Source organism: Nitrospirota bacterium (assembly GCA_030645475.1).
Taxonomy (GTDB): Bacteria; Nitrospirota; Nitrospiria; order Nitrospirales; family Nitrospiraceae; genus Palsa-1315.
On sequence record JAUSMA010000065.1, the window covers coordinates 112,243 to 154,382 of the forward strand.

Sequence of the window (42,140 nt, forward strand, 5' to 3'; positions counted from 1 at the left end):
TCATTAAAGAGTTCGCGCATATCGTGAAAGCGATGGCCCATCGTCTGGCCTTCCGACTGCCTGCCTATATGGATGCGGAAGACCTCGTGTCGGTCGGCGTCATTGGATTGATGGATGCGATGGACAAGTATGACCCCACTCGGGAGGCCAAGTTTAAAACCTATGCCGAGTTTCGCATTCGGGGGGCCATGCTGGATGAAATTCGCTCCATGGACTGGATCCCTCGTTCGGTGCATGAGCGGGTTTCGTTGTTACAGCGCACGCATACCGAGTTGATGAACAGGCTCGGCCGGCCTCCGACGGATGAGGAAGTGGCGACAGAATTAAAGATGACGCAAGCCGAACTCGACGAGTTTCTGTCGCGCGCCCGTGGCGCTGTCCTGGTGAGCCTGGACGATATTCAGGTCAACGAGCCGAACGGACAGAAGATTCTCACGATGCTCGCCGACACGCACCAACCCGATGCACTCGCGACGATTCTCGGTGAGCGGGAACGGACGGCGGTGACGAATGCGATTCAGCAATTGCCGGAGAAGGAACGTCTCGTGCTCACGCTGTACTACTACGAAGAATTGACGATGAAGGAAATCGGCCGCGTGTTGAAAGTCACGGAATCTCGCGTCTGTCAGATCCATACCAAAGCGGTTTTGCACCTCAAGGGAAGCCTGCACGTGCTGCAATGAGTGCGCGGGATTCCGCTCCCCTGAGCCCGACCACAGGGATGTTCCTGCCGTGGCGGGGGGGAGCCGTGGAGCTCGTTTGACGCTGCTGCTGCTCGTTGTTCTGTGTCCCTCCATCCTCAAGTCTTTCCTGCCACCAACCGAAACAGTCAGTGGTAAATCTCTCACATTGACTGGTTCCGGAAATCCGTGACGACCCTCATGGTACATGAGCGTGCATACATTGGATTCTTCTCTATGGCCTTGAATGCCATGATGTCAGGCGCGGGAGACGCCACAATGGCGCTGTCTCTTCTTCCGAGTCTCATCGGACTCTGCCTGCTCGGTCTCCTGATCGTTGGGGGCCTGTGGTTCAGGAGGCTTCGTCCGCATGGATTCCGCCGGAACGCGTCTAGGGACAGTGGCTCTGAGGTGGCGGCCTATGATTACGTGACAGGGTTACCCACCAGGCGATTATTTGAAACCTTACTCGATCAAGCGGTCGGTCGCGCGGCTAAAACCGGTCGCCCACTCACGGTGCTCGTGGTGGAGCTGGAACATTTCCGGATGGTGGCAGAGAGTCAAGGTCAGGCTAATAGTAATGCACTCGTACGTGTACAGGCTGCGAGGGTAAAGGGTGTTCTGCGTTCGATGGACACGGTCGCGCGGCTGACGCCGGAGCAATTCGCCGTGATTGCCGACAATTTCACGTCCCATCAAGAGGTGTCGGCGATTGTGGAAAAACTCCAGGCCACGGTCGGGCTGCCTCTTACCTTGGACGGCCATGAGTTCTTCCTGACGTGCCGCATCGGCATCGCACGGTATCCGGATGATGCGACGGAACAGGAGGGCTTGATCTCACAGGCTCTGCAGGCCGTGAAACATGCAAAATCCCATGGGCAGGCCGTACGGTTTTCCTCACCAGAGACCCATGCAAAGGCTCATGAGCCTGCGCAGCCAGCGACCTCGTTCGCCGATCTTCTTCCGTAATCTTCCGAATCTCAGAGCGCCTTCCAACCTCAGTACTCGAATATCCCGGCACCTCATTCTTGCCCTGTTCGACCAGCGATATTTTTCCTACTCCGGCAGCTTCTTCCTAGTCCGTTGTGCCCCTGCTCATTTCCCCCACTCGATCACCGATCGATAGAGATTACCGGTGCGGCTCAGTTGCCTGCTGATTTCAGCATTTTCACATGGACGGTCCGGCTCTTATTCGTGGTGTCAGCCTTGGCATGCATGTTGCGATATGACCTGGCGTCAACGCCACGCAAGGAGCAACAGCGATGAATCGAGCGATCTATCCCATTCTTTCCGGCGCAGTAGCACAAGAACGTCAGATGCAGGTGTTCGCCAATAATATGGCGAACGTCAATACGTCGGGATTCAAACAGGACGATCAGGGCTTTACCTCCGTCATGGGCCGTGCGCAGGTGTCTGGGTCGGCGTTGGCCAATCCAGCCGGGTTCGGCCAGCAAGTTGGTGTGCGGCCGGCTGGTTCAGCCGAGCGGGTATTTGTGAAGACCAATGCCGTGCATACCTCGTTCGAGCCAGGTCGTATCAGGATCACCGGCAATCCATTGGACATGGCGATTACAGGAAAAGGATTTTTCGAGGTGAAGACGCCTCAAGGGCTTCGCTATACCAGGGACGGCATGCTCTCTCTTGATGGGCAGGGACGGCTGGTGACCAATCTCGGGCATCCTGTGATGGGCACGAGAGGAGAAATTAAAGTTCCCTCGGGCAGCATTCAAGTCACGAAAGAGGGGGCGATCCATGTCGATGGCAAACCGGTCGCGACGATCAAGGTCATGGAGTTTCCGGAGGACCGTATGCCGGAGAAACATCTCGATGGGTTTATGGACGCGGGAAACGGGAAAGTGATGAAGAACCCGGACATTCAAGGCGGGCATATCGAAGAGTCGAACGTCAGTTCGATCGGTGAGATGGTCAAGATGATCCAGGGGATGCGGAATTATGAATCCAGTCAAAAACTGATTCAGACCATCGATCGCATGGCGGAAATCGCCATTCAGGACGTCGGGAAAGTGCTGTAAAACGAAGAGCTAATAGCCAATGGCGTATAGCTGATGGCAAGAGGGAAGATTCACCGGATGATGTGACGTATCGTGCCATTCGCGATTAGCTATCAGCTCTTAGCAGGGAGGATTTTATGATTCGAGCCATGTGGACGGCGGCGACGGGAATGACCGCTCAGCAACTCAACGTGGATACGATTGCGCACAACCTGGCGAACGTCAATACCAATGCGTTCAAGCGCAGCCGGGCGGAGTTTTCAGATTTGATGTATCAAGCCACCCGGCTTCCTGGAACGAATGCCTCGAACATCGGCGTCTTCCCGGTCGGTATCCAGGTCGGCGGAGGCGTTCGTCCCGTCACCGTGGCCAAAGAATGGGTGCAGGGCAACATGCGTCAGACCGGCAACGAGTTGGACCTTGCCATCGATGGAGCAGGGTTTTTCCAGGTGCAGCGCTCCGACGGCACGATCATGTATACCCGCAACGGTTCGTTCAAACGGGACAACGTCGGAAACTTAGTGACGGGTGACGGAGATCTGCTCAATCCGGTCATCACCATTCCCTCCGGTGTCCTCAAGCTCGACATCGGCCAGGACGGGACCGTGTCGGTGCAGTTGCCCGGTGTGACGCAGGCCTCGCAGATCGGTCAGATCCAGCTCACCAAGTTCGACAATCCGTCTGGCCTCGTGGCGATGGGAAACAATCTGTTCCTAGACAGCTTCGCGTCCGGTCCTCCACTCCAGGGAACAGGCGGATTCTCTACGGGATTCGGCACCGTGCAGCAGGGGTTCCTGGAAAGTTCGAACGTCAATTTGGCGGAAGAAATGGTCAACATGATCATCGCGCAACGGAGCTATGAGATCAACTCGAAGACCATTCAGGCGTCGGACGAAATGATGTCCATTGCGAACAACCTTAGACGGTAAGCCGGTTCGCCTGTAACGGACAAAGGAGTGTTCATATGACACAACGAAATCTGTATATGCCCTTCGTGCTGCTGACCGGTATCCTCGTCGGGCCCTGTCCCGCGAGTGCGGCCTCTGCCGATCGTGCTCCCGTGGCAGTGCGGGTGGCGCAAGGGCCTGAACTCCGCGCGATCAAGCTGGTTCCTGCTCTCGTCCCGGCGATGCACCAGCTGCATCCCCACGATATTCAGCGAAGCATTCTGCGTTTCCTCGAACAGGAGATGGCGGGACAGGTGCGTGCGGTCCATGCCACGATGGTGGACCCGCAGGAATCGATCGATGTGCCGCCCGGCAGCATGGGCCTGATGATTACTCCGCATGGATTGGACGAAGGCCTCGGGCGCCGAACCTTTCATGTCCAGATCAATGCGAACGGTCGGCCTTGGCAGACTATCGATGCCACGGCCGACATCGGCGCCTCCGTCGATGCCGTCGTACCGGTCAGAGTGATCAAGGCCGAGGATCTGATCGAAGCGGAAGACCTCACGATCCAGCGCATCAAACTGCGGGAGTTGAACCATCAGTTGGCGACCAACATCAATGATGTTATCGGGAAGAGCGCAGCACGCGCGCTGCAGGCCAACATGCCGATTCGCCTCACGATGATTAAGAAACCCTATGCCGTTCACAAAGGGGATCGTGTGGCGATCGAGGCCAAACATGGGGGGCTCTCGATTCAAGCGTCCGGCGTGACGAAATCGAGTGGAGAGCTCGGCCAATCCATTACGGTTGCGAACCTCGATTCAGGCAAAGAGTTGCGCGCAAAGATCGTGGCACCGGGAGTCGTACGCGTTGAGTACTAATCGCTGTCATACGTCGATCCGGCTGATGCTCGCGCTGAGCGTTGCGCTCGTCAACGTCGGGTGCTACTGGCACAATTCTCCCAACGTCGCCAAGAAACTGACGGTGCCTGCATTGCCTCCGCCCAAAACCGTCGGCTCGCTCTGGCAGGAGGAGAATGGGCGCGCGTACCTGTACGAAGACCTGCGGGCCATGAGGGTTGGCGATATTCTGACAATCAAGATTGTGGAAAAACATGCGGGGTCCAAGTCGGCCGACACGAAGGCGGAACGGGAATCGACCTTGAATAATTCGTTAAGCGGGACCGGTATCGGTTACATCGGTATCCCCGGAGTCCGGCTCGGCGCTGAGACGATGCGGGGACTGGGGGTCGATGCCAGCGCCAAGAGCAAGTTCGGAGGGAAGGGTGCGACCAGCCGTGCCGATACCTTGACCGGGACGATTTCCACGATTGTGACCGAGGTCCTGCCGAACGGGGATCTCCGCATCGAAGGCAAGCGGGAAGTGACCGTCAACAGCGAGACGCAGCTGATGTCGATCAGCGGCATCGTCCGGCGCGTGGACGTCGATACGAAGAACACGGTTCTGTCGAGTGCCATTGCCGACGCGAAGATCGAATATTCCGGCTTAGGTGTCGTGGACGACGTGCAGCGGCCCGGCTGGCTGGTTCGGGTGCTTGATTGGGTCTATCCATTCTGAGTCACGGAGGTGAGGATCATGGGACGCACCGTAAGGCGGACGGCGGGCATTTCTTGGGAACAGCGGCATCGCCAGGCCGTGACGGACTATCTCAAGATGATGGTCCTCAGCGGGGTCGTTCGCCGGGCCGATCTCGACCCTCCGGTGCTTCATCAGCATTCGGCGAAGATCGGCATCGATCCCTATGGAGGGGCGCTGGACCTCGATAACGAAATCGAGGAACCAGGCTGGTTGGCGAGAATATTTTTGAGCCGGGAGTACCTGTTGCGTCGGTACCATTGACGGTGAACATTGTACAGGACATGACCATGATGATGACGAAACGCTCTATCGGTGCCTCATTGCTCGCTGCGCTGCTTGTCGCGACGCCGGCTTGGGCCGTCAGGATTAAAGACGTCGGCTCGTTTGAAGGTGTCCGTGAAAACCAGTTGATCGGCTACGGGCTCGTGGTCGGACTGGATCGTACCGGCGATCAGGTCATCGGCGGTCAGTTCACGATCCAGGCCATGATGTCGATGTTGAATAAGATGGGTGTGAACCTCGTGATCGATCCGATCCAATTACTGACGCGCAACATCGCGTCGGTCATGGTGACGGCCAAGCTGCCGCCCTTTGCCAAGCCGGGCTTGACGATCGACGTGCTGGTGTCCTCGATGGCCAATGCGAAGAGTCTGCAAGGCGGCACGCTGTTGCTCACGCCGTTGAAAGCGGCGAACCAGCAAGTCTATGCCGTGGCGCAAGGGGCGGTGTCGATCGGAGGGTTTTTGGGAGGGACGGGCGGCGGCGGCGGTTCGACCGTGACCAAGAATCATCAATCTGCCGGGGTGGTGCCCGGTGGAGCCATCATCGAAAAGGAAGCGGTGGTCGACGTGGAATCGTGGGAAACCGTGTCGGTGCTCCTGCGTCAGCCTGATTTTACGACAGCGATAAGGACGACCGAGGCCATCGACGGCGTCTTCGGCAAGGGGAGTGCGACCGCCGTCAATGCCGGCCTGGTCCGGGCGACTATCCCGGCGAATTTTCGAGGCCGAGTCGTGGAGTATATCGCCACAATCGAAGGGTTGGACGTGGCGGTCGATTTGTCGGCCAGAGTGGTGGTGAACGAACGAACCGGCACGGTGGTTCTCGGCGAGCATGTGCGGATCTCCACCTGTGCCATCTCGCATGGCAATCTCACGATCTCAGTGAAGAATACGCTCAATGTGTCGCAGCCTCCCGCTCCGTTGATTGGGTCCACGACTGGTCAGACGACTGTGACCCCCGATGTTCAGACGGAAGTGAAGGAACAGGAGTCTCGGTTGGTGGTGGTTGATGAGACGGTGACACTCGGGGAGGTCGTGCGGGCGTTGAACGCAGTCGGAGTGACTCCCAGGGACCTGGTAGCCATTTTGTCGGCACTTCGTTCGGCAGGAGCTCTTCAGGCTAACCTTGATATAATTTAGTTAATCTATTGATTGTAATAATTATTTAAATCTCACAAAGGATTGTATTTTGAACCACGACCTTACTGGAATCAGCTCCATCAGACATACGGCTGACGCCCAGTTGAGCCTGACGAAGCCTCCTTCGCTCATGGGGGAAGATCGGCAGGCAGGGTTGGCAGCCCTGAAGGGCGCCGCACATGAGTTTGAAAGCTACTTTATCTCTAACCTCTTGAAAGTCATGAGAGAAACTGTTCCGAAAGGAGCATTGGAGAATAAAGGCGGTGCCTATTTCTACTCGTTTTATGACCAGGAAATCGGCAGGCTGGCTGCAGAATCTGGCGGGCTTGGGTTGGCTAAGATGATTCATGAATATACCGAAAAAAATACACCACTCCCCTCAAGTTCTCCGGCTCATCAACCGATAGAGGAGCCGATAGGTATTAAAGCCCCGATTCCAGTACCGCGCACTCAGTGGATTCAGGGCTAACTTAGGGAGAGGAGCAAGGTTATGCAGATCTCAGGTCACGGCAGAGCCGATCATCTTGCCACGTTGCTTCTGGGGACCCAGGAGGGCGCTCCGGTCGGGGCAAATCGTCGCCCGTCCAGCGACGGTCGCCAGGATCGCGTGCAGATTTCGCAGCAGGCGAAGGAAATTCAACGGATTAAGGCTCTGGCTGACCAGCCGGATCCCGCCCGTGAAGCACGCATAGAGCAGATCAGCCGGGCGGTGGATGCCGGCACGTACAACGTCACAGGGCGCAAGGTCGGGGATGCGATCATTCGTCACGCATTGACCGAGGCCGCGCTCTAATCCGTCCTCTCTCTGTCGGGAAACCGATCTGAGCAGAAGACGGCTGGGGCCTTCACTGACTTAGACGAAACTCGACAGAAAGAGGCATATGTTTAATACTGCGACGACCACTGCAGCCATTCTCGATATCCTCACCCGCGAAGTCGCCCACTGCGACCTGCTGAATCACACGCTGCAACAAGAACGGAACGCCCTCCGCCAGCTGTCCCTGGCAGAGTTCCCTTCGCTCAATGCGCAACGTCTCAAAGATCTCCAAGGGCTCCAAGCCCTGGAGGCGGAACGCGAGGCGGTGGTCCATCGCTGCGCCGATGCCTGGGGTCTTCCCCGTACAACGCTGTCCCTGCAGGCCGTGATCGATCGCCTGGCCCTTCCTGACAAACGAGAGGTCGAGCGATGCCATGAGCGGCTCACCGCCAAAGTTCGTGCCTTGCGCCAGGAGACCGCCGTGAATGAGTTACTTGTGGCGGGGATTCAAACTTTGTGCCGTAAGGCGATGCATCTCACAAGCGAAGCCCTCCCGAAACGGGACACCTATTCAGCCTCCGGGGAATCTCAACGCGCCGGGATCGGCGGCACGATGCTCAGACAGAGAGGATAGAGGGATATTATGGGACTCGATGGACTGCTCGATATCGGGAAGAGCGCACTCAGCGTCGCGCAACAGGCGCTCACGGTCACCGGTCACAACGTCGCCAACGTCAACACCCCCGGCTATTCCCGCCAGATGGCGGTGGTCACTGAACGGTCTCCGATCAATGGAGGGCCCGGCCAGGTCGGGACCGGTGTCCAGGTCGTCGAGATTCGGCGTATCGTCGATAAATTTATCAACGCGGAGTTGACGGACTCGCATGAACTGCTGGGAGAGTTATCCATCACGCGGGACCAGTTATTCCAAATTCAGAATATTTTTACCGATTCCAACAATCAGGGGATCGGTGCCCAGTTGAACGAGTTTTTCAGCAGTCTCCAGGATGTCGCGGCAAGCCCCTCCGATGTCACTCCGCGTTCAGTGCTGCTGGCGAAATCGGCCCTGCTCACCAATAGCATCAATCAGGCGGCCGGTGAGCTGTCCGCTCGCCGTACCTCGGTGAACGATCAAGTGAAGCAGACGATCTCGGAAATCAACAGTTTGACGACACGGATTGCCGATCTGAACAATAAAATCGTGTCGGCCGAAATTACGGGGCAGAATGCCAACGATGTGCGGGACCAGCGGGATCAGGCGGTCAACGAGCTGGCTCAGCGCATCGATATCTCGGTGCTCGACGGGGCGAACGGCGCTGTGTCGGTCTTTGTCGGGCGCGGCCAGGTGGTCGTCGAAAGCAACGTGTCGCGCAATTTGGTCGCCGTGGAATCGCTCGACAATGGGGGCCTGGTCAACGTCCAATACGATACGGGGAGTACCAGATCTGCAGATATTACCTCGTCTATTTCTGGCGGACGGATCGGGGGACTGCTGGCGATCCGTGACACGATCATTCCGGGGCTGCAATCGTCCTTCGACAAACTCTCGGCTGGTTTGGTGAACGAGGTCAATCAACTTCATCGCCAGGGCTATGGGCTCGATGGGTCTACGGGACTCGATTTTTTTTCGCCTCTCACCGTGACGACACATGAGCAGTCTACGAATGAAGGCACGGCCATTCTCACGGCCGGACCGATTACCGCCAACAGCCTCCTGACCCTGCAGGATTATGAAATCAGATTTTCGTCCTCGACGGCCTACTCCATCGTCAATGCGACGACCGGGGCGACCATCAAGGGGAATTTTACAGGGATTGCGGTGACGGCGCCGACGGTGGATGTGCCGGTCAATATTGTGACCGGAACGAACGATACCTTGACGGTTAGCGTCGATGGCACCACATCCGGAACGATCACGCTGGCTGGCGCTGCCACGCCCGGACAAGCCTATACCAGTGGCGCCGCGCTGGCGACCGAGTTGCAAACGAAGATTAATGCCGATGCGACCCTGCAGGCGGCAGGACGTAGCGTAGTGGTGACGTACGATACGACGGCGAACCGATTCACGATTACGTCGAACGCCACGACTGCGACTTCGGCCGTCAACGTGACCGGAGGGACTGCGCGTACGGCCCTGGGTTTGCTCAGTGGAACCAGCACCGCCGCGTCAGGAGTCTATACCGATCCTCAAACATTTACGCTCGATGGAATACAGATCGTCTTGAGCGGGACCGTCGTGGCCGGGGACGAGTTCTCGGTCAATTCTTATACCGGTATGGCCACGTCGATCAGCACGTCGCTGACGAATGGCAGCAGGGTGGCTGCCTCCTCGACGCGTGCCGGTGTTCCCGGCAATAACACCAACGCGATTGCGCTGGTCGCCCTGCAGACGAAATCCATTGCTGTGATCGGCAACACCACGTTCGGCGATGCCTATCGTGTCGCGGCCACGAGTGTGGGCGTGGCGGCGCAGTCTGCAGATACCAGCCTCGATGCGCAAACGATCTTGCACGAGCAATTAGAGTCGTTCAGGGCCCAGTCGTCCGGCGTGTCGATCGACGAAGAACTGGTCGATATGCTCAAGTATCAACGGCTCTTCGATGCAGCATCTCGGTTGATCATCATCACGAATGAAATGTTGCAAACGCTGCTGGACTTGAAACGCTAACGCGGAGAGACAAGCCTATGAGAGTTACCGAACAACAGGCCTATGGCACATTGGTCAGTAATATTCAGCGGGCCCGCGCCAAGGCCCTGGCCACGCAGGAGCAAATTTCGACCGGCAAGAAGGTAGTGAAACCGTCGGATAATGCTAATGGGTTTGACCGCATCGTGGCGACCAAGTTTTCGATGGCGAAGGCGAACCAACATTTGCGCAACCTCGGCGTGGCTACGACTCGTCTCGACCTGACCGACAGCGCTTTGAGCAGCGTCACGAACGCCCTCGCCAGGGTCAAAGAACTTGCCGTGCAGTTCGCCAACAGCACCAACGGCGCTGCCGAACGAGCGATTGGCGCACGTGAAGTCAAGCAGTTGCTCCTTCAGCTTCAAGAACAGGGAAATGCCGAACATGCCGGGGGGCAATCGATTTTTGCCGGCACCGGCCGCCATGGGCGTGCGACGGGTGTCGCCATTACCGCGCCCATCGCGCTGACCGGTGGGACCAACGATTCGCTGGTGGTGAACGTCGACGGGACCACGTCTGGCACGATCGCGCTTGGAACCGCTTCCGTGACCGGTTCCGAATTGGCCGCACTCGTGCAACGCAAGGTCAACACCGATCCGACGCTTCTGGCGGCAGGGAAAAGTGTGACGGTGACGTTCGACACCAACCATCTCGTCCTCACCTCGTCCGATAACGGCCTGCCGTCCTCGGTCGAAGTCACCGGCGGTACCAGCCTGACGGCTCTCGGCTTTAACGGAGGCAGCACGACCAACGGCGCCTCCGCCTTTGCCCTCCGTGCGGCGACTGGAGTCGGCACGAGGAATACCGGAAGCGCCGTGATCTCACAAGGTACGGTATTCAACCCGAACGCTGCGACGCTCAACGATTACCTGGTGAAGTTCAGTTCAGCGACCACCTTCGATCTCTACAACGTCACCACGTCCGTGGGGGTATTGCCGAATACCACTAATACCGGAGGAGTGGTGAGGAGCGACAGCGGCGTGCTCGATTCGAGCCTGGTGACATTGGACAATTATGAAGTTCGTGTGAAAAATATTTATACGGTGACGGCGGGGGTGAACGACGGGATTCGTTTCGATCCAGGATCCGGAGCGGTCACGGCAACATTGGCCGCCGGGTCCTATACCGGAGCCGAGTTGGCGACTCAGATCAAGACCGCTCTCGAGGCGGCGAGTGGGCCCGAAACCTACACGGTCGGTTTTGACGAGACGACCGCCAAGTTCAGCATCACAAACGACGTGGCGAACGGGACGGCGCTGAGTTTGCTCTATTCGAACGCAGCGACGACGGCCGGATCGCTTCTCGGCTCATCGGGGCGCGATTTGAGCCCCATCGCGGCGGGAGCGACGGTCATCAGCGATGTGGACACGACCGGCCTGGCCGGGGTGTCCAAGCAACAGAACGTGTACAACACGACCCTTGCGACCAACATCTTCAACATCACCTCGGCGAACAATACGCTGATCGTCAACGACGACGGAGGGACCACCGATACGACGATTACCCTGGCGACCGGAAGTTATACAGGTGCGCAGCTGGCGACCGAACTGGCGTCTAAGCTGAACGCAAGCCGCAATGCCGCCAATACGACTCCTTATACCGTGGCGTACGGATCTGTGACCGCCGGCCGGATTACGATCAACAATCCCGCAGGCAATGCCAATTCACTCATTCTGAGATTCGGTAATGCCGGCTCTACCGCGGCGCAGATTCTAGGCTCTGGGTCGGCGACTGTGACGGAGACCGTGGGGGCGTCGGCTTCCACGCTGAACAACGATGCCGGTTATACGAACTACCTCTCCGGTGCGAACATCGACTTCGACGGCCTTCGGGTCGTCCTGCAGGATGGGACCGCGGGACCCCGGAATGGAGACGTATTCGCGGTTTCACAAACGCGGAGCGTCGTGCTCCCGAATCAGACCTATGTGTCCGGACGCACGATCGAGGCAGAGGGGGTGCGGTTTTCACTCAGGGACGGAGCGGCGGCTCCGGCAAGCGGCGATCGTTTCAGTATCCAGACCGGAGTGCAGTACCAGGGCGACGACGGGCTGCAAACCATTGAAGTCGGCGATGGGCAAACGGTCAAGACGAACCAGCCTGGCAATCAGACCTTTAGCGGCCCCACGATCGACCTGTTCGCATCGGTGAAAAGTTTGAATGCCGCGTTGAACGGCAATTACGTCGGCGGCATTCAGCGAGGCTTAGCAGGTGTCGATGTGGCGTTGGATCAGGTGTCGTCCATTCAGGGCGAGCTGGGCGCGTTGTCCAATCGTCTCGCATCGAGCAAGGGCAGCCTCGATGAGACGAAGGTCTTTCTGGCGAACATTTTGTCCACCAATGAAGACGTGGATCTGGTGGAAGCGATTTCAAGCTTGACGCTCCAGCAGCAAGCCATTCAAGCTGCAGGGGCCACGCTCAACCGTCTGTTCGAAAGCTCCCTGCTGAATTTCTTGAAATAAGAGGCCGTACGCGTTGTTGGCTCAAGAATTGTGGCGAGCGACCGATACTAGGGGTAATCAAGTTGTGGCATCAGCCAAGGAAGGCATCAATGTTGGTCTTGACGCGCAGGCGTGGAGAAGCGATCACAATTGGCCCCAATATTCGGGTGGTCGTCCTCGACATTAAAGGTGGCCAGATTCGCTTAGGAATCGAGGCGCCGTCGACGGTCGAGATCCATCGGGATGAAATCTGTGTGAGAATTCAAGAAGAAAACCAATCGGCAGCCTGTACCGGGGTGGTCCCTCTGGCTGCGTTCCGGCGTCTCCTGCCGACAGGGTGACGCTCAATTGCGTGAGGCTCGATTATGAAGTTTTCGTCGACTCGCTTCGGGGCCTTAGAGGTTTCCGATAGTTCGATCCTGACCTTCCCCTCCGGCATCCTGGGGTTTCCGGATTGGACGCGGTACGTCATTCTCGACCATGGGACCGACGCACCGTTCAAGTGGCTACATTGTATTGAGGAGTCCAGTCTGGCATTCGTCGTACTCGATCCCGCGCTGTTCCATGCTAATTATCGGGTCGAGATCCCGGATGAAGTGTTAGCGGAAGTGAAGGGAACGGCTGCGGACGGGTTGACCCTGGCCGTCATTCTCACCATTCCGTCCGAAGATCCTGGCCGTATCACGGCCAACCTGCGCGGGCCGCTTCTCATGAATCCCTCCACCAGGCTCTGTAAGCAGATGGTGCTCTCTGACGACTATCCCACCCGCTATCCGATTTTTACCATGCCCGCTGCCTGCCAGCCTTCACAGACCGAGTCGCGCTCCGAAGCCATCCCCGCATAGCAATTTATCGTGAAGCGTGGCTCGCAAGCCAGGACTACATGGCTTGCGAGCCACGCTTCACGGGGTTACTTCTGCCACCGAAATTTTCTTGTCCGGTTGCGACGTGGTTCGTGTTTCCATGACTTTAACAAGGCGAATCACTGCAATCTCAATCTGGGTATAGATGATGGGGGCATCGAGTAGCGTGCCGAGCCGTCCGAGCGCTTCCAATCGACCGGCAGCCAAGACAACCTCCGGTGCACAGAGGTTCCCGGCCGTGCCTTTCAAGAGGTGTGCAGCCTGTTCGACGGCCCGTTGGTCCTGGCCGGCCAAGGCGATGCGGATGTTCTCCAGCATGGATTGGTAGCGTTGAAGAAATAAGACGATCAGCTGGTCCAATAATTCACGATCGCCGCCGATGTTGCGTAACATCGTGGTGGTATCGAAAATCATCGGAAACGCGTCAGCGGCAGCTGGTGTATTGGGAGGAGGCGTACTGCCGCTGTCCATGGCCTGTGAAGGTTGTGATGTCTGAATCCACCGCTCAAGCGCACCCTTGAGTTCTTCTTTCCGAATGGGCTTCGTCAAGTAATCGTCCATGCCGGACGCGAGACAGCGCTCGCGATCTCCTTGCATAGCGTTGGCCGTCAACGCCATGATCGGAATATGGCGTGCCGTAGGGGCGTCGACCGTCGTCGATGCCTGAGCGTCGGCTTCGCGTTGACGAATGAGTTTGGTCGCGCCGAATCCATCGAGGATCGGCATCTGACAGTCCATCAGGATCGCGACATAGCCGCCTCGCTCTAATGCCGCCAATGCGTCACGACCATTTTCGACGACGTCCGATTGGTAGCCGAGTTTTTCTAACATACGGACGGTCAGTTTTTGATTGATAAGATTATCTTCGGCCACCAGGACTCGGGGCAGCGACTTGGTTTCTGCAAGCGTATGCCGCGTGATCAGTGGCGGTGCAGGTGTCGGCGTCGCCGCCGGCTGTCCTGTACTGACAAGACCCGGTAATTCCAAGACGGTTCTCAAACAGTTCGCGAGTTGATCGTGGCGGGCTGGTTTCGTGAGATAGGCGACGAACCCGGCCTGGCGGGCCAATTCCGCATGCCCTCGCTGAACGAGTGACGTGAGGATCACGAGACGGACAAGTGATCCAACGGGATGCGCCTTCAGTTCTTTGGCGAGTTGGAGTCCATCCTTGCCCGGCATCAACATGTCGACGATGGCCACATCGTACGAGACGCCTTGTGCCGCCTGCTGTTCAATCAAGTTCATCGCAGAGGCGGCATCCTGGGCGAGGTCGTCGACCATGCCCCATCCTGTCACCAGGTGATGGAGAATCATCCGGTTCGATTCATTGTCGTCGACGATCAGTACGCGCCGTCCGGTCAATTCTGCCGACGGCACGATGGCCAAGGGAGACGTCGTTTGTTTAAGGAACTGCGCCGTACACCAGAACGTACTGCCCTGCCCCGATTGACTGGTGATCCCGACCCGGCCGCCCATTTGCTCGATGAGTTGTTTCGAAATCGCGAGACCCAACCCGGTTCCCCCGTATTTCCTGGACGTCGAGCTATCGGCTTGGGTAAAGGGTTGGAAGAGCCGCGCCTGAACCTCCGGGGGGATGCCGATTCCACTATCGGTGACTTCGAATCGCACGATTACCGCATCGGTCAACTCCTGTTCGAGGAAGGCTTGAACCGTCACGTCGCCCTGGTCCGTAAATTTGATCGCATTCCCGACGAAGTTCGTGAGGATCTGGCGAAGTCGCCCGGGGTCGCCGCGCAGCCCGGTCGGGACGGCCGCATGCACCAGGCCGGTGATTTCCAAACCCTTCGTCTGCGCCCGTTCCGCGAACTGACCCAGGACATCTTCCACGGTGGTGCGGAGGTTGAAGTCGATACATTCCAGTTCCAGTTTGCCGGCTTCGATTTTGCCGTATTCGAGAATGTCGTTGATCAAGCTCAGAAGGGCTTCGCCGCATTGCCGAATGGTTTCGATGTAGGACTGTTGCTCTTCCGAAGGCTCCGTATCCATCAGCAACCCGGTCATGCCGATCACGCCGTTCATCGGCGTCCGCAATTCATGGCTGACGGTCGCCAGGAACGCGGCCTTCACTTCGGCAGCTTCCTGTGAGTCCTTGAGTGCTTGATCTAATTGACGATTGCTGTCGCGAAGGTGTTCGGATGACTGGCGTAGCGCCTCTTGAGCCGCTTTGACGTCGGTCATATCGACGGCATACCCTCGGACCAATTGCTGCGAGGGGACTGGGCAGAAAATCCACGAGAAACTTGCCTCTGGCAAGCAGACCTCTTCTCCGCGTATCTCCTGTCCCGATTCGAGGCAGCGTTGAACGAGCCGCGGAAGTTCACGTGGACAGACGGCTGGAAACCCAACGGCATCGAAGCCGAATTGTTGCAGCAACTGCGTCATCGCAGGATTCGCATAGATGAGATTGCTGTCGGCGTCTAATTCGATAATGGGAGAGGGGCTTTCTTCTGCCACGCATGCGAGGCGGTCGTAATCGTCCTGCAGCTCTCTTTCGTGAGTGAGGTCGCGTATCGTCAAGACCCCGTCGAGACTCCCTTCTGTATCCAGGAAGACATAGCTCCATTCGACCGGATGTGATTTCTGTGACGGGCCTGCGAGTATTGTCCGGGCTGCATGGATGGGGCGGCGAGTAGGAAGAGACTCGCGAATGCGTGCCGCGATGGTATGCCCGACGGTTCCCGGTTGCTGTTGCCAGATGTCCTGTATCGGCTTCGTGGCACAGAAATCGGCCGAGTATCCCAGGAGCCGAACGGCTTCGGCGTTGACCGAGAGGATCTGGAGGCCACGGTCGAGCTGGACGACCCCGATAGGGAGGGTATCCAGTAGACCCTGATCGATTAAGCTGCGAGGCGTGGAAGGTGGAGAAAGAGGCGTTCCCTTAGCCTTCCTCGTCGTTGAATGTTTCATCATGCCGCCTCCGGTTCAACGCTCTCAAGAAACAGGGCCACATTCACTCGTTCCTGAACAGGGTCCAGTACCTTCGTGATGGTTCGCGCTGAAGTCCCAACTGCCTGGACTCCAAGATCGACTCGAATCGGTGTGAGATAGGATTCGCCCTGCGCTCCCATGATCACTTTAATGACCGGCTTGAGCCGCTGTGTGGGATTCATCCCCACGACCACCGCCTGTTCTGTCGTGTTCAACTGGACTAGGCTGCCGATCGGGTAGACGCCCAGACTGCCGATCATGGCTTGGATCATCTCCTTGGCATATTGTCCTGTATCCCCAAGACGAAACAGCTGTCGGATGGCATCATGCGGCAACATGGCCGGGCGTCCTCCACGGCGACTCACCATGCCGTCATAGGTGTCCACCAGGCCAACGAGTTGGGCCAACGGGGAGAGGGAATCTCCCTGGAGTTTGTGCGGGAACCCGTTCCCATTGTGGAATTCATGATGTTCCACAACAATTCGGACGACCGCTTCCCGGTCTTCTTTCGCCTCTCGTAAGATCGCCTGTCCCAGTGCAGGATGTTGTTGCATCACCGTCCGCTCCTGTTCTGTGAGGTCGTGGCTTTTCCGGTACAGGTTTCGGGGTAGCCGAATATAGCCGATGTCGTGGAGTAACGCGCCGGCGCCGAGCGCGTCCATTTCTCCCTCCGGTATTCCATAGGATTGCGCGACGATGAGGGCCAGGGTGCAGACATCGAGGGCATGCGACGCCAACGTGCGATCGAATCGTTTCATTTTCTGGAGAAAGAGCAGACTGAGCATCCCGGCGCTGTTATCCAGGACCCGTGCGAGCACATTCGAGACGACCAGTCGCAAGGTAGCTGGGCGAGGGACGATACCTGCTTCCAACTCTTCAAACATGCGTTCCATCGAGATGATGGCTTCGGTGTAGGTCTTGTGTGCCTCCGCAGCTTGCAAGGCGGCCTGCCCTGGAGGCAGTTCTTCCTGTTGGTCAGGGGAGCGTGCTTGAGCAGCGTTCCCTTCGGTGACAGGCGCGAGCGGTGCAGTTTCCTCTGATGATGGCGCAGACGTTCCCGCAGGGCTTGACTGAGAGGAGGCGGTTGATTGCTCGGCGTTCGAGGAGAGCGAGGCCTCCTGATTACCAGGTGTCTGCTGTGCTTTCGTCGGCTGTGATGGGCTGTTTGTGACCCCGGGTGTGTGATCAGCGATTTTTTTCTCGGTCGTAGAGGGTGGCGTATTTTGCGCTGAATCAGAGGGATGTAGCCGATCCGTAGAGTGGGCTGCATGGTTCGGTTGAACTGTCTCCGTCGATGTTGTGCCCTTTGCGGATGCTGCATGGACGTCTGTTTGCTCCTGTATGTCGGGTGACGGAGGTATCTCTCCAGGGGGTAGAGGCTCCAGATCGAGACCCTGGCTTGGGTCGATCTTCAGCTCTCGGACTCCGCATTGTCTGAGCAGCTGGATATCTCCGGTATGGCGGATGAGACGTTTATGAATAAGGAAGGGGGTCCGATACCAGGGCTGGTCCATCCCGACGATAAACATGCCAGGTTTGAGTTGGTCGATCGTAATCGTTTTCACTGATTTCATGTACAAGGCCTATGGATGGTGAGTGCCGGATTGTCGGATCTGACAATTGCGCAAATCGGGTCGTGAGCGCGAGAGCCCGCCCATTGTGCTATCGGCATCTATTGAACTGGACTTGATCGAAGTGAAGGAAATTCCAGCTCAACGTATAGGGTGTAGGGCATTGTGTTACCTCAAGATTCTGTCCTTGGCACCGATAGAGTTCATCAGAGCCCGTTGCTCTTCGATGAGACGCGGTGTCTCCGCTGTCCCGCATCCTCAAGATGACTATGCGAAAACGGATATCGATCGATCAGCTCAAAATCGGCATGAAGGTCGAGAAACTCGACCGTTCCTGGCTGGCAACGCCGTTCTTGCGCCGTCGGTTCACGATCACGTCCTCGGACCAAATTGCCAAACTGCATGCAAGTGGCGTCCAGCAACTCGATGTCGAGACGGACGATGCCGGCCCAGAGCCTGGTTCGATTGCCCCAGCGATGGAAGCGGAGGCTGAAATTATGCCGCCGATCGCGCCTCATCCGGAGCCAGAACCATCGACCATCCCATTCGACGAGGAGCTCCCAGCCGCCAAACAGGCCTACAGCGCGGCGAAAATCATCATCCAGCAGTCGATGGACGATGTCAGGATGGGCCGCGCATTGAATATGGAGGCGGTCAGTGATGTGGTCGGGAGTATGGCGGACAGTATCTTACGCAGCCCTGATGCCCTCACCAGTTTGAGTCGCGTCAAACAGTTTGATGAATACACCTTCTTTCATTCCGTCAACACCTCCATCCTGGCCTTGTCGGTAGGACGGCATCTCGGATATGCGCGCGAGCCATTGATGCAGTTGGGGACCGGTATGCTCTTGCACGACATCGGGAAAACGCAGATCCCGCTCGAGATATTGAACAAGCCGGGGCGTTACGAGGCAGACGAGTTCGAGATCATGAAGCATCACGTCCTGCGCGGGGCGGAGATCCTGTCGAATACCACCGGTCTTACCGACGTCTTTCTCAATCCCACCCTGGAGCACCATGAGCGTGTGGACGGGACCGGGTATCCTCACCGGCGGGTCAAAATAGATCTCAGCCAATTCGGCCTCATTGCCGCGATCGTGGACATCTACGATGCCGTGACGAGCGATCGCTGCTATCACAAAGGGAAAACGCCGCACGATACGCTGCAACTGCTCTATCAATTGGGGACGAAGGGCCATGTCGATGGCGCGCTGGTTCAGCAGTTCGTCCAGGTTGTGGGGGTCTATCCCGTCGGATCCTGCGTCTCGCTCAGCACAGGCGAAACGGCGATCGTGAAGCAAATCAATCACCACGATCCCCTTCAACCGGTCGTCTTGTTGGTCACGGATGAAGCCGGACACCGGCGATCTTCTGCTCTCGACCTCGACCTGTCCGCGCAGACTCGCCAACCGAAGCGGACGATCGCGTTGATCCTCGATCCATCCACAGTGGGGATCGATCCCCGCCATTATCTTGACAAGGAAACGACATGACGGAACCGGAATATGCCCCCTCACGTTCGTCGATCCTCATGGTCGGATTACCACTCCAACTGGTGATCGGGTCCGATCAGGGAAAAGTCAACTGCGGATCCACATTGCTGGGCTGGAAAGAGCGAGCCTGGCTGATTTGCGAATGGCCGTTTCATTTCGGGCAAGCCGTTCCCTGCGAACCGGGCACCCGGTGTCTCGTGCGATATCTGGTCGATGGCAAGCTCATCGGCTACGAAAGCGAGGTGCGCACCACCCAGACTTCTCCAGTTCCACTTCTGTATCTTGCGTTCCCTCAAACCGTGGAGGAGATCCACCTTCGTAAGTCTGTGCGCGTACCCAGTAACGAGCCGCTCCTCCTAGTCCGTGTGGATGGTGGGGGAATGGTCTATGCCGATTCGACCGGGAACCCGACGATGGGCGGCCTCGTACAGGACCTCAGCGTGTCGGGCTGTCGAGTGGTCTTTCAGCAGCCGCATCCCAACTTGCAGCAGGGTTCCAGCGTCCAGCTTGAATTCGAGTTAATCGGCATCGGACATGTGAGTGATCTCAGCGGCGTGATTAAGAATGTGACTGAACAGGGGGATACCAAGTCCATCGGTATCGAGTTTCGTTTCGATGGGAAGGAATGTATCGAGTATCGCGGATGGGGAGGAACTGTGAAAAAAGCCATCGAGTATGCAGTGCTGCAAAAGGATCATATGCTCGGTGTGCCGCCGGGCCCAGTAACTTTTGAGTCGACCTAACCTGAGTTCCATTGCTCATAGACGATATCCTATAGGCCCTGCGTCAGATTTGACGGAGTTGTCATTTTCCCCCTGTGCCTCCAATCCCATCCAGGAATCATCTTGCCACCCTGCCGGTAACTATTGCCTAGCGCGAGAGCCCGCGCGTCGGCTATTTCGAGCAAAGTTCCGCAATATTCAGGCACTTCTAAGATAAGCCCTGCGGCACGCGAATTGAATTCCTCGTTCACGTCTCTAGTAGGTTGCGGGAACAGGATTGTGTCCGCGAGAGCGTCGATGGTCTGGATGTGTGGTCCAAGAGTAGTGTTCCTGGATGCTCAAAAAATCCGTCCAGCAAGGCCGCAGCCGACGAATGCACCGGAGGCGTAGCCTCAGGGCTACGTTAAGGATGCGTTCGAGGCGACCTGCCTGCGCGAAGCCGCTACGGCGACGGCGAGGAATGAAGCTGGCGGACTTTTTCAGCATCCTGTTAAGCGGTAACAGGCCACGGTGAGGCGAGGGGCTCAAGTTTTGATCCAGCTTGTCGATAGAGTAATCACTCACTGTATGAATGGTGCATTTTGGCAAAAACCGTAGAGAGCTTTTACAGACCCACCCCCGCGAGGCGAGAACTGTTGGCCTTGTGGTCATTGGTGGAAACTGAGCAGATCAGCCAGCAGGAACTGGGGAGGCAAATTGGCGTGAGTAGTGCCATGGCGCATAACTACGTACAGGCCTTGGTGGACCATGGCTATGTCATGACGAGCGGCGAGACGAATCGAAGCATGCGATACCTCGTGACGGCTACTGGCCGCACACGCTTGGCCACGTTGATGCGGGAGTATGCGAGTGAAATTGCGCGTATGTATTCGATCGCCAAGACCGAAGTCGAGAAACGGCTTCACCAACTGTGGAAAGAAGGCATTCAAGCGGTCGTAGTCTTCGGGGCTGCGGAGACAGGCGAGTTGATCTATAGCGCCGTGAAGTCTACGCCCATGCGTATTGTCGGCTGGGTGGATAACGATGTGGCCAAACATCAGCAACGATTCGGCGATCTGACCGTCTGTCCCCCCGACATTATTGAATCATGCCGCCCGGACGCGGTGCTCATTGCGTCATCCGGCCAGACGGACGCCATTTATTGGCAGCTTCGTCATCTCTCAAAGAAAGGGATCGCCGTTGTTACGCTCTAAGAGGCTCCTCACAGATTGCGAACCACGGTCCTATCGGGCAGGGGTTATCGGATTGGGCCAGATCGGCAATCTGTTCGATGAGGATCCCAAGCGCAAGGAGATCTGGAGTCATACGGGCGCGTACCTAGCGCTGCCGGATGTGGTGCTGGCGGCAGGCGCCGACTCGGATGCCGGGAGGCGGAACAGCTTCCTCAAACGGAGTGCAGGCGCCAAGGCCTATCGTGCCTATCGGGATATGGTCAGAGCGGAGCGCCTGGATGTTGTGAGCGTCTGTACCCCGACTGCGCTGCATCATGAAATGGTCCTCGCTGCGGTGGATGCCGGTGTCCGCGCGGTCTTTTGTGAGAAGCCCTTGGCGGCGACGCCGGAACAAGCTGCGGAGATGGTCGAGGTCTGCCAATCCGCTGGGGTCTTGTTGGCCGTCAACCATACGAGGCGGTGGGAGCCGATCTATGTGCAAGCGAAACAGCTGGTGGAGGAGGGCGCGATCGGTCGCATCGAAGCGATCGTCGGCTACTACCCGGGAAAAGTCTTCACGATGGGCACACACCTCTTCGATCTCATGCGGTTTTTCGGTGGGGACGTCCAGTGGGTCTGTGGCCAGTCGCCGAGCGCGACCATTGCGTCGGACGAAGAGGGGAGCCTGTCCGGACAACTGCAGTTTTGCTCTGGCGCCACTGGTTCCATCATTTCCGGTTGGGACCGGACCAACCATGTATTTGAACTGGATCTTGTCGGCAGCGCTGGACGATTGCGCCTGTCCGGAGACGGAGCGGCGATGGATCTTTGGCGATTCAGGGAGAGTCCTCGATATTCCGGTTATCGAGAGCTTGCGAAGGACGACGAGATCGGGCGGATTAGACAGGGGAGCCACCCTCTCGTGAGCCGGCTTGTGACCGCGATGCGCGACGTCATTGACTGTATCGGCAACGGGAAACGACCGGCATGCAGCGGGCCGGACGGCCTTGCGGCAGTGGATATTGCCTGCGCGCTCCGCGAGTCGGTGGCGCAGGGCAACAGCCGCGTGGAATTGCCTCTCGTGAGCTCAGTATCGACCTGTCGAACGTAAGGAGGAGACACCAGTGAAGAGTACAGCCACAGCCAGCAAGTTAGCGATCCTGGGAGGGACGCCGGTCCGCAACAAGCCCTTTCCTCCATACCCCACCATCGGGGATGAAGAAAAAAAAGCGGTGATGGAGGTCATGGATTCTGGACACCTGTCGAGTTTCTCTGCCAGCCGGCAGGGATTCTTGGGCGGTGAACGGGTGCAAGCCTTCGAGGCGGCCTTCGCGGCCTATCATGCGATGACATTCGGCGTCGCCTTCAACTCGGCGACATCCGGTCTGCATGCCGCCGTGGCTGCCTGCGGAGCCGGCCCAGGCGACGAAGTCATCGTCCCTCCCTACACCTTTACGGCCACCGCCACAGCCGTGTTGCACCACAATGCCATTCCCGTTTTTGCCGACGTCGATCCGGTTACGTTTTGCATGGACCCCCGCTCGTTCGAAGCGGCGATCACGCCGCGCACGAAAGCCGTCATTCCCGTGCATCTGCTCGGCCATCCGGCGGAGATGGACCAGATCATGGCGATCGCGCGCAAGCACAAGCTGAAAGTGATCGAGGATTGTGCGCAGGCGCCAGGGGCGAAGTACAAGGGCCGCCTGGTCGGGACCATGGGGGATTGCGCCGTGTTCAGCTTCCAGGAAAGCAAGAACATGATGACCGGCGAAGGCGGAATGCTCATCACGAACGATCCTGAATTGGCCGAACAGTCGCGCATGGTACGGAACCATGGAGAGACCGTGATTGCCGGGGAGGCCCGCAAATATCTGGCGCAGACGATCGGTTGGAATTATCGGATGACTGAAATCGAGGCGGCGATCGGGCTGGTTCAGTTGAAGAAGCTGGATGGCCTGAACGACCATCGGCGGATTTTGTCCCGCTATCTGCTCGATCGGCTTCCGTCTGTGCCGGGCCTCCGGTATCCGGTCGAACCGTCGCAGACCCATCACGTCTATCACGTGTTCGGCATGACCTACGATGAGAGGCGGGTCGGCATTCCCCGGCAACGGTTTATTCAGGCGCTCGTGGCCGAAGGCATTCCTGCCGGGTCCGGTTATCCCAGGCCGCTCTATCACAATCCGTTGTTCCAAGAGCGGATGGCCTATGGCAAACAGGGCTGCCCCTTCACCTGCCATCTCTATCAAGGGACCGTGTCCTATGCCAAGGGGCTCTGTCCCGTCGCCGAAGACCTCTGTGCTCAATCGGCGCTCTGGACCTTCGTCGTTCGTCCTCCCGCGACGACCGCGGACATGGACGATATCATCCATGCGTTTGAGAAAGTGGTCGAATCCATTCCCGAACTGAAGGAGCAGAGTCATGAAACGACGATCTAGCGAATCACAGGGAGTGATCGGTGTCATCCATGCGCGAGGAGGGTCCAAGCGTATTCCCCTGAAGAACATCAAGATGCTTGCCGGGCGGCCGCTGATTTCCTACATGGTGGAGGCCGCGGTCGAGAGCCGTTTGCTCGATCGTGTGATCGTCTCGACGGACCATCCGGAGATTGCGCGGATCGCGCGCGAGTATGGGGCGGAGGTCCCATTCATGCGGCCCGCCGATTTGTCGGAAGACGTGGCCTCCGAACTGGTGACGCAGCATGCCGTGCAGTTTGTCGAGGCGCAGGGCTACCAGGTCCAGATCGCCTTGACGATGCAGCCGACCACGCCGTTCTGCACGAGCGAGGATATCGACGCCTGTATCGCCAAGATGCTGGAGACGGATTTGGACACGGTGTTGACGGTCTGCGAGGTGCATGAACGGCCTGAATGGATGTACCGCCTCAACGGGGTACTGGCCGTGCCATTCACCGGCACTCTGGTCCAGGGCGACGCCGGGATCAGTCAAAAACTCCCGAAGCTCTATATTCCGAATGGAGCGGTCTGGGCGACGAGACGGTCGGTCTTGATGGAGCAGAATCTGATTACCGGGCCCCATAGCGGGATGGTGATCATGTCGCGGGAGCGGTCGGTCGATATCGATGAACCGGTGGATTTTGTGACAGCAGAAGCAATGGCAAACGAACTGATGAAAGTGAGGGCCTAAATCATGGCGAAATTGATCGGCAACTATACCGTACCGGGACAGACCGCAGAGCACGCGAAGCCGGGTCAAGCGGATGCGACCGAACGTGAGAAGGCCGAAGGGGCGCATCAAGCTCAGGTGTCCGAGTTCGAGCGCCGCGCCATGGGGAAACTCGGCGGCAGCATCGCCTTCGTCATGAAGGGTAAGAACGTGCTCTGGACAGGGGACAAGGCGGCAAGCTCAAGCAAGGGGACCGGCAATGAAAAGTAGTCTGGATCGAACCTGCATGGACCTGGTCGCCCAAGCGACGTTTCAGAAGACGGCAGAGATCGGCTTTGCCCATGCGAAGCAGAATCTGCCCTATATGAAACAGACGGTTCTGGATTTACCGCGGACCAGTCCTGAGAAGGGCACCTCGGCGATCAGTATGGCGGCAGGACCGAGCCTGCATCGGCGCGAGACCATCCAGAAGATCAAGCAACTCAACTACCGCGGCACGCTGGTTGTCGCCGATGGGGCGATGGGCCATTGTCTCCGAAACGGAGTGATTCCCGATTATGTCGTCTGCGTCGACCCGCACCCGACCTGGATCATCCGTTGGTTCGGAGATCCGGATCTGGCCAAGCGGGCGGACGACGATTATTTCCGCCGGCAGGATCTGGATCCCGCGCTGAACACGAAAGAGCGGGAGCGTAACGATGAATTGATCCGGCTGGTCAATGAGCATGGACATAAGATCAAGGTCATCATGGCGACCTGTGTGGCGCCGAATGTGGTGGCCCGCTGCCGCGAAGCCGGTATGCCGCTCTATTGGTGGAATCCGATCTGCGACGACTACGATGCGCCGAACAGCCATACCAGGCGTCTCTATGATTTGACCGGCATGCCCTGCATGGTGACCGGTGGCAACGGCGGGGCCTCTGCCTGGATTTTCGCCAACGCCATTTTAGAGAAGTCGCCCGTGGCCTTCGTCGGCATGGATCTCGGCTATGCCCCCGGTACGCCGCTGTCCAAGACCCAGTACTACCATGAGTTGATCAAGTTCTATCCTGAAGATCGCCTGAGCGAAGCCTACATCGAGATCCATAATCCGTATCTCAACGAAACCTGGTACACCGACCCGACCTACTACTGGTATCGGCAATGCTTTCTGGATGTGGTGAAGCAATCTGGTTGGACTGCCTATAACTGTACGGAAGGCGGCACGTTGATCGGCGAAGGCATCGAATGGATGGCGCTGGATCAGTTCATCAAGGAACAGCAGGGAAGCTGTCAGCTATCCGCCGTCAGCTAACGGAAGGCTGAAGGCGAGAGCGAAGGAGAGAGACATGGCTAAAGTTCTGATTATCAATCCCGTGATTCGAGCTGAAGACGATCCCCGGCATGTGCCCTATGGATTGGCTTTGATTGCCGCGGTGGCGAATCGGGAAGGACATGAGATCCAGGTATTCGACGCGAACGGTTGGCGGCCGACCGACGAGGAACTGATTGATGCCATCAAAGCGGATGCCTGGGACGTCATTGCCACCGGCGGCATCACGACGGCCTATGGATACATGAAAAAGAGCGTCCAGTTCGCCAGGCAGTACGCGCCCGATGCGCTTATCATGATGGGTGGCGGCGCTTTGACCGCCATGCCGCGGGACATCATGGAGTTCTGTCCTCAAGTCGATATCGGCGGAGTCGGGGAGGGCGTGATCACCTTCCCGGAGGTCCTGAAGAAGATCGACGAAGGTCGGGACCGGACGAGCGATTGGTCGGACGTCCAAGGCATTATCTGGCGTAATACGAAGGGCGACATCAAGCTCAACGAAGAACGTCCACTCCTTCAAGATATCGACAGCTTGCCGTTCCCGATGTACGAACTGTTCCCGCTCGACATCTACTTCAAGAACTCCTGCATTCTCTTGTCGGAAGAAGCCATGCTGGCGAAGCGGCGGCTGGACATCAACATGTCCTACGGCTGTTCTCTCATCTGCAAGTTCTGCTTCCATCTTGGGCTGACCGGCGACATGAAATATACGGATCAGGAGCAGCCGGACGGCGGCGATGTGGTGTTCAACAACGACCGCAATATCCGCTGGCATAGCCCTGAGTTCGTAGTCCGGCAAGTGAAGTATATGAAGGACCGATTCAACGTCGATTTCGTCTCGTTCCTCGACGAGAACCTCATGACCATGCATGTGTCGACGAAAAAGAAGTGGCTCTTCGAGATCTGCGACCTCTGGATCAAGGCCGGTCTCCAGCCGACCTGTGTGAGGGACGGCGTACCCCATGATCCCAAGACCTGCGACGGCGTCCATTGGGGCGGGACCAGCCATGCGACGCTGGCCTATCCGGAAGTGCTGCAGGCTATGCACAAGGCTGGCTGTACCTATCTCGATTATGGGCTGGAATCATTTTCAGACCGCGTACTCAAGACGATCGGCAAGGGTGCGACGGTCAAGACGAATGAACGCTGTTTGAAGATTACGATGGAAGCCGGCATCAGGCCGATTCCCAACCAGATCGTCGGCTTCCCCGACGAGTTCTTCGATAGTCTCTACGACAACATGGCCTTCTGGGACCGGATCGGCATCATGGTCAAGCCGTTCTTTGCCACGCCCTATCCTGGTTCCGAGTGGTACTACACCTACAAGGACCGGATTTTAGAACAGTACGGCGGCAACTTAGAGGCCTTCATCCTCGATGTCGGGGATGCCACGAAGATTACAGCGGTGATCTGTCACAACTTCAATGCGGTCGAATTACTCGGGCTTCGTGAATTGATGCTCCAGCACGACGTCAAGCGAATCAAAGAGTACGAGGCATACTGGCGCTCCATTCATGGCGAACCCAAGTTTGCCAAGGAAGTGCTGGCAGCTAAGGCGAAAGTCGAGACCGCTTCGCCACTGATACAGCTCGTGCAACTGGAACGGAAACTGGTCGCGGCAGCGTAGGAGGCATCTATGACAACCGTATGTGGGCCGAAATTGCAGAGCATCAGAATCGGTGGCCGTGATATCGGCGACGGTCAGCCGCCGTTCGTCATTGCCGAAGTCGGCATCAATCATAACGGGGACGTGAACCTGGCCAAGCAGATGGTGCATGCGGCGAAAGAGGCCGGCGCGCACTGCATCAAGTTCCAAACGCATCTCACTGGCAAGGAGATGATTCACACGCAGATGACGCCAGGCGCCATCAGCAAGGAACCGCTCTGGGACATCATCCAGCGGTGCGAATTGACTGCTGGAGAAGAGCGGGCGGTGAAGCGGCTTTGCGACGAGGTGGGGATCCTGTTCCTGTCCACTCCATTTTCACGGGAAGCGGCCGATCAACTGGAGGAATTGGGGATTCCGGCCTACAAAATCGGCTCAGGCGAGATCACGAATCTTCCGCTCATCGAACATGTCGCGAAGAAGGGGCTGCCGATGATCGTTTCGACCGGCATGACCGAGTTGGATGAGATTGCAGAGACGGTGAATCTCATCGAACGCTACGACGTGCCGTTGATCTTGTTGCAATGTACCTCCACCTATCCGACGGCCTATGCGGATGTGAAGTTGGGGGCCATCCAGGTGTTGCGAGAACGATTCGGCGTGCCGGTCGGCCTCTCCGATCATTCGGTCGGTATCTACACCGCGCTCGGCGCGGTGGCGAAAGGCGCTTGTGTGCTGGAGAAACATTTCACGACCAGCCGTCAGTTGCCGGGACCGGATCAGGGCCTCTCCCTCGAACCGCACGAACTGAGAGAACTCGTGAAGGGCGCGGACGCCATCTATCAGGCTCTTGGCTCAGAGAAAGCCATCTTGGGCAAGGAGCGGCCGGTGCTGGGATTCGCCCGTGCCTCTGTCGTCGTCATCAAACCAGTCGCAGCGGGGGACCGGTTCACCGATGACAATCTCTGGGTGAAACGTCCGGCCGACGGCGAGATTCCCGCCCGGGAATACAAGAAGCTGCTCGGACGGGTCGCCAAGGTGTCGATGCAGCCTGATCACCAGATCAAGTGGAGCGAAGTAGCGTGATGGAGACTGATGATCTTCTGTGCTCGCGCAACGCGCGCCCTCGGAAGGGCCTCGTTGGACGCGCGCAGTGGAAGATCAATCAGTCCCCATCACGAACATGATAGTGAGCGAGTTTGGAGGGAGCATCTCTATGCGTACCATTGCGATTGTTACGGAACGACGAGCGGACTATAGCCGGTTCAAGCCGATTCTTGAGTTGATCCGGGAGGACCCCGATCTCGATTACAAGCTCATCGTGACCGGCATTTCCCTGATGGCGGAGCATGGACGCGATATCGACGTAATCAAGCGGGACGGCTTTACCATTGAAGCGACGATCCCGATGTTTCTGGATCAGGCGCCGGATACCGGTGCAGAGATGACCAGGGCTATCGGTCGGGTGCTTCCCGGGTTGGTCGATCTGTTCGAGCGTCTTCGCCCGGACATCATTCTGTCGGGATTCGATATCGGGGCTAATTTCGCCGCGACCGTGGCCGGCGCTCACATGAACATCCCGGTGGCCCATATTCAAGGCGGAGAGGTCACGGGCAGCATCGACGAATCGCTTCGCCATGCGATGTCGAAATTCGCCCATTTGCACTTTCCCGCCACGGAAGACGCGGCCCAGCGCTTGATCCGTATGGGGGAACATCCGAAATCTGTCTTCGTCGTCGGCTGTCCTTCATTGGATGTGGTGCTGCACACGCCCGTCGTCTCCAAGTCCGAGGTCCTGGCGGCACATGGGCTCGATCCGGAACAGCCCTATGTCGTCATCCTGCAGCATCCGGTCACGACGGAAGTCATGCAGGCGGGAGAGCAAATCCAGGAGACCCTGGCTGCCGTGCAAGAGATGCGGATCCAAGGCGTGCTCATCTATCCGAATAACGATGCCGGCGCACAACAGATCATCCAGTACATCAAGCAGAGCCGCATCGCCGTCGTGCGTAGTCTGCCTCCTGAAGGGTTCGTCAACCTTGTACGGTATGCCGCAGCGCTCGTTGGCAACTCCAGCAGCGGGATCCACGAAACCGCAAGCCTGGGTGTGCCGACCGTGAATATCGGCAGCAGGCAGCAGGGGCGTGAACGGCCCTGTAACGTCCTGGATGCGGGTAATGACCGCGATGCCATTAAACAAGCGCTGGATGTGGCCCTCTACGACGAAGCCTTCAAGGCGAAAGTCGCGGAACGGGTGAATCCCTATGGCGATGGCCATTCGGCAGAACGCATCGTTCGTATTTTGAAGACCGTATCGCTGGATAACCTCATTCAGAAAAGGTTTTACGATGGCGAACCAGACTATCGCGGTGATCGGCGGGACCGGATTTATCGGCAGGCATGTGCTTGAAGCGCTGCCCGCGCAGCCGGCCAGAGTACTTGTGCATCGCACACAGCCCTCTTGGTTGAGGGGGCTTCAACATGTCGAGCCGATACAAGGGGACATCTTCGACCCCGCAGCGCTCGATCGTCTCTTGCATGGCTGTGAGGTGATGATCAATCTGACCGGCCAAGTCGAAGGTCCGGTGGATCGGTACCTGGACGTCAACGTGAGAGGGACTCTCAATCTGGCGCAGGCCTGCCTTCGGCAGCGCGTTCCGCGCGTGATCCATGCCTCCTCCGCGCTCGTCTATGGCGATGTACTGAATGCCACGGAAGAGAGCCCCTGTCATCCCTTCTCGCCCTACGCCACTATGAAATGCGCAGCGGAAGATATCATCTGCTCGCTGCTCAGTCCGACGACCGAGGTGATGTGTTTCAGACTGTCGAACGTCTATGGCCCGGCTCAGACCAAGGGATTGATTCCCTATCTATTGAACTGCATCCGCAGCCGGCAACGCATTTCCATCGATGCCGATGGAGCGCAAACCAGAGACTTTGTTTATGTGAAGGACGTGGCCGCGGCGTTTACGAAGGCCCTGACGACGCCTGACTGGGTCGACCGCGTCAACATAGGATCAGGCGTTCCCACCAGCGTGATCACGCTCTTGCGCCAGATTGAGGAAGTGCTGGAGCTTCCCGCGATCGGGCAATATTGCCCGGAACATACAGGCGGTGAACGGCGCAATACTGTGACGATCGATCGGGCCCTATCCGTCCTGTCCTGGCGTGCCACGACCACATTGGATGAGGGATTACGCGAGATCCTGCGCTCCCAGACGCATGCCATTCATCATGAGGTGGCGGCATGAGGCAGTTTATTGAAGGCAAGACGATCCTTGTGACCGGCGGCACCGGCTCCATCGGGTCCGAGATCGTTCGACAACTGCTCACCTACGATCCCAAGATGGTCCGGGTGCTGTCCCGTAGCGAGCACATGCAATATCAGTTGATTCAGGAACTGGGGCGTTTGCCGAACCTCGTCTGCTTCATCGGAGATGTGCGGGACCCCGAACGATTGAACCGCGCGTCGGTTGAAGCCGACGTCATCTTTCACGTCGCCGCGATGAAACATGTGCCCCTCTGTGAGTTCAACGCCTTCGAAGCCATCGAGTCGAACGTCATCGGCGCGCAGAACGTCATCAACGCCGCCATTACGAACAAAGTGAAACAGGTCATTGCGATCAGCACGGACAAGGCCGTGAATCCGATGAACGTGATGGGCGCGACCAAATTACTGGCGGAAAAACTGTTCACGAGCGCGCACCACTATGCCGGGGTCAGCGGGACCAAGTTCGCCTGTGTCCGGTTCGGCAACGTGTTGGGCTCCCGGGGCTCCGTCGTGCCGGCCTGGATCGATCAGATCGTCAAGGGTCAGCCGATGACGATTACCGATCCGGATATGACCCGATTCTTCTTGTCGATTCCGCAAGCCGTGAGTCTGGTTTTCAAGGCGATGAACCGCATGGTCGGAGGGGAGATCTTCATCTTGAAGATGCCGGTGTTGCGCATGGGGGACCTGGCGGAGGCGGTCATTCAGCATTTTTCGCCGGATCAGGGCATCGATCCCACGGCCGTCGAACGAAAGATTGTGGGGATTAGGCCTGGCGAAAAGATGTACGAACTACTCATGACGGAAGACGAATCGTCTATCGCCTTGGAAGTCGACGAGATGTTCATCATCCCGCCGCACATCGAAATCCCCCATCGAGGCCTGATGCGCCGCACCTATGAAGGTGCCCAACCGGCACCGACGGCAGGATACGACTCCCGGCGCGATTTGCCGCTGGGGCGTCGGTCGATTCTTCTAATGTTGCAAGAAGTGTTTCCCGAAAGAGTTCGGCGTCCTAGTCCCTATCGTGCGGCGCTGACAGCCTAGCTTGTCTGATCAAGGTAGATAGGCTGAAGGTTTGTAGTCTTCAGCCTTCAGCCTGAACACCGGAGTCGTTTCCATAGCCTTATCGAAAGGACCCCCTCATGAGCTTCTTTGAACAAAACCTTGCCATCCTCCTGATGCGCAATCCAGAAGTGGCCGCCATGATGACCGAGCAGGTTGATTGCAGTCACATCGAGGTCGTTCCCTCGAAGCAACCGGGAGTGTTAACGGCCTGGGTCACGTCGCCATCAGGAGAACGCGTGTTGCTCCACAATATGGAAGACCCGATCAACAGCGCGAGACGCTCGGCCGAGAAACAAGAGATGAAAGGAGAGAATGCCTCTATTTTGTTGGGATTCGGCCTGGGATATCTCGCGATTGAACTGGCAAAGAAGTTGGAGAAGAAACATCCCGTGGTGATCTGTGAGGCTGACCCGGCTATTCTGAAGACAGCGCTCACTCATGTGGATCTCACCGAAGTCTTGCGTTCCGACTTCGTACGGATCCTCACCGGTCACGAAATCGGACTGGAAAGATGGATCCAGCTGCTCGCCGTGAAGTTTATGACCGCAAAGGTGGACGTCATTTGCTACGGACCGTCGATGCGACTCCAGCCAGAGGCCTATGAACGTCTCAAGGACATCGCGCAGAAAGAGTCCCGTGCCATCATCCTGAATCGCAATACAACCATAAAGGCCGGTCAACGGCTCATGGAAAACTTTTTAATGAATTTTCCAGAGGTCATTCGATCGGCCGGAGTCAAACGTTTGGAAAACCTGTTTCAGGGTCGTCCGGCTATTTTGGTCTCGGCGGGGCCTTCGCTGGAGAAAAACATCCATCTCCTTCGTGAACTGGATGGGCGGGCCGTCATCATTGCCGTCGATACGGCTCTGCGCCTGCTGTTGCCTCTTGGGATCAAGCCGGATATCGTGACCACCATCGACTTCAACCAGATCAATTTCGAGAAGTTCAAAGACGTTCCGATCGATCCTGAAATTTCCCTGGTCTATCACTGCGGGGGATATTACGAAAGCATCAGGGCGTTCCATGGCCCTCGTTTTACGCAATCTCATGTTCCGAACCGCATCCCAGACTGGCTCTTGCAATATGTTGACGACAAGGGCGACATCGCGTCCGGGACGACGGTCGCCCATCTCTCCTTCCACCTCGCTCGGCTGATGGGTTGCGATCCCATCACACTCATTGGACAGGATTTGGCGTTTCCCAAGAATCAGATCCATGCGGCCGATCTGTCGTTGTGGAAAGTCAGTACCGAGGACTGGGACACCGTTGAGGACATCTTCGGGGAGCCGGTGGGTACGATGGGCTCATTTAAACATGCGATTCATCATTTCGAAAAGGCGTTCAAGGACACACAAGCCTTAATCATCGACGCGACGGAAGCCGGGGCAAAGAAAGCCGGCGCGCGAGTGATGCGGCTTCGGGATGTCATAGACGAGTATTGCGCGGTGCCGAAGATCGACATCAAGGGGATGCTGCGCCATCAGAGCGAACAGGAAGACCCGGTCAGGATGGACGCGCTACTGGGAGAGATGGATGGCGTGAGCGGGGAACTCGGCTCGATACAGAAGGAGTGCAAGGAGATCCTCGGTGTGGTGCGCAAGCTTCGGAAGCGAATCGACAAGGGACAGATGAACGATGAGGAATTCGGCAAGTTGTCGATGGCCGCCGAAACGCTCACGCAGGAAATGGATCGTCACGGCCGTGTGTTATACCTCTTGGGTGAACAGAACTATGCCTTGGAACTCTACATGGTGCAGCATGCCATTGCGGAAATCGATGAAATCGAAGATGTCGATGAAAAGATCACGCAACAGATTACGCGGGCTGAAGTGTACTATCCCAGCGTGACCAGAGCCGCAGGCCTTCTGAAGGCACCGTTGGATCGACTGATCCATAAGCTGAAGCGGGCTCGTGAGCTGGAACTCAAGCCGCTGGGGGCCGACGCGACAGCGGAGGATTGGTATCAGTATGGTCTCGCATACGGAAAAATCGAATATGGGCATGAGGCGCTCCAGGCCGTGCAGAAGGCGTTGGCGCGTAAACCCGATCATGTGCCGGCGTTAAAGTTTGCCGCCTCGTTGTTTCTGGCCGCCAATCGGACCAGTGAAGCCCTGGACGTATTGGTGCGGTTGAGAAGCCTCACGCGATCCGATCGGAAGCTTGAAGAATTGGTGCAAGAGGCACAGGCAAAGCACCAGGCCTGGGAGACCCGCACGGCTCGGTTGAAAGAAGAGTTCGCAGGAAAGGTTCCGACAGAATCCCTCGAAGAAGCCGGGTGGTTTTATTACAGGACGAAGGATTACGCCAAGGCGGTTTCCATCTTGGCTCGAGCGGCTCTGCAGCATCCCACTGCGGAAACCTATGCGAAGCTCGGCCATGCCAAACTGAAGCTGGAGCAGCGGGACGGCGCGGTTGAAGCCTGGGAGCAGGCGCTGGCGCTCGATCCCTCACGAGCCGATCTGTACAAGGCGATGGGGGACTTGGCGTTGGAACAAGGGTCTGAGGAACAAGCCGAAGCATTCCTCCAAGAGGCCTGTCGATTGGAAAAGGACGATCTCGACGCCTTTGAGAAGCTGGCGCGTCTCTATCTCAAGCGTGGAGCCAACATGGAAGCGGGACTTTGTTATGAGAACATGCTCCGCTTGGTGCCCAATCGGACAGATTTAATGTTGCAGATTGCGGCCCTCTATCAGCGCCAAGTTTCGTTGGCGACGACACAATGAAGATGGGCAAGAGGCTTGAAGCGAAAGGTGAGGGGGATAGCCAGAAGGCTCTCGCCCTTCGCCCCATGTTTCTCGCCATCACTGATAGATTCGTCGTGTACAAAGGCCTTCAAGATGAGGCCTTGTTTCCGGGCCTCACTCGTGCCGCCAACGGGGACTTGCTTGTCAGCTTCTGCACCCAATTCGATTGTCAGCCTGGCGGAGAGGCGTTTTTGCTTCGCTCCACGGACGAAGGCCGGACGTGGGACAGGCCAATTTCAATCGTGCGGTCCCAGAGACCGGACGGCTGTATCAACCTCTCAGTCGGTCTGACCACGCTCAGGAATGGCACGGTACTTTATCCCTGCTGCGACACCAAGATTACGCGCAAGTGGGATCAACATGAAGCCGATCTATTGATATTGCGTTCGCATGACCATGGGTCCACATGGTCCGATCCAATTCCGATCCATACAGATGTGATCGAGCCCTTTGCCTATGGGAAAATTATCGAGCTGAGAAATGGGGCTCTTCTCTGCCCGATTTGGGGGAAACGGCAATCCGATGAACCTTGGCGGACTGGCCTGGTTCGTTCGCGAGACGGCGGCCAGACATGGGGTGAACATGTCACTATCGGGTATGACCCTTATACGAGGATACCATCCCCTCAGGATGAGGTGGTGCATTGTGCCGGATTTAACGAAGCAACGTTGATGGAGTTGCCTGATGGGCCTATCCTGGCCGTTCTGCGCCAGCAGGGAGTGGGACCGGATGTACGACAACTATTCCAGTGTCTGTCCTCAGATGGTGGCCATAGCTGGTCTGCGCCTCAGCCGATGTCTCTATGGGGAACCTCTCCCTCGCTCCATCTGACGGAATCCGGCCTGCTACTACTCGGGTACCGAAACTATATGGGAAACCCTCAAGGGCTTGCGGCACCTGGCGTCGGTATGAGCCTGAGCGAAGATTTCGGCGCGACATGGACTGAACATCGATTGCTCGACGATCCCCAAGGTTATTCATATCAACATGAATTCGAAGCCGGTTATCCGGCGTTTCTCGACCTCGACCGCCATCGGACCCTGGTGGTGTTCTATAGTTTCGATCCCGCTCTTGATTCTCCACGGTATTTGGCCGCCAATCTCCTCAACCTTCCAGGCTGCTGAAAACGTCCGCCAGCATCGTTCTCGGCTCATCGAAATCCTCAACGTACCCCTGAGGGTACGCCTCCGGTTTCGCTTCGCCTGCGGCCTTGCTGGACGAACGTTTTGAGCAGCCTGCCGTGAAGCGTGAAATGCGAGAAAAGCGGGTCTGGCGAGAGCAGCGCAATTCGAAGTTTAGGATTCGTTGTTCCGATAACCTCGAACTTCGAACCTCAATTTCGAACTCTCGCCCGTCGCGCTCTTCCCGCCCGTTCCGCGCGGGCTAATAATCTGCACCAACCGCCACCAACCGGCACTGTCTTGCACTAGGACCGTCCGCCTCTAAAGTTCGTCCGGACACTGTCCGATACACAGTCCATGCAAACTCATGAACACAGGGAAAGGAGGCAAGTCGCGAAAAGGTCCCGGTGCAATGAGATGACACACATCAGGCCGACGACATGGATGTTGCGGCGTTTTAATGTTCCAGTTCTGTATCGGTCACGGAGGAATTTCCAATGGCGTTAACAGTCAATACCAACATCCCCAGTTTGACCGCGCAACGTAATTTGGGCCACAGCAACGACTTGTTGGCCAAGTCGTTGGAGCGTCTGTCATCCGGTCTTCGAGTCAACCGTTCAGCGGACGACGCAGCCGGATTGTCGATTGCGACCAAGCTGAGCTTTCAGTCCCGAGGCCTGCGTGTGGCTGTGCGGAATGCCGGCGATGCCGGATCCCTGGTCAACACGGCGGAAGGCGCATTCAATGTCGCGACCAACATCATCGGCCGGTTGCGTGAGTTGGCCGTGCAAGCAGCCAGCGATACCAATACGGCGTCCGATCGTTCAACCTTGCACGGTGAGTCTGCCTTGCTGGTTGCGGAATTAAATCGGTTGGCCGGTACGACAGAGTTCAACGGTGCATCCTTGCTGGACGGTTCGTTTTCATCCGGCAAGATTCAGGTCGGCGCCAACGCCGACCAAACGATCTCCTTCTCGTTGGGTGACGTGCGCGCAGCCCAGCTCGGAAAGTTTGCGGCTTTTTCCGTGAACATTGAAAATGGGATCGGGTCAGCCGGTGCGAGTGAACAGAGTGGTTACGGCGCCATCACAGCGGGCGAATTTAATATCAACGGTCAGTTGGTTGGAGCGACCACGGCCACGGACGATCAAGTCTCAGTGCTGGAGCTGTTTTACAACCAGACCGGCGGTACCCTCCAGTTAGGCGATGGTACGGTCGGAGCATCCGGAGCAACCGCGTCGGCCAGCGTGGCGGCAGGCGGAGGAACCTCGGCGACCAGCAACAACATCGCCGTCCAGCTGGCGACGGGCGTCGGAAGCCTCTACATCAACGGGACGGCGATCACCAGCCTAGCCAACGTGAGCGGCACGTCCATCCACTCAGGAAGCAGCGCGGCGTATACGACGAACAGCCAGTTCGTATCGGCATTCGTGGCCAAGATCAATGCAGCCGGGATCACGAATGTCACGGCACGGCAGAACACCGACGGGTCCACGTACGCATTGGTCGCCACCAAAGGGACCGATCTCAAGTTGTCGTACCTCAATGCCACGTCAGCCGGGTCGCAGTTGAGCAGTGTCGGTTTAGCGAGCCAGGCGGTGGGGTCAGGCACTGCCGCGAGCGAGGTCAGCAATTATAACGGCCAATCCGGCGCGATTGCCAAGGCGGCGGCCATCAATAATGTGAGGGGGAAGACCGGAGTGGCTGGGGTAGCCATTACGAACTCGTTTTCCCAAACCACAACCGTTGGTGCCGGCACACTTGCGGCTAATGAGCTCTTCGTCAACGGTTTCGCAATCGATGCGACGGCTAATGTTGCAGCCGGCGATAGCACGGGCGTCTTGCGGGCGGCGATTAACGCCAAGACGGCCTCTACAGGGGTGACCGCGGCCGTGAATAGCTCGGGGGGATTAGTCCTGTCAGCCGCAGACGGGAGAAATATCTCGGTATTCTCGGGGAGCGCCAATGCAACCACCATTACCGGTGCGAGCCAGGGCGTCAATCAGTATCGTGGCGCCGTCAGGTTGACGTCGCAGGCTGATGTCAGTTTCTCCGGGAGAACCACGGACTTCGGCGCAGCCACTACGGGTGTGCCCTACACGACGAACCTCACCAATTCGTTGGCTGTGTTGGACATCACGACACAAGACGGCGCCAATACGGCGATTCTGTCTCTCGACGCGGCCCTTGCGCAGATCAGCAAGGTGCGGTCCGACGTTGGAGCCTTGACGAGCCGGTTGGAGCTGACGACACAGGCCCTGACGGTGTCCGCTGAGAATCAGGAAGCAGCGGCGGCCCGGATCAAGGACGCGGACTTCGCCTACGAAACGGCGCAATTCACGCGAAACCAGATCCTGGTGCAGGCCGGTACGGCGATTCTGTCGCAGGCGAACAGCACCTCGCAGATTGCGCTACAGCTTCTGAAGTAGCACGCCACAGAGGGAGGAGGCGCGGGCTCACTGGCCCGCGCCTCCGTTCTGCTGCACTATGAGGTATCACCATGGTTGAAAAAATCGATGGAAATGTCCCTGGCGCGATTCAGCCTCGTCCGGTCGAGCGCGCCAATGTCCCGGAGGCGAAGACCCCGCCGGTCACGAAGCAGGCGCCGGTGGTCGCGTCGCCATCGTACGATTTCCAGTTCCGCGTGAATACCGAAACGCAGGAAATCACGGCCTTCGTCGTCGATCCGCAAACCAGAGCGGTGATTCGAGAAATTCCAGCCAAAGAGATGCGTGCCGCGTCCGATGTGATCAGAAGCCTGATCGGGCCGAGGATTGATCGGGTCGTGTAATCAGGATGCTGAAAACGTCCGTCCGCTTCGTTCCCTGCCTTCGCCGAAGCGGCTTCGTGCTGGCAGGTAGGCTCATCGAAATCCACAACGTGCCCCAGAACACAACGTCGAGCGATGAACGCTGAGTGCTGAACGTAAAAGCCAGGACTTCGTAGGTCCATCGTTCATCGTTTGCTTCGCGGCCTTGCTGACGAACGTTGTGAGCATCCTGCTGGGTAGGCAATTGTTGCCTCAGATGTGTCGGCCATCGACGTTCCAAAACCTCGATCTTCGGAACTCAAACCTTCGCCTGTCTCGCGTGGTTGCTAATCCCTTAAGTTTCTTCGCTCCCTACCGATAAAGATAGGGAGAGGGGAGCAGACATATGGGTATTACCTCATCCGGCCTATCTTCCGGAATCAATTACGAGCAACTCATCCAGCAAGTGCAAGACTCCCAGCGGCGTCCCGTTGAACTCTTGAAGACCAGGCAGGCTGGCTACCAGAAAGAAATCACTGCGGTGGCGAGCGTCAGCACGAAGCTCTCCACTCTGTTGGCCGTGGCCAGTTCCGTCAACAATCCGGCAAATTTCAATGTGAATACCGTGGCGGTCGGGAAGACGACGGCGGGTGTCTCCCTCTTGACGGCGACCGCCAACAGCACGGCAACGAAGGGGACCTATGCCGTAGCGGTCAAGCAATTAGCCCAGGCAGGCAAGCTGGCAGCCAATGGATTCGTCGACCAGAACGCGTCGTCCGTGGCGAGCGCCGACGGGACCTTCAGGTTCAAGGTCGGTACGGCTGGAACAGAATATAGCGTGGCTGTATCCGCCAGTACGACGCTACAGTCTCTGCGCGATGCGATCAATGCAAAGGGCGGCAGTGTCACGGCCTCTATCATCAACGACGGAACAGGCTCCAATCCCTATCGGCTCATTCTCGCCACCAATGAGAATGGCGCCTCGAACAGCATCACCATCACGAATAACGATACGACGTTGGATTTCACGAACAAGAAGGTTGAGGCCGCGTATGCCTTTACTGGAAATAGTTTTGCCGGCACGATTACCTCGAATGCCGGCAATAATTATACGGGCTCGACGAACAAGACCTTTCTCATTCAGGCTGTCGCCGGCGGGGCGCCTGGCGTCGCTACGTACAAGTATTCCATCGATGGGGGTCTGACCTACTTGGGGTACGGGGGCGCGGCCTATAGCGCGACAGCCGGCACCGACACCTCCGGAGGCGGGATTACGGCGGCTACGGTTGCCGCGGCGATCGACGGTTCCGGCACCACGAACGAAGGTGTCCAGATCGACTTCGGGGCGACGGGCACGCTAGTCGCCGGCGACAGGTTTTCTGTGGATGTGTTCGCGCCGACACTTCAAGCAGGGCAAGATGCCGTGGTGGTTGTGGACGGCACCACATACACGAAATCGAGCAACCTCGTCACGGATATCATTCAAGGCGTGACGTTGAATCTGCTGCAAGCGGATGCCACGAACGGTGTGATCCTCTCGGTCTCGTCCAACGCATCCGGCGCCACGGAGAAGATTAAGAATTTTGTGACGGCCTATAACGAATTCAATACGTTTCTCAATGAGCAGCTCAATTTCAATGCCAATAGCACTCAGCCCAGTGCCTTGCTCGGAGATCCGACCCTGCGTGCGATTCAAAAGAAATTGAAGGATATCATCAGTGGCCAGATTCCAGGCCTCACCACGGGGAAGGCCAATCTGTCTCAGATCGGCATTACGTCGAATAGCAAGACCGGTGTGCTCTCGGTGGATGAAGGCGCATTGTCCACGGCCATCAGCTCAGATCCGGAGGGTGTACGGAGGCTGTTCCTCGGCATGGGCACGCCGAGCAATAGTGCCGTGACCTTCGTCGGCCTGAGTGCCACGACGTCAGCCGGGCGTTATGGGCTGAACATTACGACGGCGCCACAGAAAGCCATTCTTGGAGGCTCCACGGATGTGACGGTTCAGGACCTGTCATCGACCGGATTGACGAGCGCCGAAGCCTTGAGTTTTAGCTATAGCGGCGACTACAGCGCAGCGATTCCCACGACGACATCTTTCACCGTCTCACTGAGCGCAGGCCAGAGAATTAACGATATCGTCAACACGTTAAATAGCGCATTTGCGACGAATCATGTGGGCCTGTCGGCTTCAAACGACGGAGGACGGCTCAAAATCACGTCGAAAGACTATGGGTCGGACGTCCGTTTTACGGTCGTGTCCGATCAAGCCGGCGTCACACAAACGGGCATCGGCTCAGTCGGACGGACGGCGCAGGGAGCCGATATTGCAGGCACGATTAACGACCATTCGGCAACAGGCCGTGGGAATGTGCTGAAAAGCAACTCGCGATTTGGGGAAGACGGTCTGTCGATCAGCACGGAAAGCACGTCGACCGGGCTGTTCGGCACCATTGCCGTCACGCGGGGCGTCGGGGACCAGCTCGTGTCATCTCTGGCTTCCTATACCGATCCGACCGTCGGCATCCTGACGTCAAAATCCAAGGGGCTGCAAGGCACCGTGGATCGGCTCAAGAAGGACATTGAAAAGTTTAATGCCCGTATCGATCAAGAGGGGGAGCGGTTCCGCGACCAACTCGTTCGATTGGAGTCGCTGCTCAGCAAATTTAAAGCGACCAGCAATTATTTGACGAATCAACTCGATAATCTGCCAAAAATCGGGGGGTAACATGAACCGTTCAAATCCTGATGGAGGATACTTGTGAGCGTATCGAATAACCCCAATGCCATTGCGATGTATATGGCCGGCAATGTGACCCAGTCCGATCCGGCGCAGATCATCGTGCTGCTGTATGAGGGCGCGATTTATCGGATCGGGCAGGCCTTACAGGAGATCGAGAAGCAGAATACCCTGGCCTCGGGTATTGCCCTCTATCGAGCCTTGGCCATCATCGGCGAACTGCGCAAGTCGCTCAATCTCGAAGAGGGGGGCGAGATCGCACGGAACCTGGACCGACTCTACCTCCATATGCACGAGGAGTTGGTCAAGGGACATCTGGCGAAACAGGCACAACCGCTGGAACGGGTCCGTACCCTGTTGACCGATCTCAATAGCTCATGGAGGCAGGTAGCCGTTCAAGTGAAGACGATCATCGATGCCGGAGCAGGCGCACCGCCTCCTCCCGTCATGCCGGCCGGTCTCTCGGCTTACGCGCAGCCAGACACCGCTCCCAGGCTGGCACTCAAAGCCTGAAGGGATAGGACGTTTCGAGTTTTTTTGATTCGAGCTCCGAAACCTGAAACTCGGAATTAGGAACCGGGTTTATTGTCAGTAACCTACGACGCCATGATGAGGACACGATGATTTCGTTGCAGGGACTCGAAGCGCAGTACCGGGCGTTTATCGGGCAGTTAGAACAGAGTGAGGCGTCGATTGCCAGCCAAGACCTGGAGAGCCTGGAAGTGTCTGTCCGGGCGATCGACCAGGCGTTGATTCGGTTGGCTCAGGTGTCCGCTCAACTCGCGGGGCGGCCCATGTTGCCGGGTGAAGACAAGGCTTGGGAAAGTCTCGCCGATGTGATGCGGCAGGCCTTGGTCCATGCCGAGCAAAATCGCGAGCAGATTCAGCGGTGGATCGGCCGGACACAAGAGACCTTGGCGCATATGAGTACCGGTGGGCGAGCTGTGAACGGGTATGCCGCGTCCAGAATGCCGAACTCCGTGGAGTTTCTCAGCGCGCGAGGGTGAGTGAGCGGGGACAGGACAGGACGCGTGAAGCGTATCTCGTTGAGGATAAGAGCGTATGGCTAGTGGCTTATAGCTGGTAGCAAAGACGCCCACTCTCCATTTCTGACCATACGCTATTGGCTATACGCCATATGCTCTTTTCTTTGGACGAGATACGAACGACG

The 42,140-nt window shown here is 57.5% G+C and carries 37 protein-coding genes (1 of these 37 running past the window's edge); 35 read left to right on the forward strand and 2 right to left on the reverse strand.

The genetic code is table 11. The features are described 5' to 3' along the window. From Q7U76_13315 to Q7U76_13385, 15 genes are all read left to right on the forward strand, one after another. Nucleotides 1-683, forward strand: partial view of a FliA/WhiG family RNA polymerase sigma factor gene (locus tag Q7U76_13315; protein ID MDO8357364.1) — the 3' portion only. It extends 70 nt beyond the left edge of the window; only the last 683 of its 753 coding nucleotides appear in the window; its start codon lies beyond the left edge, outside the window; it ends in the stop codon at nucleotides 681-683. A 276-nt stretch (nucleotides 684-959) separates the two neighbouring features. Continuing rightward, on the forward strand, nucleotides 960-1,649 hold the full coding sequence (locus Q7U76_13320) for a GGDEF domain-containing protein (protein ID MDO8357365.1): 690 nt from the start codon (nucleotides 960-962) through the stop codon (nucleotides 1,647-1,649). 293 nt (nucleotides 1,650-1,942) lie between these two features. After that, nucleotides 1,943-2,713 carry a flagellar hook-basal body protein gene (locus Q7U76_13325; GenBank protein ID MDO8357366.1) on the forward strand — a complete coding sequence of 257 codons (771 nt, stop codon included), beginning with the start codon at nucleotides 1,943-1,945 and terminating at the stop codon, nucleotides 2,711-2,713. Nucleotides 2,714-2,829: 116 nt separating this feature from the next. Further along, nucleotides 2,830-3,621 (forward strand): flagellar basal-body rod protein FlgG, encoded by a 792-nt coding sequence (flgG, locus tag Q7U76_13330; protein MDO8357367.1) that lies wholly within the window; start codon nucleotides 2,830-2,832, stop codon nucleotides 3,619-3,621. 35 nt (nucleotides 3,622-3,656) lie between these two features. Next, entirely contained in the window at nucleotides 3,657-4,463 is an 807-nt protein-coding gene (gene flgA / locus Q7U76_13335; protein MDO8357368.1) for a flagellar basal body P-ring formation chaperone FlgA, read from the forward strand. After that, complete coding sequence (locus Q7U76_13340; GenBank protein MDO8357369.1) at nucleotides 4,453-5,160, forward strand: flagellar basal body L-ring protein FlgH; 708 nt, start codon at nucleotides 4,453-4,455, stop codon at nucleotides 5,158-5,160. Before flgA ends, Q7U76_13340 begins: the two co-directional genes overlap by 11 nt. Before the next feature lie 18 nt (nucleotides 5,161-5,178). Next, entirely contained in the window at nucleotides 5,179-5,442 is a 264-nt protein-coding gene (locus tag Q7U76_13345; GenBank protein MDO8357370.1) for a hypothetical protein, read from the forward strand. A gap of 32 nt (nucleotides 5,443-5,474) precedes the next feature. Then, entirely contained in the window at nucleotides 5,475-6,602 is a 1,128-nt protein-coding gene (locus Q7U76_13350; GenBank protein ID MDO8357371.1) for a flagellar basal body P-ring protein FlgI, read from the forward strand. 130 nt (nucleotides 6,603-6,732) lie between these two features. Further along, nucleotides 6,733-7,071: a rod-binding protein gene (locus Q7U76_13355; protein MDO8357372.1), complete on the forward strand. Its 339-nt coding sequence runs from the start codon at nucleotides 6,733-6,735 to the stop codon at nucleotides 7,069-7,071. A 21-nt stretch (nucleotides 7,072-7,092) separates the two neighbouring features. After that, nucleotides 7,093-7,395 carry a flagellar biosynthesis anti-sigma factor FlgM gene (gene flgM / locus Q7U76_13360; GenBank protein ID MDO8357373.1) on the forward strand — a complete coding sequence of 101 codons (303 nt, stop codon included), beginning with the start codon at nucleotides 7,093-7,095 and terminating at the stop codon, nucleotides 7,393-7,395. Between the two features lie 88 nt (nucleotides 7,396-7,483). Then, nucleotides 7,484-7,993, forward strand: a complete 510-nt coding sequence (flgN, locus tag Q7U76_13365; protein ID MDO8357374.1) for a flagellar export chaperone FlgN — start codon at nucleotides 7,484-7,486, stop codon at nucleotides 7,991-7,993. Nucleotides 7,994-8,002: 9 nt separating this feature from the next. After that, nucleotides 8,003-10,027 carry a flagellar hook-associated protein FlgK gene (gene flgK, locus Q7U76_13370; protein ID MDO8357375.1) on the forward strand — a complete coding sequence of 675 codons (2,025 nt, stop codon included), beginning with the start codon at nucleotides 8,003-8,005 and terminating at the stop codon, nucleotides 10,025-10,027. Between the two features lie 17 nt (nucleotides 10,028-10,044). Further along, nucleotides 10,045-12,504 carry a flagellin gene (locus Q7U76_13375; protein MDO8357376.1) on the forward strand — a complete coding sequence of 820 codons (2,460 nt, stop codon included), beginning with the start codon at nucleotides 10,045-10,047 and terminating at the stop codon, nucleotides 12,502-12,504. A gap of 89 nt (nucleotides 12,505-12,593) precedes the next feature. Then, complete coding sequence (csrA, locus tag Q7U76_13380; GenBank protein MDO8357377.1) at nucleotides 12,594-12,824, forward strand: carbon storage regulator CsrA; 231 nt, start codon at nucleotides 12,594-12,596, stop codon at nucleotides 12,822-12,824. Between the two features lie 24 nt (nucleotides 12,825-12,848). Beyond that, nucleotides 12,849-13,328 (forward strand): flagellar assembly protein FliW, encoded by a 480-nt coding sequence (locus tag Q7U76_13385; protein MDO8357378.1) that lies wholly within the window; start codon nucleotides 12,849-12,851, stop codon nucleotides 13,326-13,328. Nucleotides 13,329-13,385: 57 nt separating this feature from the next. Here Q7U76_13385 and Q7U76_13390 read toward each other — a convergent pair whose 3' ends face one another. Further along, nucleotides 13,386-16,277: a response regulator gene (locus Q7U76_13390; protein ID MDO8357379.1), complete on the reverse strand. Its 2,892-nt coding sequence runs from the start codon at nucleotides 16,275-16,277 to the stop codon at nucleotides 13,386-13,388. Next, entirely contained in the window at nucleotides 16,274-17,869 is a 1,596-nt protein-coding gene (locus Q7U76_13395) for a DUF3391 domain-containing protein (GenBank protein MDO8357380.1), read from the reverse strand. Before Q7U76_13395 ends, Q7U76_13390 begins: the two co-directional genes overlap by 4 nt. 260 nt (nucleotides 17,870-18,129) lie before the next feature. On the opposite strand from Q7U76_13395, the gene Q7U76_13400 reads away from it, so the two are divergent. The 20 genes from Q7U76_13400 (at nucleotide 18,130) to Q7U76_13495 (ending at nucleotide 41,976) form a co-directional block, all read left to right on the forward strand. Further along, a complete protein-coding gene (locus tag Q7U76_13400) occupies nucleotides 18,130-19,359 on the forward strand; it encodes an HD-GYP domain-containing protein (protein MDO8357381.1) in 1,230 nt (409 codons plus the stop codon). Beyond that, on the forward strand, nucleotides 19,356-20,102 hold the full coding sequence (locus Q7U76_13405; GenBank protein ID MDO8357382.1) for a flagellar brake protein: 747 nt from the start codon (nucleotides 19,356-19,358) through the stop codon (nucleotides 20,100-20,102). Before Q7U76_13400 ends, Q7U76_13405 begins: the two co-directional genes overlap by 4 nt. 680 nt (nucleotides 20,103-20,782) lie before the next feature. Continuing rightward, on the forward strand, nucleotides 20,783-21,274 hold the full coding sequence (locus Q7U76_13410) for a hypothetical protein (GenBank protein MDO8357383.1): 492 nt from the start codon (nucleotides 20,783-20,785) through the stop codon (nucleotides 21,272-21,274). Then, complete coding sequence (locus tag Q7U76_13415; protein MDO8357384.1) at nucleotides 21,261-22,343, forward strand: Gfo/Idh/MocA family oxidoreductase; 1,083 nt, start codon at nucleotides 21,261-21,263, stop codon at nucleotides 22,341-22,343. Before Q7U76_13410 ends, Q7U76_13415 begins: the two co-directional genes overlap by 14 nt. 13 nt (nucleotides 22,344-22,356) lie before the next feature. Continuing rightward, complete coding sequence (locus tag Q7U76_13420; protein MDO8357385.1) at nucleotides 22,357-23,670, forward strand: DegT/DnrJ/EryC1/StrS family aminotransferase; 1,314 nt, start codon at nucleotides 22,357-22,359, stop codon at nucleotides 23,668-23,670. Continuing rightward, nucleotides 23,654-24,379 (forward strand): acylneuraminate cytidylyltransferase family protein, encoded by a 726-nt coding sequence (locus tag Q7U76_13425; GenBank protein ID MDO8357386.1) that lies wholly within the window; start codon nucleotides 23,654-23,656, stop codon nucleotides 24,377-24,379. The genes Q7U76_13420 and Q7U76_13425 overlap by 17 nt, the downstream gene beginning before the upstream one ends. A gap of 3 nt (nucleotides 24,380-24,382) precedes the next feature. After that, nucleotides 24,383-24,628, forward strand: a complete 246-nt coding sequence (locus Q7U76_13430; GenBank protein MDO8357387.1) for a hypothetical protein — start codon at nucleotides 24,383-24,385, stop codon at nucleotides 24,626-24,628. Continuing rightward, the gene (locus Q7U76_13435; protein ID MDO8357388.1) at nucleotides 24,618-25,652 is read left to right on the forward strand and encodes a DUF115 domain-containing protein; all 1,035 of its coding nucleotides are present in this window, start codon (nucleotides 24,618-24,620) and stop codon (nucleotides 25,650-25,652) included. Before Q7U76_13430 ends, Q7U76_13435 begins: the two co-directional genes overlap by 11 nt. Before the next feature lie 34 nt (nucleotides 25,653-25,686). Then, entirely contained in the window at nucleotides 25,687-27,297 is a 1,611-nt protein-coding gene (locus Q7U76_13440; protein MDO8357389.1) for a radical SAM protein, read from the forward strand. Nucleotides 27,298-27,306: 9 nt separating this feature from the next. Beyond that, on the forward strand, nucleotides 27,307-28,362 hold the full coding sequence (locus Q7U76_13445; GenBank protein ID MDO8357390.1) for an N-acetylneuraminate synthase family protein: 1,056 nt from the start codon (nucleotides 27,307-27,309) through the stop codon (nucleotides 28,360-28,362). A 130-nt stretch (nucleotides 28,363-28,492) separates the two neighbouring features. Beyond that, nucleotides 28,493-29,686: a UDP-N-acetylglucosamine 2-epimerase gene (neuC, locus tag Q7U76_13450; protein ID MDO8357391.1), complete on the forward strand. Its 1,194-nt coding sequence runs from the start codon at nucleotides 28,493-28,495 to the stop codon at nucleotides 29,684-29,686. Further along, nucleotides 29,625-30,527, forward strand: a complete 903-nt coding sequence (locus Q7U76_13455) for an NAD(P)-dependent oxidoreductase (GenBank protein MDO8357392.1) — start codon at nucleotides 29,625-29,627, stop codon at nucleotides 30,525-30,527. Before neuC ends, Q7U76_13455 begins: the two co-directional genes overlap by 62 nt. Then, nucleotides 30,524-31,594: a polysaccharide biosynthesis protein gene (locus Q7U76_13460; GenBank protein ID MDO8357393.1), complete on the forward strand. Its 1,071-nt coding sequence runs from the start codon at nucleotides 30,524-30,526 to the stop codon at nucleotides 31,592-31,594. Before Q7U76_13455 ends, Q7U76_13460 begins: the two co-directional genes overlap by 4 nt. 98 nt (nucleotides 31,595-31,692) lie before the next feature. Beyond that, nucleotides 31,693-34,338 carry a DUF115 domain-containing protein gene (locus Q7U76_13465; GenBank protein ID MDO8357394.1) on the forward strand — a complete coding sequence of 882 codons (2,646 nt, stop codon included), beginning with the start codon at nucleotides 31,693-31,695 and terminating at the stop codon, nucleotides 34,336-34,338. Nucleotides 34,339-34,340: 2 nt separating this feature from the next. Further along, on the forward strand, nucleotides 34,341-35,483 hold the full coding sequence (locus Q7U76_13470) for a sialidase family protein (protein MDO8357395.1): 1,143 nt from the start codon (nucleotides 34,341-34,343) through the stop codon (nucleotides 35,481-35,483). 494 nt (nucleotides 35,484-35,977) lie between these two features. Continuing rightward, nucleotides 35,978-37,909, forward strand: a complete 1,932-nt coding sequence (locus Q7U76_13475) for a flagellin (GenBank protein MDO8357396.1) — start codon at nucleotides 35,978-35,980, stop codon at nucleotides 37,907-37,909. Nucleotides 37,910-37,980: 71 nt separating this feature from the next. After that, nucleotides 37,981-38,271, forward strand: a complete 291-nt coding sequence (locus Q7U76_13480) for a flagellar protein FlaG (protein ID MDO8357397.1) — start codon at nucleotides 37,981-37,983, stop codon at nucleotides 38,269-38,271. A gap of 364 nt (nucleotides 38,272-38,635) precedes the next feature. After that, nucleotides 38,636-40,957 carry a flagellar filament capping protein FliD gene (fliD, locus tag Q7U76_13485; GenBank protein ID MDO8357398.1) on the forward strand — a complete coding sequence of 774 codons (2,322 nt, stop codon included), beginning with the start codon at nucleotides 38,636-38,638 and terminating at the stop codon, nucleotides 40,955-40,957. Nucleotides 40,958-40,990: 33 nt separating this feature from the next. Next, nucleotides 40,991-41,482 carry a flagellar export chaperone FliS gene (fliS, locus tag Q7U76_13490; protein MDO8357399.1) on the forward strand — a complete coding sequence of 164 codons (492 nt, stop codon included), beginning with the start codon at nucleotides 40,991-40,993 and terminating at the stop codon, nucleotides 41,480-41,482. A 107-nt stretch (nucleotides 41,483-41,589) separates the two neighbouring features. After that, complete coding sequence (locus Q7U76_13495; GenBank protein ID MDO8357400.1) at nucleotides 41,590-41,976, forward strand: hypothetical protein; 387 nt, start codon at nucleotides 41,590-41,592, stop codon at nucleotides 41,974-41,976. The last annotated feature ends 164 nt before the right edge of the window (nucleotides 41,977-42,140 follow it).

Excerpts from the sequence above, each read along its gene's own strand:
- Q7U76_13320 (MDO8357365.1), top strand. The coding sequence starts at position 960 with ATGGCGCTGTCTCTTCTTCCGAGTCTCATCGGACTCTGCCTGCTCGGT.
- Q7U76_13325 (MDO8357366.1), top strand. The coding sequence starts at position 1,943 with ATGAATCGAGCGATCTATCCCATTCTTTCCGGCGCAGTAGCACAAGAA.
- flgG (MDO8357367.1), top strand. The coding sequence starts at position 2,830 with ATGATTCGAGCCATGTGGACGGCGGCGACGGGAATGACCGCTCAGCAA.
- flgA (MDO8357368.1), top strand. The coding sequence starts at position 3,657 with ATGACACAACGAAATCTGTATATGCCCTTCGTGCTGCTGACCGGTATC.
- Q7U76_13345 (MDO8357370.1), top strand. The coding sequence starts at position 5,179 with ATGGGACGCACCGTAAGGCGGACGGCGGGCATTTCTTGGGAACAGCGG.
- Q7U76_13350 (MDO8357371.1), top strand. The coding sequence starts at position 5,475 with ATGACGAAACGCTCTATCGGTGCCTCATTGCTCGCTGCGCTGCTTGTC.
- Q7U76_13355 (MDO8357372.1), top strand. The coding sequence starts at position 6,733 with ATGGGGGAAGATCGGCAGGCAGGGTTGGCAGCCCTGAAGGGCGCCGCA.
- flgM (MDO8357373.1), top strand. The coding sequence starts at position 7,093 with ATGCAGATCTCAGGTCACGGCAGAGCCGATCATCTTGCCACGTTGCTT.
- flgN (MDO8357374.1), top strand. The coding sequence starts at position 7,484 with ATGTTTAATACTGCGACGACCACTGCAGCCATTCTCGATATCCTCACC.
- flgK (MDO8357375.1), top strand. The coding sequence starts at position 8,003 with ATGGGACTCGATGGACTGCTCGATATCGGGAAGAGCGCACTCAGCGTC.
- Q7U76_13375 (MDO8357376.1), top strand. The coding sequence starts at position 10,045 with ATGAGAGTTACCGAACAACAGGCCTATGGCACATTGGTCAGTAATATT.
- csrA (MDO8357377.1), top strand. The coding sequence starts at position 12,594 with ATGTTGGTCTTGACGCGCAGGCGTGGAGAAGCGATCACAATTGGCCCC.
- Q7U76_13385 (MDO8357378.1), top strand. The coding sequence starts at position 12,849 with ATGAAGTTTTCGTCGACTCGCTTCGGGGCCTTAGAGGTTTCCGATAGT.
- Q7U76_13390 (MDO8357379.1), bottom strand. The coding sequence starts at position 16,277 with ATGATGAAACATTCAACGACGAGGAAGGCTAAGGGAACGCCTCTTTCT.
- Q7U76_13395 (MDO8357380.1), bottom strand. The coding sequence starts at position 17,869 with ATGAAATCAGTGAAAACGATTACGATCGACCAACTCAAACCTGGCATG.
- Q7U76_13400 (MDO8357381.1), top strand. The coding sequence starts at position 18,130 with ATGACTATGCGAAAACGGATATCGATCGATCAGCTCAAAATCGGCATG.
- Q7U76_13405 (MDO8357382.1), top strand. The coding sequence starts at position 19,356 with ATGACGGAACCGGAATATGCCCCCTCACGTTCGTCGATCCTCATGGTC.
- Q7U76_13425 (MDO8357386.1), top strand. The coding sequence starts at position 23,654 with ATGAAACGACGATCTAGCGAATCACAGGGAGTGATCGGTGTCATCCAT.
- Q7U76_13430 (MDO8357387.1), top strand. The coding sequence starts at position 24,383 with ATGGCGAAATTGATCGGCAACTATACCGTACCGGGACAGACCGCAGAG.
- Q7U76_13435 (MDO8357388.1), top strand. The coding sequence starts at position 24,618 with ATGAAAAGTAGTCTGGATCGAACCTGCATGGACCTGGTCGCCCAAGCG.
- Q7U76_13440 (MDO8357389.1), top strand. The coding sequence starts at position 25,687 with ATGGCTAAAGTTCTGATTATCAATCCCGTGATTCGAGCTGAAGACGAT.
- Q7U76_13445 (MDO8357390.1), top strand. The coding sequence starts at position 27,307 with ATGACAACCGTATGTGGGCCGAAATTGCAGAGCATCAGAATCGGTGGC.
- neuC (MDO8357391.1), top strand. The coding sequence starts at position 28,493 with ATGCGTACCATTGCGATTGTTACGGAACGACGAGCGGACTATAGCCGG.
- Q7U76_13455 (MDO8357392.1), top strand. The coding sequence starts at position 29,625 with ATGGCGAACCAGACTATCGCGGTGATCGGCGGGACCGGATTTATCGGC.
- Q7U76_13460 (MDO8357393.1), top strand. The coding sequence starts at position 30,524 with ATGAGGCAGTTTATTGAAGGCAAGACGATCCTTGTGACCGGCGGCACC.
- Q7U76_13465 (MDO8357394.1), top strand. The coding sequence starts at position 31,693 with ATGAGCTTCTTTGAACAAAACCTTGCCATCCTCCTGATGCGCAATCCA.
- Q7U76_13470 (MDO8357395.1), top strand. The coding sequence starts at position 34,341 with ATGGGCAAGAGGCTTGAAGCGAAAGGTGAGGGGGATAGCCAGAAGGCT.
- Q7U76_13475 (MDO8357396.1), top strand. The coding sequence starts at position 35,978 with ATGGCGTTAACAGTCAATACCAACATCCCCAGTTTGACCGCGCAACGT.
- Q7U76_13480 (MDO8357397.1), top strand. The coding sequence starts at position 37,981 with ATGGTTGAAAAAATCGATGGAAATGTCCCTGGCGCGATTCAGCCTCGT.
- fliD (MDO8357398.1), top strand. The coding sequence starts at position 38,636 with ATGGGTATTACCTCATCCGGCCTATCTTCCGGAATCAATTACGAGCAA.
- Q7U76_13495 (MDO8357400.1), top strand. The coding sequence starts at position 41,590 with ATGATTTCGTTGCAGGGACTCGAAGCGCAGTACCGGGCGTTTATCGGG.